This is a genomic window from uncultured Serinicoccus sp. (genome assembly GCF_947500995.1).
Lineage (GTDB): Bacteria > Actinomycetota > Actinomycetes > Actinomycetales > Dermatophilaceae > Ornithinicoccus.
The window spans coordinates 1-57,671 of record NZ_CANMUA010000007.1; the positions used below are offsets into that span (position 1 = coordinate 1).

General features: G+C 71.1%; 49 protein-coding genes and 1 other RNA gene (1 of these 50 running past the window's edge). 9 read left to right on the plus strand and 41 right to left on the minus strand.

The features are described from left to right. Positions 1–2,337 precede the first annotated feature (2,337 nt). From Q0967_RS11490 to ssrA, 11 genes are all read right to left on the minus strand, one after another. Positions 2,338–3,504 (minus strand): ISL3 family transposase, encoded by a 1,167-nt coding sequence (locus tag Q0967_RS11490; protein WP_366942544.1) that lies wholly within the window; start codon positions 3,502–3,504, stop codon positions 2,338–2,340. Between the two features lie 540 nt (positions 3,505–4,044). Then, entirely contained in the window at positions 4,045–5,292 is a 1,248-nt protein-coding gene (locus Q0967_RS11495) for an ISL3 family transposase (protein ID WP_298750853.1), read from the minus strand. Between the two features lie 285 nt (positions 5,293–5,577). Beyond that, the gene (locus Q0967_RS11500; RefSeq protein WP_298750318.1) at positions 5,578–6,684 is read right to left on the minus strand and encodes an FtsX-like permease family protein; all 1,107 of its coding nucleotides are present in this window, start codon (positions 6,682–6,684) and stop codon (positions 5,578–5,580) included. Continuing rightward, the gene (locus Q0967_RS11505) at positions 6,681–7,382 is read right to left on the minus strand and encodes an ABC transporter ATP-binding protein (RefSeq protein WP_298750321.1); all 702 of its coding nucleotides are present in this window, start codon (positions 7,380–7,382) and stop codon (positions 6,681–6,683) included. The genes Q0967_RS11500 and Q0967_RS11505 overlap by 4 nt, the downstream gene beginning before the upstream one ends. 3 nt (positions 7,383–7,385) lie before the next feature. Then, positions 7,386–8,498, minus strand: a complete 1,113-nt coding sequence (locus tag Q0967_RS11510) for a peptidoglycan-binding domain-containing protein (RefSeq protein ID WP_298750323.1) — start codon at positions 8,496–8,498, stop codon at positions 7,386–7,388. Positions 8,499–10,279: 1,781 nt separating this feature from the next. Further along, positions 10,280–11,335 carry a peptidoglycan-binding domain-containing protein gene (locus Q0967_RS11515; protein WP_298750325.1) on the minus strand — a complete coding sequence of 352 codons (1,056 nt, stop codon included), beginning with the start codon at positions 11,333–11,335 and terminating at the stop codon, positions 10,280–10,282. Positions 11,336–11,380: 45 nt separating this feature from the next. Continuing rightward, positions 11,381–11,842 (minus strand): hypothetical protein, encoded by a 462-nt coding sequence (locus tag Q0967_RS11520; protein WP_298750327.1) that lies wholly within the window; start codon positions 11,840–11,842, stop codon positions 11,381–11,383. A gap of 720 nt (positions 11,843–12,562) precedes the next feature. Continuing rightward, positions 12,563–13,270 carry a hypothetical protein gene (locus Q0967_RS11525; protein WP_298750329.1) on the minus strand — a complete coding sequence of 236 codons (708 nt, stop codon included), beginning with the start codon at positions 13,268–13,270 and terminating at the stop codon, positions 12,563–12,565. Positions 13,271–13,310: 40 nt separating this feature from the next. Continuing rightward, positions 13,311–13,868 (minus strand): hypothetical protein, encoded by a 558-nt coding sequence (locus Q0967_RS11530; protein WP_298750331.1) that lies wholly within the window; start codon positions 13,866–13,868, stop codon positions 13,311–13,313. Between the two features lie 290 nt (positions 13,869–14,158). Next, positions 14,159–15,382: a tyrosine-type recombinase/integrase gene (locus Q0967_RS11535; RefSeq protein ID WP_363321990.1), complete on the minus strand. Its 1,224-nt coding sequence runs from the start codon at positions 15,380–15,382 to the stop codon at positions 14,159–14,161. A gap of 196 nt (positions 15,383–15,578) precedes the next feature. Beyond that, positions 15,579–15,945: a transfer-messenger RNA gene (ssrA, locus tag Q0967_RS11540) on the minus strand. Positions 15,946–16,069: 124 nt separating this feature from the next. Between ssrA and Q0967_RS11545 the strand changes: the two genes are divergently transcribed. Beyond that, the gene (locus tag Q0967_RS11545) at positions 16,070–16,504 is read left to right on the plus strand and encodes a hypothetical protein (RefSeq protein ID WP_298750334.1); all 435 of its coding nucleotides are present in this window, start codon (positions 16,070–16,072) and stop codon (positions 16,502–16,504) included. Here Q0967_RS11545 and smpB read toward each other — a convergent pair. Genes smpB through ftsE form a run of 4 tightly spaced genes read right to left on the minus strand, consistent with a single transcriptional unit; the run spans position 16,488 to position 20,370 of the window. Next, positions 16,488–16,964 (minus strand): SsrA-binding protein SmpB, encoded by a 477-nt coding sequence (gene smpB, locus Q0967_RS11550; RefSeq protein ID WP_298750336.1) that lies wholly within the window; start codon positions 16,962–16,964, stop codon positions 16,488–16,490. The genes Q0967_RS11545 and smpB overlap by 17 nt on opposite strands. A 59-nt stretch (positions 16,965–17,023) precedes the next feature. After that, a complete protein-coding gene (locus Q0967_RS11555; RefSeq protein WP_298750338.1) occupies positions 17,024–18,748 on the minus strand; it encodes a M23 family metallopeptidase in 1,725 nt (574 codons plus the stop codon). 15 nt (positions 18,749–18,763) lie between these two features. Further along, a complete protein-coding gene (gene ftsX, locus Q0967_RS11560; RefSeq protein ID WP_298750340.1) occupies positions 18,764–19,687 on the minus strand; it encodes a permease-like cell division protein FtsX in 924 nt (307 codons plus the stop codon). Next, positions 19,684–20,370 carry a cell division ATP-binding protein FtsE gene (gene ftsE, locus Q0967_RS11565; RefSeq protein WP_363321989.1) on the minus strand — a complete coding sequence of 229 codons (687 nt, stop codon included), beginning with the start codon at positions 20,368–20,370 and terminating at the stop codon, positions 19,684–19,686. The genes ftsX and ftsE overlap by 4 nt, the downstream gene beginning before the upstream one ends. Before the next feature lie 268 nt (positions 20,371–20,638). On the opposite strand from ftsE, the gene Q0967_RS11570 reads away from it, so the two are divergent. Next, a complete protein-coding gene (locus tag Q0967_RS11570) occupies positions 20,639–23,995 on the plus strand; it encodes an ExeM/NucH family extracellular endonuclease (RefSeq protein WP_298750344.1) in 3,357 nt (1,118 codons plus the stop codon). A gap of 84 nt (positions 23,996–24,079) precedes the next feature. Here the strand turns inward: Q0967_RS11570 and prfB are convergent, their stop codons facing one another. The 12 genes from prfB to Q0967_RS11630 form a co-directional block, all read right to left on the minus strand. Next, the gene (prfB, locus tag Q0967_RS11575) at positions 24,080–25,192 is read right to left on the minus strand and encodes a peptide chain release factor 2 (protein WP_298750346.1); all 1,113 of its coding nucleotides are present in this window, start codon (positions 25,190–25,192) and stop codon (positions 24,080–24,082) included. Positions 25,193–25,246: 54 nt separating this feature from the next. Beyond that, positions 25,247–25,804, minus strand: coding sequence for a DinB family protein (locus Q0967_RS11580; protein ID WP_298750348.1), 558 nt, complete (start codon positions 25,802–25,804; stop codon positions 25,247–25,249). Between the two features lie 71 nt (positions 25,805–25,875). Next, positions 25,876–27,204: an MFS transporter gene (locus Q0967_RS11585; RefSeq protein WP_298750351.1), complete on the minus strand. Its 1,329-nt coding sequence runs from the start codon at positions 27,202–27,204 to the stop codon at positions 25,876–25,878. Positions 27,205–27,320: 116 nt separating this feature from the next. Beyond that, positions 27,321–28,829, minus strand: coding sequence for a nitronate monooxygenase (locus tag Q0967_RS11590; protein WP_298750353.1), 1,509 nt, complete (start codon positions 28,827–28,829; stop codon positions 27,321–27,323). Between the two features lie 308 nt (positions 28,830–29,137). Then, on the minus strand, positions 29,138–29,797 hold the full coding sequence (locus Q0967_RS11595) for an HAD-IA family hydrolase (RefSeq protein ID WP_298750355.1): 660 nt from the start codon (positions 29,795–29,797) through the stop codon (positions 29,138–29,140). A 138-nt stretch (positions 29,798–29,935) separates the two neighbouring features. Then, a complete protein-coding gene (locus tag Q0967_RS11600) occupies positions 29,936–30,358 on the minus strand; it encodes a hypothetical protein (protein ID WP_298750357.1) in 423 nt (140 codons plus the stop codon). Between the two features lie 158 nt (positions 30,359–30,516). Then, positions 30,517–30,927, minus strand: coding sequence for a pilus assembly protein (locus Q0967_RS11605; protein WP_298750359.1), 411 nt, complete (start codon positions 30,925–30,927; stop codon positions 30,517–30,519). A gap of 23 nt (positions 30,928–30,950) precedes the next feature. Continuing rightward, positions 30,951–31,337, minus strand: coding sequence for a TadE/TadG family type IV pilus assembly protein (locus tag Q0967_RS11610; RefSeq protein ID WP_298750361.1), 387 nt, complete (start codon positions 31,335–31,337; stop codon positions 30,951–30,953). Between the two features lies 1 nt (position 31,338). Further along, positions 31,339–31,542, minus strand: coding sequence for a hypothetical protein (locus Q0967_RS11615; protein WP_298750363.1), 204 nt, complete (start codon positions 31,540–31,542; stop codon positions 31,339–31,341). A gap of 24 nt (positions 31,543–31,566) precedes the next feature. Beyond that, positions 31,567–32,496, minus strand: coding sequence for a type II secretion system F family protein (locus tag Q0967_RS11620; protein WP_298750365.1), 930 nt, complete (start codon positions 32,494–32,496; stop codon positions 31,567–31,569). Further along, the gene (locus Q0967_RS11625) at positions 32,493–33,359 is read right to left on the minus strand and encodes a type II secretion system F family protein (protein ID WP_298750857.1); all 867 of its coding nucleotides are present in this window, start codon (positions 33,357–33,359) and stop codon (positions 32,493–32,495) included. The genes Q0967_RS11620 and Q0967_RS11625 overlap by 4 nt, the downstream gene beginning before the upstream one ends. Positions 33,360–33,361: 2 nt before the next feature. Continuing rightward, the gene (locus Q0967_RS11630) at positions 33,362–34,591 is read right to left on the minus strand and encodes a CpaF family protein (protein ID WP_298750367.1); all 1,230 of its coding nucleotides are present in this window, start codon (positions 34,589–34,591) and stop codon (positions 33,362–33,364) included. A gap of 208 nt (positions 34,592–34,799) precedes the next feature. On the opposite strand from Q0967_RS11630, the gene Q0967_RS11635 reads away from it, so the two are divergent. Further along, positions 34,800–38,543 carry an FtsK/SpoIIIE domain-containing protein gene (locus Q0967_RS11635; RefSeq protein WP_298750370.1) on the plus strand — a complete coding sequence of 1,248 codons (3,744 nt, stop codon included), beginning with the start codon at positions 34,800–34,802 and terminating at the stop codon, positions 38,541–38,543. A 6-nt stretch (positions 38,544–38,549) separates the two neighbouring features. Here Q0967_RS11635 and Q0967_RS11640 read toward each other — a convergent pair whose 3' ends face one another. Beyond that, positions 38,550–38,777, minus strand: coding sequence for a hypothetical protein (locus Q0967_RS11640; protein WP_298750860.1), 228 nt, complete (start codon positions 38,775–38,777; stop codon positions 38,550–38,552). 93 nt (positions 38,778–38,870) lie between these two features. Between Q0967_RS11640 and Q0967_RS11645 the strand changes: the two genes are divergently transcribed. Further along, positions 38,871–39,722: a sigma-70 family RNA polymerase sigma factor gene (locus Q0967_RS11645; RefSeq protein ID WP_298750372.1), complete on the plus strand. Its 852-nt coding sequence runs from the start codon at positions 38,871–38,873 to the stop codon at positions 39,720–39,722. Positions 39,723–39,815: 93 nt separating this feature from the next. Here Q0967_RS11645 and Q0967_RS11650 read toward each other — a convergent pair whose 3' ends face one another. Together Q0967_RS11650 and Q0967_RS11655 are read right to left on the minus strand one after the other, a co-directional pair. Further along, positions 39,816–40,253: a hypothetical protein gene (locus Q0967_RS11650; RefSeq protein WP_298750374.1), complete on the minus strand. Its 438-nt coding sequence runs from the start codon at positions 40,251–40,253 to the stop codon at positions 39,816–39,818. A 67-nt stretch (positions 40,254–40,320) separates the two neighbouring features. Further along, positions 40,321–41,118, minus strand: coding sequence for a GNAT family N-acetyltransferase (locus Q0967_RS11655; protein WP_298750376.1), 798 nt, complete (start codon positions 41,116–41,118; stop codon positions 40,321–40,323). 120 nt (positions 41,119–41,238) lie between these two features. Here Q0967_RS11655 and Q0967_RS11660 point away from each other — a divergent pair, with 120 nt between their 5' ends. After that, on the plus strand, positions 41,239–41,844 hold the full coding sequence (locus Q0967_RS11660) for a PGPGW domain-containing protein (protein WP_298750378.1): 606 nt from the start codon (positions 41,239–41,241) through the stop codon (positions 41,842–41,844). Positions 41,845–41,848: 4 nt separating this feature from the next. Here Q0967_RS11660 and miaB read toward each other — a convergent pair whose 3' ends face one another. Together miaB and Q0967_RS11670 are read right to left on the minus strand one after the other, a co-directional pair. Further along, positions 41,849–43,396 (minus strand): tRNA (N6-isopentenyl adenosine(37)-C2)-methylthiotransferase MiaB, encoded by a 1,548-nt coding sequence (miaB, locus tag Q0967_RS11665; protein ID WP_298750380.1) that lies wholly within the window; start codon positions 43,394–43,396, stop codon positions 41,849–41,851. A 28-nt stretch (positions 43,397–43,424) separates the two neighbouring features. Continuing rightward, a complete protein-coding gene (locus tag Q0967_RS11670) occupies positions 43,425–44,171 on the minus strand; it encodes a sulfite exporter TauE/SafE family protein (RefSeq protein WP_298750382.1) in 747 nt (248 codons plus the stop codon). Positions 44,172–44,283: 112 nt separating this feature from the next. On the opposite strand from Q0967_RS11670, the gene Q0967_RS11675 reads away from it, so the two are divergent. Beyond that, positions 44,284–44,697 carry a hypothetical protein gene (locus Q0967_RS11675; RefSeq protein ID WP_298750385.1) on the plus strand — a complete coding sequence of 138 codons (414 nt, stop codon included), beginning with the start codon at positions 44,284–44,286 and terminating at the stop codon, positions 44,695–44,697. An 81-nt stretch (positions 44,698–44,778) separates the two neighbouring features. Here the strand turns inward: Q0967_RS11675 and Q0967_RS11680 are convergent, their stop codons facing one another. The 3 genes from Q0967_RS11680 to Q0967_RS11690 form a co-directional block, all read right to left on the minus strand. Continuing rightward, complete coding sequence (locus Q0967_RS11680; RefSeq protein WP_298750388.1) at positions 44,779–45,429, minus strand: regulatory protein RecX; 651 nt, start codon at positions 45,427–45,429, stop codon at positions 44,779–44,781. After that, positions 45,429–46,523: a recombinase RecA gene (recA, locus tag Q0967_RS11685; RefSeq protein ID WP_298750390.1), complete on the minus strand. Its 1,095-nt coding sequence runs from the start codon at positions 46,521–46,523 to the stop codon at positions 45,429–45,431. The genes Q0967_RS11680 and recA overlap by 1 nt, the downstream gene beginning before the upstream one ends. Positions 46,524–46,766: 243 nt before the next feature. Further along, positions 46,767–47,864 carry an NYN domain-containing protein gene (locus Q0967_RS11690; protein ID WP_298750392.1) on the minus strand — a complete coding sequence of 366 codons (1,098 nt, stop codon included), beginning with the start codon at positions 47,862–47,864 and terminating at the stop codon, positions 46,767–46,769. A 213-nt stretch (positions 47,865–48,077) separates the two neighbouring features. Between Q0967_RS11690 and Q0967_RS11695 the strand changes: the two genes are divergently transcribed. Together Q0967_RS11695 and Q0967_RS11700 are read left to right on the plus strand one after the other, a co-directional pair. Beyond that, positions 48,078–49,349, plus strand: a complete 1,272-nt coding sequence (locus Q0967_RS11695) for an aspartate kinase (protein WP_298750394.1) — start codon at positions 48,078–48,080, stop codon at positions 49,347–49,349. A gap of 5 nt (positions 49,350–49,354) precedes the next feature. Next, positions 49,355–50,482, plus strand: a complete 1,128-nt coding sequence (locus Q0967_RS11700; RefSeq protein WP_298750396.1) for an aspartate-semialdehyde dehydrogenase — start codon at positions 49,355–49,357, stop codon at positions 50,480–50,482. Positions 50,483–50,718: 236 nt separating this feature from the next. On the opposite strand, the gene Q0967_RS11705 is transcribed toward Q0967_RS11700, so the two are convergent. The 4 genes from Q0967_RS11705 to Q0967_RS11720 all read right to left on the minus strand — a co-directional run bounded on the left by Q0967_RS11705 (position 50,719) and on the right by Q0967_RS11720 (position 52,761). Next, positions 50,719–50,859: a hypothetical protein gene (locus tag Q0967_RS11705; protein ID WP_298750398.1), complete on the minus strand. Its 141-nt coding sequence runs from the start codon at positions 50,857–50,859 to the stop codon at positions 50,719–50,721. Then, the gene (locus Q0967_RS11710; protein WP_298750400.1) at positions 50,856–51,503 is read right to left on the minus strand and encodes a class I SAM-dependent methyltransferase; all 648 of its coding nucleotides are present in this window, start codon (positions 51,501–51,503) and stop codon (positions 50,856–50,858) included. The genes Q0967_RS11705 and Q0967_RS11710 overlap by 4 nt, the downstream gene beginning before the upstream one ends. Positions 51,504–51,598: 95 nt before the next feature. Next, on the minus strand, positions 51,599–51,826 hold the full coding sequence (locus Q0967_RS11715; RefSeq protein ID WP_298750403.1) for a DUF3046 domain-containing protein: 228 nt from the start codon (positions 51,824–51,826) through the stop codon (positions 51,599–51,601). 14 nt (positions 51,827–51,840) lie between these two features. Beyond that, entirely contained in the window at positions 51,841–52,761 is a 921-nt protein-coding gene (locus Q0967_RS11720; protein WP_298750405.1) for an AEC family transporter, read from the minus strand. A 64-nt stretch (positions 52,762–52,825) separates the two neighbouring features. Here Q0967_RS11720 and Q0967_RS11725 point away from each other — a divergent pair, with 64 nt between their 5' ends. Further along, complete coding sequence (locus tag Q0967_RS11725) at positions 52,826–54,805, plus strand: carboxyl transferase domain-containing protein (RefSeq protein ID WP_299450250.1); 1,980 nt, start codon at positions 52,826–52,828, stop codon at positions 54,803–54,805. Between the two features lie 81 nt (positions 54,806–54,886). Here Q0967_RS11725 and Q0967_RS11730 read toward each other — a convergent pair whose 3' ends face one another. Further along, positions 54,887–56,842: an ABC transporter ATP-binding protein gene (locus Q0967_RS11730; RefSeq protein WP_298750410.1), complete on the minus strand. Its 1,956-nt coding sequence runs from the start codon at positions 56,840–56,842 to the stop codon at positions 54,887–54,889. Further along, positions 56,839–57,671, minus strand: the end of a protein-coding gene (locus Q0967_RS11735) for an ABC transporter ATP-binding protein (RefSeq protein WP_298750412.1). The gene runs 1,147 nt beyond the window's last position; only the last 833 of its 1,980 coding nucleotides appear in the window; its start codon lies off the right edge, out of view; its stop codon occupies positions 56,839–56,841. Before Q0967_RS11735 ends, Q0967_RS11730 begins: the two co-directional genes overlap by 4 nt.

The window sequence follows — 57,671 nt, forward strand, 5'->3', positions numbered from 1 at the left end:
GATGCCCTACCCGCGCTGACCGCCTGACAACCCCTGTCGAAGGAGCACAGCGCTACACCACTACCCGGGACTTGACCCTCTCCCGCCGCTATGGAGGGGCTCGGCGGTCGTCGCGTAGTTGCAGCTTTGGCTCAGCACGGACTACGCGACAAGTGTCATGGTCTCGGCGGGGGGCCCGTACGAACCTTGGCCCCAAGTAGCCCCGACGTCGACAAGATGCACGCAAGATGCACGATCGGGTCGAAGCGAAGGCCCTGACACGCGTTTGCGCTGGTCAAGGCCCGTTCATCTAGGTGGACGTGAAGGGACTCGAACCACGCACGTTCGCTCCGGTCTGTGACCGTTCGGCCAAGTCGCCCGACCGCTGCGGTCTACATGCAGCGGGAGCGGGGATTGAGACCGCGTGCCACCAGGACCTCCTTGTGCAGGGCCCAGGCGGGTCCCTGCTGCAACCCATAGAGCACCAAGGGGAGGAGTGCAGCGAAGGCGGCCCGAGCCTCGGCTCGCTGGCCGTTGGTGAACGCGTCGAGGACAGACCGGAGCAGGTCCGGGAACTCGCAGGCGGGCATCATGCCCACCGCTCCACGGACGTATTCCACCAGGCAGTACATCGCCGTCCTCCAAGGGCCCTGCCCGATGCCCGAAGTACCACTGCTGCCGACGGAACTCTGATCATCGGTCGCTGACCCCATTCGACAATCGATGAGGATGGGCGTGGGGGTACCTCAGAGAAGAAGCTCATGTGGAGCGTGATCGCTACGTCGATGTCACCAGACTGCTCCCTCCCCTCACTGATCTGCAGCGGGCAGACATGAACCAGGAGCTCTTCGAACCCGCGGCCCTGGGCCTTTGCCTGTACATGGGGTCCTTGAGGCAGGGATAGGGAACAGGCCAGCTCGAGGCCGAGCGGGCCACCAGGGCCAACAGCTGGTTCTAAGCGAGACGGCTTGGACGAACTTGGCGAGCGCAGGACATGCACTATGCGGACTAGATCTCCGCGAAAACCTCCAGACGCTTGACGCGCGGACTCATAACCCATAGCCTTGGCAGTACTCAACGAAAACTGGAGGGGATCATGCACGTGAAGCGCAAAATCGTGGGCTTCGCGTGCGCTGCCGTTCTTACTGTAGCGAGCGCTCCATCTGCTCAGGCTGTCACGGAGTACACGGGATCACAATACTGCTCCACGAATCAGAATGCCGCAATACAAGGGTACCACCAAGGATATCAGAATCACCGCATTTACGACTTCCAGGGTGGTGTCGTGAAGTTTAGGCAACTTCCATACTTTGACAGTTACGCAATTTATAGGGCAACCAGCAAGGCTGGATTGTCACAGTCATATAGGATGGGGAACGCTTCCGGTTACGCTTCGATAAGCCTACCGTCCGTTGCCGCCTTCTGCACACCGTACTGAGCACCCGGGTCTTAGGGTGCGCGTCTCTCGCCGTTTACGTCTCTGGCCCTCCACAGCGCTTTGCTCGCTCGGCGCTCTGGTCATCTCAGGGTGCGCATCTTCAGACAGTCCGGCAGGAGCCACCGGAGTACAAGTCGACAGCAGAGGAAGCGAACTGGAAGATTACGCCAAGTCGCTGGGCATCGATGACCCGCCGTCAGTCGAGGTCGTTCGTGAGGTGTCACCTGAAGAGCAGGTGGACGCAGTACGGAGTTGCATGTCCGAATTCGGCTACGCGGTCTCGGATCCCGAATCAGGTTACTTAGACTGGGAAGTGCCTCAAAGCCAGAGCGACTCGTTCTATCTCGCGGTGTACACGTGCAACGCTCGTTACCCTATCGGTGAGGACTTTCAAGGGGCCCTAGATGAAGCGGGCCGTGGTTCGCTATACGACCACTGGGTCACTGAAACCATCCCATGTTTAGAAAAACTTGGATACTCAGTCGATGTACCTCCGACGCGAGAGTCGTTCGTTGCTGGCGTTGCGTGGGACCCTCGGGCGTCAACTATGGAGCAGGTTCTGGCAGACGTTGACGAAGGTCGCTGGGCCAGCGAAAATACCGTTTACGTGGATGAATGTCCTGCGGATCCGTAAGCTATCACACGAAACAACAGTGACCGATGGGCAACGAGTGGGATTGGACCTGAGCTGGCCTGCAGCCGGGCCCGCCCATGGCGCCGCTCACCCGACAGGATATGCAGTTGCTTGGACAACTGCCAGCGGGCGTCATCATGCGGTCAGCGGCGCCGCCTATGGCTCAGGGGTTGTCATCTAGTTTCTCATGGTGTCTATGTGACTGAGAGATCGGCGATTCGACGGCCTTCTCTAGCGCTCACTTTGCGCCTCCCCAAAAGCGTGAGGCTGATACATTCACGGCTCTTCACAATCCAGGGTGTAGTTGAGTTCTAAATCTGCCGGCCTCGAGGATCGCTTTGGCAATGTAGTGGGTGAGGTTGCGGAAGCCCACGGCCAGGCCACGCAGGTGCTCGAGTCGACCGTTGACGGCTTCGGTAGGTCCGTTGCTGGTGCGGGGCCGGTCGAAGTAGGCCAGGACGTCGCAGACGCGCCTGGCCAGGGTGCGTCCGAGCTTGCGCAGCTCGACCAGCGGCGCCGGTACACCGTCGGTGAGGGCGTCGATGACCGAGCGCATCTCGATACGGCCAGCGCCCGGTCGGCGTCCCGGTAGGCGGAGACCATCCGCTGGTAGATGCCCCAGGTGACCTCGACCTCCACATGCCGCTCGTTCGCGAACAGCCCGTCGAGGCGCTCCTGCTGGCGGTCGGTGAGCAGGTCGGCGCCTGTGCAGGGTCCGTCGCGCGGAGTAGAGCGGATCGCCCTTGCGGCCGCGGTGGCCGTGTAGCTCTTGCTGGACTCGGCGCCGGCACTCGTTCAGGGCCTCACAGGCCAAACGCACCACGTGGAAGGGGTCCATGACCGAGACCGCGTCCGGAAGCTCTTCGGTGGTGGCGGTCATGAACCCGGAGAAGGCGTCCACCGCGACGACCTCGATGCCCCTCCGCAAGGCCTGGTCACGGTCGGCCAGCCAGCCCTTGAACGCCTTCTTGCTGCGGCCATCGACCACGTCCAGCAGCCGGGAGGGCCCGGTCCCGTCACGGACCAGGGTGAGGTCGATGACCACGGTGACGTACTTGTCGCCCTTGCGGGTGTGCCGCCACACGTGCTGATCGACGCCGACCACGCGGACGCCGTCCAGGCGTGCGGGGTGGTCGATGAGGAGGCGTTGTCCTTCGGCCAGGACGGCGTCGTTGGCGCTGTTCCAGCAGACCCCAGCCCCTCGGCGACGCGCGCCATCGACAGGTGCTGGCGCACGATGCCGACCAGACCCCAGCGCAGGCCGGTTCGGGAGATCTTCGCCCGCGGCGCCGCCGCGGCGGCCGTGTCCTCGCGCCACACGTGCCCGCAGTCGGCGCACCGGTAGCGGCGGACGGTGACCATCAGCGTGGTCGGGCGCCACCCAAACGGCTCGTGCGCCAGCTGCCGGGTCACGGTGTCCCGCGGGACGCCCCGGCACCCGCACCGTCGGCACCAGTCGTTCGGTTCGACGACCCGGCAGGCCAGCACCGCACGGTCAGATTGAAGCAGCTGCCCGGTGACCTCCAGGCCGAGGTCGTCCAGGCCGGTGAAAGTGGTCAGGTCAGGGCGCGTGAAGGTAGCGTCGGGCATATCGTCTTCCGGGTGGCTGGCGTAGGAACCCCCATCATCGGAAGACCTCGACACTCACCCTCGGAACGACGCGCCCGCCCCTCTACACCCTCATCTGTGAAGAGCCACACTTCACATAGGTGCATCATCTCTGTACACCCGTCCAGCGACCTGCGAGTTGATGGCTACGATGCACGAGGGGTGCTTGTCGCGGAACGGTGGCGTGTGGTCCAATTTGTTCTCGGGCGGAGGCGCGACAACCGACAAGAAATGTTCGCCATTAGGGTAAGACAGAGCTCTCAATAGTCTGTGACCTCCACGCTCCGTACCTCGCAGCCCGTCGAGGCGCTGCCGTCGCCCCGCCCCGGAGAGGAAGGGCTACCAACACGCGGCCATAACCGGCTCTTCGTCTTTGAGGGTGGGGTCATAGGTTCAGGCCGCCGCCGATGAGGAGCATGCGTAGGCGGTAGTTCTCGAAGTTGGTGAGGCCTCGGGCGATGCGTCGGTGGAGCTCGATGAGGCCGTTGATGGCCTCGGTGCCGCCGTTGGTGGCGCCGGTGTCGAAGTAGGCCAGGAATGCCTCCTTCCACGTGCGCAGGGTCCGGCCCAGGCGGGCGATCTCGGGGATCGGGCAGGAGGGGAACGAGTCGACGATGCGCTCGACGATCTTGCGGCCCTCGGCCTTGTCGACCTGCTTGTACGCGGCGCGCAGCTGCTGGGCGCACTGCCAGGCCAGGTCGACCACCTCGTGCTCAGGGCGGGCAGCGAACGCCCGCTCGATCCGGGCGCGCTGCTTGTCGGTCAGGTTCTCAGCGCCGGCGCGCAGGATGGTCTGGATCCCGTACAGCGGGTCGCCTTTGCGGCCGCGGTGGCCGGTGGTGTCCTGTTGCACCCGCCGCCGCACCTCGTCCACGCACTTCGTGCCCAGGGCGACCACGTGGAAGGCGTCCAGGACCGCGGTCGCGTCGGCGAGCTCGTCGTCGATGGCGCTCTTGTACCCCTGGAAGGGGTCGAGGGTGGCGACGTCGACGCCAGCGGCGAAGTCCTGCCCGCGCTGGGTGAGCCAGCCGGTGCACGCCCTCTTCGACCGGCCCGGGACCAGGTCCAGCAGACGTGCCCTGACCTGCCCGTTCTCATCGCACGTCAGGTCGACCATGCCGGTCAGTTCCTTGGGCCCGCGGCCACCGTCCTCGGGGGCCTTGGTGGACACGTGGTGCCACACGTGCTCGTCCACGCCGAGGGTGGACAGCCCGGCGAAGCGGGTCTCGTCATCGGCCGCGGCGGCCAGGATCGGCTTGATCGCCGACCACACGATGCGCCACCGAACGCCGAGCTGACGGGCCACACCCTGCACCGAGGCGTGCTCGGAGCGAATCTGGGCGATCGCCCACCGCGCCGCCCGCGTGGTCAATAGCCCGCGCGGGCGCACCAGGTCAGGCACCTGCTCGGTGAACGTCCGCACCTCGCAGGCGTCCTCGCGGCACCGGTACCGGCGCTTGCGCCACAGCAGCACGACCGGGGTGTCGAAACAGGGCGCGTCGACCAACCGCACCACCCGCCGGCTGTGCGCCTCGGCCACCGTCCCGCAGCCCGGGCACCCCGCCGGTTCCGCGGCTGACTCGATGGTCACGGTGAGCAACTCGGGCTCCCGACCGACGTCGGTTACGTGCAGCCCGTCCAGCCCGTCCAGCCCGGCGAGCAGGTCGCAGTTGTGGCAGTACGCGCCGCCGGTGCCCAGGGCATGGCAGCACGACGTAGGCTGATTCACGTCGAGGTCCTTGAAGATCAGGAGAGGTAAGAGTCCCCTGATCATCGGGGACCTCGACCCGTCCCGGCCTCACCCAGCGCGTCGGCGCGCCGCCCTCACCCCACCCTCGAAGACGAAGAGCCCCATAACCCTTACACGAAGCATGTTCAAGATGTCGGGCACTATGGCCCATGGCTTAAAATGGCCGGGTCATGGGGTGCGGAGGATGCGGACGGGGTCTCGGGTGGCGGCGTAGAGGGCGGGGGGTATGGCGGCGGTGGTCGCGGCGATGAGGGCGAGGGTGGCGGTGCCGGTGGTGAAGTCGGCTGGGGGAATGTTGTCCTGGCCCAGGCGGGCGGCCAGGGCCAGGCCTGCCGCGACTCCGAGGGCGGCGCCGAGGATGGCGGGGGCGAGGGTGCGGCCGATGACAAGGGTGATGATGGTGGCCCGGGTGGCCCCCAGGGCGCGGCGGCGGCCGAGGTCCTTGCGGCGGACGAGGACATCGGCCAGGACGACGATCGCCACGAGCAGGGCCCCGCCGCCGAGCACCCCGAGCAGCAGGGTCGCGCCGAACGCGGCTAGGTCACCGGTGACCTGGGCCTGCAGGTCGGCCAACGAGACGGGGGAGGTGATGGTGACCGCGTCCGGGGTGGGCGGGTCGACCAGCGCCAGGACACTGGCCTGGGTGACCTGCGCTGCCGATGCGTCGGTCAGCACCACCTGCAGAGTGTCTACCGGTTGGTCGGCGGGCGCGACGTACAGCACCCCCGCGGCGTAGTCACCGAACGGGTCCCGCGGGGTGAACGTCCCGACCACCGACCAGTCGTCGACCTCGCTGGTCGAGGCCAACGCGACCCACCCGAACGGGTCGGCCATCCCGAGCTGTGTCATCGCGGTGTCGGTGACGATCGCCTCCCCCTGGCCGGGCCAGCGCCCGGCCTGCAGGTCGGCGACCGCGGTCAGGTCACCGTGCACACCCCACGCGGGCACCCGGGTCCCGCCCTGCCCAATGACCCCGTTGACGACATCGACCGGGATCAGGGTCCCCACCCCACGCTCGACCGTTGACAGGGTGCTGGCCTGGTCCACCACTGTCGCCGGCAGCAGACCCTCGCCGCGGGCGTCCGCCACGGCCAACACCCGCGACCCGGCCTCGTCCAACCGGTCGGTGAGCTGTTGCTCCGCGGCGGCGGTGCGCCCCACGGTCGCGATCGTCGCCGCGCACATCACCGCGACCAGCAACCCGACCAACGCCGAGGGCACCTTGGACGCCCACGCCGTCGCGGCCGCCTCCCGCACCACCAGCACCCACCTCACAGCGCGAGCACCTCATCGGCATGGTCCAGCACGAACGGGTCGTGCGTGGCGATCACCACCGTCCGCCCCTCGGAAGTCCCCCTGTCGGGGCCCGAGCCTGCCCCCTTATCGGCACTCTCTGCGGCCTGGTCGGCGCCGCCGGCGGCTGCGGACAATGCGGCCAGCACCCCGGCGGCGTTGTCCCGGTCCAGGTTGCCCGTCGGCTCGTCAGCCAGCACGACCACCGGGTCGGTCACCAGGGCACGGCACACCGCGACCCGTTGCGCCTGCCCACCGCTGATCTCCCCCGGCCGGTGACCCGCCCGCGCCGAGACCCCCATCTGCTCGAGCAACCCCGACCCGCGGGCCCGGGCATCGCCCAGCCGCCACCCGGCATACAACGCCGGCTCGATGACCGAGTCCAGCACGGTCCGGGTCGGGTCCAACGCCGCGTCCTGGAACACGAACCCGATGCGGTGCGCCCGCACCCGCGCACGCACCGCATCCGGCGCGGCAGAGACCGCCTCACCGCCCAGCAGCACCCGTCCCTGCGACGGGGTCAGCATCAACCCCAGCACGTACAACAACGTCGACTTCCCCCGCCCCGACGGCCCCGTCACCGCCGTCACCACCCCCGGGGTGAACACGTGGGACAACCCCCCGAACAGCTCCTCCGCACCTCTCGCGTAGGCGAACGACACCCCCTCCAGGGCCAGCACGGCTCACCCTCCCCCGGTCTCATCGCCACCATCACCCGGTGCCTGCACCGGGTCCCCGGCCACCAGCACCCGCAACCCCTCCACGAGCCCCTCACCTTCCACGATCGCGACACCCTGCCCCGAGCCGGCCACCACCACGTCCACCCCCCCGTCCTCGGTCACCACGTACGCGCTGCCATCCGCGCGGGTCCGCACCGCCGCCGCCGGCACACTCAACCCCTCCACCCGCGGCACCACCACCACCTCAGAGCGCACCGTCACCTGCTCATCCCCCGGCAGCACCCCGCAGTCTTCTCCGCAGACCGGCCCACCGCCCGGCGCGGTCAGCTCGAACACCGTCGACCCTGACTCGTCCACGCTCGACCCCGCGATCACCCCCGTCCACTGCCGGCCCTCGAAGCTCATCTCCACGGTCGCCTCCGCCGGGATCAACCGAGCCTGCTCCGCGCTCACCACCACCTCGAAGTCCCGCTCACCCGTCGGCGCCAGCACCGCGTCCTCACCACCCGACACCTGGGCCCCCACACTGATCACCTCACCGACCGTGACCGTGGCCGGCAGGTCCGGCACCGCGACCAGCTCCCCCAGGCCCACCACCCCAGACTCCGGCAACCCCTGCTCCTCCTGCCACGCCTCGACCGCATCCTCCGTGCCCTGACCGAAGTCACCATCGGCCTCAACGCCCAGGTACCCCCCAGCGACCAGCAGCTCCTGCAACGCGGTCACGTCCTCACCGCGCGCACCACGGGACAGCTCACGCCAAAACGGTTCTCCCGCCTGCACCACCCGCACCGGTGTCCGCCCCACCACGTACACCACAGCACCGGATTCCACCCGGCCCGGCGACGTCGAGGTCACCACCCCCGACAACCCGTTCACCGCCACCACCCCCACCGGTTGGCGCACCGTGGTCGACAACGGCAGCGACCGCCCCACCGACCCCTGGACTACCTCACCCCACACCACCTCACCGGCCGGCGAGCTCGACTCGCCCACCGAGCTGTCCGGCAACGTCGCCCGCGACGCCCACCACCCCGCGCCACCCACCAGCACACACAGCACAAACACCAGCACCACACCCCATGCGCGCCGACCGACGCCCCCATCCCTCACCATCCACGGATCCTCTCACCTCTGGCTTACTCCGAGCGGCTCCAACACGAGCAATGGCCCCTCCGAAGCCGTCAACAGACGCCTTGGGCACCTCAGCGGCCTGCCCTCGGATGTCGCAACCTCGCCCACGAGGTTACAAGCGCTCCCCGTGGCTGGCCGGTTCAGACCACAGCTATGTCTTGCTTTGTCGTAAGCCCTCTGGCGGTGTTCACGAGGCTGTCTATGCGGCTGACTGGAGCGGTCCCACATTTTCCTTCGGATCTCCTTGCGCGAACCGCTAGCTCGTTCAAGGGTGACGTCTTTGAGACGTCGAACCGCTCCCGCAGCAAGAGCGACTGGCCGCGCTGATCCACTACAGGGAGTCAACTGGAGTCGAGGTGCGAAGTGGCGGCAGACTGGCCTGGTAGCCGCAAGAGCCTACTACTCTTGGTCATAGAACGGAACGGTCATTTAACTTCACGTCACATCACAGGTGCCTGTCTGTCAGTCATTAGGCGCACACGTCGTACCACCGCCCCGACTAACCTGTCTGACTCGAAGCTTGGTCGAGGAGGCGACGACGCAGCCAGTCTTACCCACACTCCGGGCGCCTCCACTGAGCAGGGCAGACAAGACGCCCCAAAATCAATGAACCCGCCAGGAAATTCACCCAGCGTATTAAGGGCAGCAATGGCTAGATTCGAACGTGCGCGAGCTCCATCTAGTTTTCGAACACTTGCTCCAAAGGCGGCTGAGGGCACGTCTCCAACGCTTCCATCACGCCATCCTGTCCAAGACTGGTATACGGATCCCACGGCGGCGATCCACCTCCACCAAGGCTGGCCAAGTAAGTTTCTACGTACACCTCAGAGCTTGGAGGTTCAGTGGTGTCAAAACCATTCTCACGTAGGCAGTCGACGACTCCCAACTGCAGCTCGTAGTATTCTGAAAGCTCCGCTCGTGTTGGCGGGGGCGGCATCGGCGGATGCCCCCCGACGACTCCATCACACGTTTCAAACGCGCTTTGAGCTGCGTTAGCAATCTGGTCTGTGTCTCTCCCAGCGGGCTCAATACCGTCTCCCGTTTCCATTACTCGCATCGGCACGCCCTGTTCGGTCATGCACTTCGCCATATCGGTGTAGTAGATGCGAAGACTGCCCGCGAACTCTGCGTAAGCATGCTCGTTGGAGAGATTCTCATCTTGCTGCGTGCAACCCCCGAGTGCAAACGCAATTATAACCGCTGAGAACCGAAGAGCGTGCCTTTTTCTAAGCATCTTCTCGGCACCGGCAGACGCGCGGTCTGATCCAACCCTCAGACACTGCGGCAAGTTCCGTAGGTGTTCGTTTCGTTGACAATCGAATAATACTGTTCGTTCACCTCAACTTTCCAGGTACCACCAGGTCCATAATACCCTCTGGTCGTCCAGCCGGTAGAGGAATAGAAACGGAAAGTTCCCCCAGGAGACTTGTGCCCGATCTGGCCATAGGTGTTACCTATAGAATACGGAACGCGAGGACTACAGTAGCTTGCGGTGACTGTGCCCTGCTCGCTCTTGCTCAAAGTATCCGCTTGGGCAGGTGTCGCCAAGACGGATAGACCCAACAGTAATGCAGCTGCAGACGTAGCAGTCGCGGTGGTTCGAGTGAATCGGTTGTTTCTGATCATGTGATATCAAATACACGATTCGCTTGCGACGTCAAGGAGTCGCCGGTCGATTTGACCAAATCTTCACCGGCTCTTCACAGATGAGGGTGTAGAGGGGGCGGGATGCCCAGGTGACCTCGACCTAGGGCCAGCACGGCTCACCCTCCCCCGGTCTCATCGCCACCATCACCCGGTGCCTGCACCGGGTCCCCGGCCACCAGCACCCGCAACCCCTCCACGAGCCCCTCACCTTCCACGATCGCGACACCCTGCCCCGAGCCGGCCACCACCACCTCGACCTGCCCGTCCTCGGTCACCACGTACGCGCTGCCATCCGCGCGGGTCCGCACCGCCGCCGACGGCACGCTCAACCCCTCCACCCGCGGCACCACCACCACCTCAGAGCGCACCGTCACCTGCTCATCCCCCGGCAGCACCCCGCAGTCTTCTCCGCAGACCGGCCCACCACCCGGCGCGGTCAGCTCGAACTCTGTCGACCCCGTCATCGCATCCACGCTCGACCCGGCGATCACGCCCGTCCACTCCCGGTCCTCGAAGCTCATCTCCACGGTCGCCTCGGCCGGGATCAACCGGGCCTGCTCCGCGGTCACCACCAGCACGAAGTCCCGTTCCCCCGTCGGGGCCAGCACCGCGTCCTCCCCGCCGGACACTTGACCCCCCACCACCACCGACTCCCCCAGGGACACCGTCGTCGGCAGCTGCGGCACCGCGACCAGCTCGCCCAGACCCACCACCCCGGACTCCGGCAACCCCTGCTCCTCCTGCCATGCCTGCACCGCATCCTCGGTCGCCTGACCGAAGTCACCATCGGCCCCAGCCTCCAGGTACCCCCCGGCGACCAGCAACTCCTGCAACGCGGCCACATCATCCCCCTCCACGCCCCGGGACAGCTCCCGCCAGAACGGTTCTCCCGCCTGCACCACCCGCACCGGTGTCCGCCCCACCACGTACACCACACCACCGGACTCCACCCGGCCCGGCGACGTCGAGGTCACCACCCCCGACAACCCGTTCACCGCCACCACCCCCACCGGCTGCCGCACCGTGGTCGACAACGGCAACGACCGCCCCACCGAACCCGGCACCACCTCACCCCACACCACCTCACCGACCGGCGAGCTCGACTCGCCCACCGAGCTGTCCGGCAACGTCGCCCGCGACGCCCACCACCCCGCGCCCGCCGCGCCTACCACAAGCACAAGCGTCAGGAGAATGGCGGATATTCGGCGCACCGCGCGCTACTCCGTTGCTTCGGAATCATCGAGGGATGGCAAGTCCGGGCATTGAGTCACCCACGCGTTCATGTGGTCCAAGAATCCGTCAGTCACAGCCTGCTGTAACTCGAGGTTGAAACGCTCAGCATCAACCCAGGTGGGATTAGCAAGAAATGCTTCTTCGGATGGCATCTGCCCCAGGTCAATGCCGAACGTTTTCTTCATGCATGGCACCCACACCAATTTTTGGTGATCGTAAACCCTTCTCCAATCATCGGCCGTTGCATCTTGGGCATAGTCAAATTCCAAAGGATACTGTACCCTACAAATTTCGTCCGCACGCATGAAATCCTCGTCTTGAGCCTCAGTAAACGGCCCATACTCCCTACTGCCATCCTCTGCTATGCCTGATGGGGGGAAGCCGGCGTCCTGGAGGCAGGTGGCCAAAGTCTCAGGCAACTCTTCGGCTGACACGGGACGGATCATCTCAATACTCTCGGCACCGTTGTCATCTTGGTTGCCCCCGGGACCGACGCTCCCTGCTCCACAGCCTGTTAGGACGAGCGCGGCCAGAAAAGACACTACTGACACCCCTTGACGTTCCATGCGACCTACACTACCTTGATGAGCAAGGCTATGGCCACCGAGTGAGGGGAACAAATGCACTGACTCAGCGCATATTCGTATACTAATCCAGTCTCGATACGCAGATAGAAAGATGACGACGATGATGTCTCGCAAAGTTTGGAAATGGCTGACATGTGGCTCAGCCGCGGCTGCTCTTGCCTTCGGAACGGCAGTTCCGGCACAAGCGGCCGGAAGTTGGACAAACTGGAGCCCCAACTGGCCGCAATGCTCTGACGGAAGAACCTTGAGTCTTACGACACAGATGAACCCTGGGAACCAGGCTCACGGGTACAAGAGCACGAGCAACGCCACTACGTATCGGTATTCTGCGCACTATACCGGCTGGTACAGTTCCAACGGCGCCTGGTCGAAGTCGAAGATTAGGTACAAGGACTTCGGCAACAGCACCTGGGGTACGTTTTGCGCGGGATGAAGTAGCCCTAGGTTTCGGAACGCAGGTCAACAGAAGCGACCTGTTGTAGAAGAGACGCCTTTCGCAACGAAGGACGACCTCCCTTCTACATTGGATCCGGTCTGCTGATCCGGCCCGAACACACCTGTCCCTGGCCTCCCCGGGCCTTACCTGCCGCTCCTGAGCTCGTCGGCTGGAGGGGAGGGCGGGCACGCGTCCAAGAACTCCTCGAAAGAGCCCCACCGACCGGTCGACAGAGCGTCCTCGGTGACCTGCTGCTCCACCTCCCGCACCGGATTCCACCGGGACTCCGGTCCGGTGTCCAGAAACGTCTGCAACGTCGGCGGATCAGAGACCTCGTACCCGAGCTCGCGGATGCACGGCACCGTCACCTCGACCTGGTGCTCGTACACCCGAGCCCACTGGTCCTCCGTCAACGGCTGGGTGTAGGCGAAATCGATCGGGTACCGGCCCACGCACACGTAGGTCGCCACGGCGAAGGCCATCATCTGGTCCTCCCCCGGGATGTAGGAGATCTCGCCCCCCTCGCGGATCGGAGGAAACCCCTCCTGCTCGAGGCAGTCCGCCATGAGGTCGAACTGCTCCTCCGGTGTCACATACCGCACCAGCTCGACGTCCTCAGGAAGCAGCTCGCTCGGCACCGAATACATCTCCGCCACAGACCGCATCTGTTCCTCACGTGAGACACCGCGATCATCCGGATCATCACTCGACGGCGCAGCGACGTCGGTCTCCGAGGCTGGCGTGCACGAGGCAAGGAACGCAGTGACGATCACGATCCCGGTGATCTTGACCGCCAAGCTTGACCCGGTGGCGGTCCCCACACCACTCTTAGGCATCTTCCGCCTGCTCATTCACCGATCTTGTCACAGGCCGGCGCTGGCCTCGTGTCGATTATCCGAGGGGTTCATTCTGTGGGCAGCGGTCCTCCACCTTGGACCACTTGACGTCACCTGACACAGTCTGGTCGTAGACCTCGGCCCCGGGGACCCACCCCATACCTTGCTCGGCCAGGTAGGTCTCCAACGACGGAGGCGTGCTCACGGTGATGCCGAACTCTGCCACGCACGGCACGTACTCCTCGACGAGATACTTGTAATGAGCCGTCAGAGACTGCTCCACGGACACATCGGTGTACTCGGCGGCCACCGGATACTGTGCATCACAGATGTACTGATCGAGGTCCAGAGCGTCCTGTTGCTCGACCGGGACCTCGTGGATGAAGATGCCGCCGTCTTCGATGTCCACGGGCCAGCCTCGCTCCTGCAGACACTCACCAATCAGCCGCAGCCCGTCACCCCCGGGGGTCGTTTCGCGGACCACCTCCACAGGAGGGGGATCCTCGATCCCGTACATGACCGCGAGCTCGGCCAAGAACTCCTCCCGCGTCGAGCCGCCCGCCGTCGTGGCGACCTCACCGTTACCGGCCTCAGATGGTAGGCCGACATCCACGCTGGGACTATCGGGGGTGCACGCTGAAAGAACGACGACAAGGGCCGTCATAGCACTCATGGGTATAGCCGACCTTCTTCGAGATCGGGAAATGGTCGTTGGTGCTGACGTCCCCATACTTTCTGACGATACCCCTGGCAATGCTCATCGGCTTCGACAGAGTGGCGCAGGCCCTGAGTTCCAGGCCAGGCCACTGCGACGCGGGCACGCTTCGACCGCCCGCGACTGAGTCGCAGTCATTGTCGCTCAGGTTGCTCTCGACGGTCCGCAGGTGGGCACCAGCACGTGTTTCACTTGCGGGGAGATGCCACACCTGCGGGCAGGCTGATGTCGCGGCTCAGCCGATCGGTGAGGGCCCGGTCGCGCTCGGCGGTGGCGTGCTGGTAGCGCAGGGCGACGGTGACGTCGGTGTGGCCGCCGCGGTGGAGCAGCTCCGCCAGGGTGGCGCCCTGCTCGGCGTACTTGCTCAGGCCGGTGTGCCGCAGGTTGTGAAAGCGGAACCCGGGCCGACCGGCTGCTTCACGGGCCGCTCGCCACGCCTTGTCGAGGGCAGTCTGCGAGACCCGGGCGCCGCGGGACCCTGCCAGGACCGGCGCGGTGTGGCCGGCGGGGGTGTAGGTGTCAAGGTGTTCGCGCAGGGCGGGTAGCAGCGCCGCCGGGAGTGCGACCGATCGAACGCTGTCCGCCTTGGGAGGTGTCAGGGCGTTGGCCTTGACGTTCCACTGCCGGCGGACGTGGAGGACGGCTCGCTGCGGGTTGTCCAGGTGCTCGAGGTCGCGACGCTGCAGGCCGAGCAGCTCGCCTATCCGCAGGGCGCACCACGCAGCGAGGGGGATGGCGATCTGCAGGTGCCCGGGCATCGCCTCAGTCATGGCTCGTACCTGCTCCGGTGAGGCCACATCCCCGTGGTCGTCCTCGGGGCGGACCCGTCGGTGCTTGGCCGCGGCTGGGAAGTCGAAGCGCTCCAGTCCCCCGGCCTTCGCCTTGACCGCCGCGTTGAGCATCGAGCGCAGCACGATCACCGTGTTGGGTGCGACGCCGTTGACGCGGGCCCGGGGGTGGCGCCGCGACGGCCGGCGGGCCAGCGCGGCCAGGTGCTCGGCGACGTGCTCGGTCGTCAGGTCGACGAGCCTGACCTCACCCAGCTCGGGCAGCACGTGGTTCTTGAGCACCGAGCGGTAGGAGACCACCGTGGCCGGGGAGCGGCGGGGGTCCGCCCCGAGAGCCGCCAGCCACGTCTGCGCCCACTCCCCCAGGGTCAGGGCCTCCGTCTGGACCCGTACCGCCTGTGACTGCTGCGCCGCGCGACGCTGGGCCGGGGGGCACGAACGTACCTCGGGCCGCGTCGGCCTTGGCGATGTGCAGGGCCGCCTTGGCGTCCGTGAGGGTCTGGAACATGCCGAGGGAGTGGGTGCGACCCTCGACGTCGACCCGCACCCGGTAGCGGCCGCGGTACTGCGTGATGCCCCGTGGAAGCCTCGAGTTCGTCGGCACGCGGATGCTCCTCCCGACAGGAGAAGCGTACCGCTAAGTTACCGATGTTTGTGCAGAACAACGAACCCAACCCCTGTGACAGCTGTGTGACAGTTTTTTTGGCGTTTCGTGTCTCGACACGGCCATCTGCGTCCCCCAACACAAAGCCCCCAAATCCGCGTCCTCATGCGGATTCTGGGGGCTGAGGTGCGACAAGCCGCACAACGTGAGACACGTGGGTGGAGGTGGCGGGAATCGAACCCGCGTCCGTTACCGGGAAATCAGGGCTTCTCCGGGTGCAGTGCGCTGTGGATTTTCTCGGCCCCAGGGCTCGCGCGCACACGTTCCCTGACAGGCCCAGTCGAGTAGAAGTCCCACGTGATCCCTCGACATGATCACGCAGCAAGTCACCTAGCTGATGCCAGGCACTGAGTCGGTGACGCGCTCAGGCTGACAGACTTCGGGCTCGCTCAGGCGGCGAGGGCGAAGTCGCTGCGCTTGGAATTGGCAGCTATTGGTTTCGCAAGGAGCGTTGACGAGATGACCTTGCATCCTCGACCCGCTTCCCCTGAAGTGCCGTGCAACGTCGAAACCGATCACCCCCATGGGGTGTCTCACGCTGTGCAGTTGTCAACCAACCCGGAAGACCGGGCGACCCGAGGGAGTCTACGTGGTCCAACGGCTCGACCACCACGGGGATTCCCGAGATACGTGAGAGGCTGCCGTGCATGAGCTTCCCCGAGGCGTCCGCCGATGAGCAGCACCGCGACGCGCTGCGTCCGCTGACGATCGTCGTCGCCGCGATGGGGGGTGGGCTCGTCATGCTCGCCGTGGTCCTGGTGCTCATCGGGGCCCGCCTGGAGACCCCCGCCCTGTGGCAGCTGCTCGTGGTGGGCCTGGCGACCGTGGGCGCCTGGGTGCTGGCCGTGGCAGCACCCATCCCCCGGCAGAGCGGTATGCCGCTGCTCGCCCAGGTGCAGCCGTTCGTCGTGCTGCGTGCGGCGGTGATCGAGGCTCCGGCGATGGTGGGGCTGGTCCTGGCCTTCGTCAACCAGCCCATGAACCTGCTGGTCTACCTGTTGCCCGCGGTGTTCTCCCTGGCCGGGCTGTGGCTCTTCGCCCGCCCGTCCGTGGTGGTGCGTCGCCTCAGCCGTGCTTCTTGAGGTGCGCTGACATCGCCCGCTCCGCCTCGCGACGGTCCTGACGCTCGCGCAGGGTCTGCCGCTTGTCGTGCAGCTTCTTGCCCTTCGCCAGGGCGATCTCGACCTTGGCCCGTCCGTCGACGAAGTAGAGGGAGAGCGGCACGATGGTGTGGCCGGCCTGCTCGGCCTTGGCGACCAGCTTGTCGATCTGCTCGCGGTGCAGCAGCAGCTTGCGTCGCCGCCGCGCCGAGTGGTTGGTCCACGTCCCCTGGGTGTACTCGGGGATGTGCACCCCCTCCAGCCACAGCTCCCCCTGGTACTGCGTGGCATACCCGTCGACGAGGCTGGCCCGCCCCATCCGCAGCGACTTCACCTCGGTGCCGGTCAGGACGAGACCGGCCTCGACGGTGTCCTCGATGAGGTACTCGTATCGGGCCTTCTTGTTGCTGGCGATCAGCTTGCGTCCGGTCTCCTTGGGCATGGCCGGACAAGTCTAGGCGACGGACGGCTCGGGATCACCCGGGTTGTGGCCCGCGCCGGTCAGAGCCAGGTGCGCGGGTTGACGGGGGTGCCGTTCTCCCGGGTCTCGAAGTGCAGGTGGCAGCCCGTCGACGACCCGGTCGTGCCGACATACCCGATCAGCTGACCGCGGCTCACCGCCTGACCGGCCGAGACCGCCGCGGCGCTCTGCAGGTGCAGGTAGCTCGTCGTGAGGTTCACCCCGCGCAGGACGCCGTGGTCGACGATGACCATGTTGCCCCCGCCCGCGTCGAAGCCGGCGGTGTAGACCACGCCGTCGGCAGCGGCGGTGACCGGGGTTCCGCAGCCCGGACCGAAGTCGATCCCGGCGTGCAGCCGCCAGGTCTGGAAGACCGGGTGGAAGCGGTTGCCGAACTCGCTGGTCACCGGGCCGCTGGTGGGGAAGGACAGGATGCCGCTGGACGCCGCGGCCGCGGCCTGACGCTCCTCCTCGGCCTGGCGCGAGGCGCGCTCCTCCGCGGCCTGACGCTCGGCCGCCTCCCGCGCCGCAGCCGCCTGGGCCGCCTGGGCGGCGGCCGCCGCCTCCGCCTCCGCAGCCTCGGCCCGCCGTGCCGCCTCCGCGGCAGCCGCCTCGTCGCGCAACCGCTGCGCCTCGGCCTCGGCCTCGCGCTGGCGCTGAGCCTCTCGCTCGGCCGCCCGCTGCCGGGCGGCCTCCTCCTCCGCGGCGCGCTTCGCCGCGGCCTCCGCGGCCGCCTGTCGTCGGGCCTCTTCCTCCGCCTTGCGCCGCGCCTCGGCCTCGGCCTGACGCCGGGCCTCCTCGATGCGCTCGAGCTCGGCCTGCTCCTGCTCCTTCAGGCCGTCCTTGGTCTGCGCCAGCTCGGCCAGCTCCTGCTCGAGCGCCTGAGAGCGCTCCTCCTCGGCCGCCAACGACTCCTCGACCTCGGCCTTCTCGGACTCCAGGTCGGCCTTGGCCTGCTCCTGCTCGGCCTCCCGCTGCTCGAGCTCGGCCTTGGCGGCGTCCGCCGCCGCGCGCGCCTGCTCCTTGGCGACGACGTTGGCCTCGGCCTTGGCGAGCAGGTAGGCGATGTCGGAGCGCACCCCGGCGAGCCGGTCCTGCTCGGCGACCTGCTCGGCCTCCTGCGTGGCCAACTGCCGGATCTGCTGGTCCTGCACCCGCAGGACGGTCCGGGCCATCGACATCTGGTCGACCGCGTCCGCCTCACCGGACAGGAGCTCCAGCGTAGCGGCGAGCGAGCCCATACCGCCCTGCTTGTAGCTCTGCCGCGCGATCGCCCCGACCGTGGCCGACGTGTCCGCCCGGTCGTCCGCGACCTGCTCCAGCGAGTCCTCGATCTGCGCCTCGTTCTCCCGCGCCAGCGCCAGCTCGCCCTCGATCCGCGCGGTCTCCGCCTCGGCATCGGCGAGGTCGAGCTCGGCCTCCTCCAGCACGACGCGCGCCTGGTCGACCTGGGCGGTGGTCTCCTGCAGCCGCTGGTCGGCGGCGACCAGCTCGGCGCTGGTGTGCTCCAGCTCCTCGCCGAGCTCGTGCGCCTGCTCGGCCGAGCTGTCCCGGTCCGCACTGGCCCGCTGCCGCTCGTCCTCGACGCTGCTCAGCCGGTCGCGGATGTCGTCCAGCTCACCGGAGGCGAGGGCCGGGGTGGCGACGCCGATCGCGCCGACGAGGGCCAGCGCCAGGGCACGGCGCAGGCGCGGTCGGTATGCCGGCGCGCGCCGCACGCCCGTCGCTGCGTCTCGCCCGGGGCCGGGTCGGGGGGGTGTCACCATGGTGTCTTCTCCTAGTCAGACCCTGACGTGGCGCCGCAGCGCAGTCCAGGCGGTCACGACGGCGAGCAGCACTGCCCCGCCGACGAGGAACGGGGTGATCAGCCACAGGTCGCGCTCCCCGACCAGGCTGACCAGGCCGCTCTCCCCCGCGAGCAGCTCGGACAGGAAGCCGGTGATCCCGAAGCGCACGGTCGCCCAGAGCAGGGCCACCGCCAGCGCGGCACCGAGCAGGGCGGCCACGACGGTCTCGAGGATGAACGGCAGCCGGATGGAGAAGGCCGAGGCCCCCACCATCCGTTGGATCGCGGTCTCCTTGCGCCGGGTCCAGGCGGTGAGCCGGATCGTCGTGGAGATGAGCAGGACCGCGCAGACGACCATCGCCACGGCGAGCGCGAGCGCCCCCCAGCTGAGGGCGCCGAGGAACGCGAAGAGCCGGTCGACGACCTCCCGCTGGTCCTCGACGCTGTCCACCCCCGGCGCCTGCTCGAAGGCGGCGCGGATGACGTCATACCGCGAGGGGTCGGACAGGTTGACCCGGAACGAGGCCGGGATGGACTCCTGCGGCACCGACTCCAGCGCGGAGGAGTTGCGGAACTGCTCGGTGAACCGGTCGTACGCCTCGGCGTTGGACTCGTAGAAGTACTCGGTGACCAGCGGCTCCAGACCCTGCAGGTCGCTCTCGATCTGGTCGCGCTGCTCCGGCGTCACGGCGCCGGCCGTGCAGCCGGGCGCGTCCGTCGAGTCGGGGGTGCACAGGAAGATCGACACCTGGACCCGGTCGTACCACTCGCCCTTGGCGGTGCTGACCTGGGCCTGGGCGAGCAGACCCACGCCGAGGAAGAAGAGCGAGACCATGGTCACCAGCACCACGGACACGAACATCGAGAAGTTGCGACGCAGCCCGTTGCCCACCTCCCCGAGGAGGAAGCCGGGCCTCACGGAGCGACCACCTGGCGGTAGCCGCCCTCGGCCTGGTCGCGGACGACCTGCCCGTCCTGCAGCTGGACGACCCGCTTGCGGAAGTGGTCGACGATCGTCGTGTCGTGGGTGGCCATCACCACGGTCGTGCCGGCACGGTTGATCCGGTCGAGGATGGCGACGATCTCCTCGCTCGTGTCCGGGTCCAGGTTGCCGGTGGGCTCGTCGGCGAGCAGGATCGGCGGCTTGTTGACCATCGCCCGGGCGATGGCAACCCGCTGCTGCTCCCCGCCCGACAGCTCATGGGGCAGCCTCCTGCCCTTGCCCTGCAGCCCCACGAGGTCGAGGGTCTCCGGCACCCGCTGCCGGATCTCGTGCCGGCTCGCCCCGAGGACCTGCAGGACGTAGGCGACGTTCTGGTGGACGGTCTTGCCGGACAGCAGGCGGAAGTCCTGGAAGACGGTCCCGATCTGACGGCGCAGCAGGTGGACGCGGCGGGGTGCCAGCTCACCGAGGTCGTGGCCCGCGACGAGGACCCGGCCGCGGGTGGGCCGCTGCTCCAGGATGACCAGGCGCAGGAGCGAGGACTTGCCCGACCCGGACTCCCCCACGACGAAGCAGAACTCGCCCCGTCGCACGTCCAGGTCGACCTCGTCCAGCGCCCAGGGGTCAGCCTTGGCGTAGCGCAGGCTGACGCGCTCCATGGTGATCATCCGGGCGGGACTCCAGAGGTGTGTGGGACGGTTGTGACGTGTGGGTGAGGAGTTTCGACCGCGACACACGGTAGCCGACGTGTGCGTGGGGTCAAGGTGTCCCACGCCGCGAGCGCCGGGATCGTGAGAGCCGGGAGAACTCTGGGTGACAACTGGGTCCGCGCACGCGGGTCGGGGCGCGTCTGTCGGCCCCACGGGCTACGGTCGTGGGGCCGCATCGCGGCACGCCCACCGTCCCTTGCCCCTTGGAGTGCACCACATGCAGAACGTCCCCAGGCGCGCCGTGGCCGCCGCGTCGACGGCAGCCCTGGCCGTCACCGGCCTCGTCGCCCTCTCCCCCGCGGCCCTGGCCGCCGGCCCCGGCCTCGTCATCGACGAGGTCTACGGCGGCGGCGGCAACAGCGGCGCGGTCTACACCCACGACTTCGTCGAGCTGGTCAACTCGACCGAGGCGTCCATCGACCTCGACGGGTATGCCGTCTCCTACTACTCCTCCTCCGGCAACCTGGGGGACAGCTGCGACCTCACGGGCACCGTGGAGCCGGGCGCGAGCTTCCTCGTCCAGCAGAACCCCGGGTCGGGTGGCACCACGCCCCTGCCCGATCCGGACATCGAGTGCGGCGCCTCCATGTCCGGATCCAACGGCATCGTCGAGCTGACGCTGGACGACGAGGTGGTGGACCTCGTCGGCTACGGCTCAGCGACCCGCTTCGAGGGGAGCGCCGCCGCACCGGGCCTGTCCAACACCACCTCGGCCAGCCGCACCGACGCGGTCGACACCGACGACAACGCCGCCGACTTCACCCAGGGCGAGCCGACCCCGAACGGCAGCGGCGGGGGCACCGACCCCGACCCGGAGCCCGACCCGGAGCCGGTCGACGCGACGATCGCGCAGATCCAGGGCACCGGCGCCACCTCACCGCTCGAGGGAGGGCAGGTCAACACCACGGGGGTGGTGACCGCGGCATACCCGACCGGCGGCTTCAGCGGGGTCTACCTGCAGACGCCCGGCTCCGGCGGGGTGGCCAAGGCACCGGGCGACGCCTCGGACGGCGTGTTCCTCTACAGCTCCTGGGCGGCGGACAACCTCGAGATCGGCGACTGCGTCGAGGTCGAGGCCGGCGAGGTCGTCGAGTTCAACGGCATGACCGAGATCTCCGGCGGCTTCGTCACCGCCGTGGACGGGTGCGACGCGGTCTCCCCGACCACGCTGGACACCCTGCCGGTGACGGAGGAGGAGAAGGAGGTCTACGAGGGCATGCTCGTGCAGCCCGAGGGGACCTACACCATCACCAACAACTACCAGCTGAACCAGTACGGCCAGATCGGCCTGGCGCTGGGTGACGAGCCGCTCTACCAGGCCACCGACCAGGTGCTCCCCGGCGAGGAGGCCGAGGCCTACGAGGCGGCCAACCAGGAGAAGTACATCACCCTGGACGACGGCTCGAGCTGGGACTACCTGCGCAACGAGACCGCCCAGGGCTCGGCGCTGCCCTACCTGTCGGCGCAGGAGCCGCACCGCACCGGCTCGCAGGTGAGCTTCACCGCCCCGGTGATCCTCGACTACCGCTTCCAGTGGAACTACCAGCCGGTCAGTCAGGTCGTGGGCTCGGACAGCCCGGTCGACCCGATCAGCAGCGAGGACGACCGCGAGTATGCCGCGCCGGAGGTCGGCGGCGACCTCCAGGTCGGCGCGTTCAACGTCCTCAACTACTTCTCCGACCTCGGTCAGGACGAGGAGGGCTGCGACTTCTACGCCGACCGCTTCGGCAACCCGGTCGCGACGGACTTCTGCGAGGTCCGCGGTGCCTGGTCCGAGCAGGCCTTCGCCGACCAGCAGGCCAAGCTGGTGACCGCCATCAACGGCACCGACGCCGAGGTCCTGGCCCTCATGGAGATCGAGAACTCCGCGGCGCTGTCCTACATCGACCACCCGCGCGACAAGGCGGTGGCCGACCTCGTGGCGGCGCTGAACGAGGACGCCGGCGAGGAGCGCTGGGCCTACGCCCCGTCCCCGGCCGTCACGCCCCCCAACGAGGACGTCATCCGGACCGCGTTCATCTACGACCCGGAGGTCGTGTCGCTCGACGGTCCCTCGCTGATCCAGCTCGACGACGCGTTCGCCAACGCGCGCTACCCGCTGGCCCAGGGGTTCACCACGGATGACGGCCTGTCCTTCGTGGCGGTCGCCAACCACTTCAAGTCCAAGGGGTCCGGCGAGGACGACGGCACCGGCCAGGGACTGGCCAACCCGTCGCGCATCGCGCAGGCCGAGGCCCTCACGGAGTGGTCGGAGGAGATGTTCGCCGACGAGGCGGTCTTCCTCATGGGTGACTTCAACGCCTACAGCCGGGAGGACCCGGTGCGGGTCATCGAGGACGCCGGCTACACCAACCTGGCGCGGGCGGCCGAGCCGGACTCGGCCAGCTACCAGTTCAGCGGGCGGCTCGGCTCGCTGGACCACGTCTTCGCCAACGAGGCGGCCGACGCGATGGTGACCGGCGCGGGCGTCTGGGACATCAACGGCGATGAGTCGATCGCGTTCCAGTACAGCCGGCGCAACTACAACCTCGTCGACTTCCACAGCGACGACCAGTTCGCCAGCTCCGACCACGACCCCGTCCTGGCCGGGCTGTCCGCCGGCACCGACGAGGTCGTGCCGGTCGACCGTATCTCCGGCACGAACCGCTACGACACCGCGGCCAAGATCGCGGCGGCCTACCCCGAGGGCGTGGACACCGTCTACGTCGCCACCGGTGAGGGCTTCGCCGACGCGCTGTCCGGTGCCGCCCCGGCCGCACGCGGCATCGTCCCGTCGACGACCGGTGAGGTGGCCGTCGCCCCGGACGGCTCGCCCGCCCCGGTCCTGCTGACCAAGACGGCGACCCTGCCCAGCGCGACGATCGGCGCCCTGGGGGACCTGGAGCCGGCCAACATCGTCATCCTCGGTGGCGAGGTCGCCGTCTCCGAGGACGTCGAGGAGGCCCTGGAGGGCTACGGCGAGGTCACCCGCGTCAGCGGCAAGGACCGGTTCGAGACCTCGGCGCTGCTCGCGGCGCAGTACGGCGAGGTCGACCACGTCTACGTGGCCACCGGTGAGAACGGTGCCTTCGCCGACGCGCTCTCCGTGTCGTCCCTGGCCGCCACCGAGGGGGTGCCGGTCCTGCTGACGCGCGGCGACTCGGTCCCCGCCTCTCTCGCCACGGCCCTGGAGACCCTCGGCGACCCCGAGGTCACCGTCCTCGGCGGTGAGGGTGCCGTGGACGACGAGGTCTTCACGGCCCTGGGTGCCACCGACCGCCTCGCCGGGACGAACCGCTACGGCACGTCCGTCGCGGTGGCCGAGCGCTTCGGCTACGACGAGTCCGACCCCGCGCCCGTCGTCCACGTCGCCACGGGCCTGGACTACCCGGACGCCCTCGCCGGGTCGGCGCTCGCCGGGTACCAGCAGGTGCCGGTCATGCTGAGCCGCACCGGGGAGGTCCCCGGGTCGGTCCTCGAGGCGATCGTGGCCGTCGACCCCGTCCAGGTGTTCCTCCTGGGCGGCACCACGGCGCTGAGCGAGGAGGTCCGCGACACCCTCGTGGCCGCCCTCAACGGTGACGAGATGCGCTGACCCAGCGCCGCTCGGCAGACAGCGACGCGGCCCGGAGGATCAGGTGATCCTCCGGGCCGCGTCGTCGTCCGTGGTGCTGGCCGGTCAGGCGTTCTCGCGGTCCGCGGAGCGCTTCCAGCGGATGCCGGCGTCGATGAAGTCGTCGATGTCGCCGTCGAGGACGGCAGCGGTGGAGCCGACCTCGTGGCCGGTGCGCAGGTCCTTGACCATCTGGTAGGGGTGCAGGACGTAGGAGCGCATCTGGTCACCCCAGGACGCCTTGACGTCGCCGGCCATCTCCTTGCGCGCGGCGTCCTCCTCGGCCTTCTTGAGCAGCAGCAGCCGCGACTGCAGCACCCGCAGGGCGGCGGCGCGGTTCTGGATCTGGCTCTTCTCGTTCTGCATCGAGACGACGGTCCCGGTCGGGATGTGCGTCATCCGCACGGCGGAGTCGGTGGTGTTGACCGACTGGCCGCCGGGGCCGCTGGAGCGGAAGACGTCGACCTTGAGGTCGGCCTCGGGGATCTCGATGGTGTCCGTGCTCTCGATGAGGGGCACCACCTCGACCGCGGCGAAGCTGGTCTGCCGCCGCCCCTGGTTGTCGAAGGGGCTGATGCGCACGAGGCGGTGGGTGCCGGCCTCGACGGCGAGCGTGCCGAAGGCGTAGGGCACCTTGACCTCGAAGGTCGCCGACTTCAGCCCCGCCTCCTCGGCGTACGACGTGTCGAGCACGGCCGTCGGGTAGTCGTGCCGCTCGGCCCACCGGAGGTACATCCGCAGGAGCATCTCGGCGAAGTCGGCGGCATCCACCCCGCCGGCACCGGAGCGGATGGTGACGACGGCCTCGCGGATGTCGTACTCCCCGTTGAGCAGGGTGCGGACCTCCAGCTGCTGGACGGCCTTGCGCAGCCCGGCGAGCTCCTTCTCCGCCTCCTGCAGCGTCTCCGCGTCGTTCTCCTCCCGGCCCAGCTCGACCAGCGCCTCCAGGTCGTCGATCCGCGCGTCCATGCCGGTGACCTTGTCGTGCTCGGACTTGGCCCGCGAGAGCGTGGAGGTGAGCTTCTGCGCCCGCTCGACGTCCTCCCAGAGGTCGGGCGCGCTCGCCTCGGTCTCGAGGTCGGTGATCTGGGCGCCCAGGCGCTCGAGGTCGGTCACCTCCCGCACGGACGCCATGGTCGTGCGGAGCTGCTTGATCTCGGTCTCGAAGTCGACTGCCACGATCCACCAGCCTACGCCAGCGTCAGACCCTTCCCGCCCGTGGCCGGAGGGGCGCTACTCCCCCGTCTGCCCGTCGACCAGCTCGCGCAGCACGTCCGCGTGACCGTTGTGCCGGGCGTACTCCTCCACCATGTGGGTGAGCACCCACCGCACCGACACCTCCGCCTGACCGCCCCAGGCCGGGTGCGTCGCGCCGAGCGGGTCCGCCACGTCCGCCGCCAGCGCCTGGTCCAGCGCGGCACGCGAGCGCTCGACCGACCGGGCCCACACGTCCCGCAGCACCGCGGGGTCGTCACCGGCGGCGCTGGACCACTCCCAGTCCGCGTCCGCCGACCAGTCCACCGTGTCCCAGGGGGCGGGCATGGCCTGCCGGGAGACGACCTGGGCGAACCAGTGGTCCTCCACCCACGCGAGGTGCTTGAGGAGGCCACCCAGCGTCATACCGCTGGGGTGGCCGGGCAGGCTCAGGCGCAGCCCGTCGGCACCCAGGCCACGGGTCTTCCACTCCAGCGTGGCCCGCTGGTAGTCGAGGAAGCCGGCCAGCGTCGCCGCCTCCCCCGCCGCCAGCGGGGGTTCGGGGCGGCCGACGTCGTCGATGGTGATCTCGCTCATGACCGGCACCCTAGGTCGGGTCGCGGACAGCGGGCGACCGCTTTTCTGGCCGAGGTATGCCGTCGCCCGGCTCAGTGCCGCGCCGGCTCCTCCTGGAGGTGCAGGTCGGAGTCCTGGAGCGACTTCGGCACCATGGAGACCGCGGCGAAGGAGATGATGGCCAGCACCGCGATGTAGACCCCGATGCTCCAGGACTGGCCGGTGCGCTGCAGCAGCAGCTCGGCGATGAGCGGGGCGAAGGCGCCACCGATGATCGAGCCGAGGGCATACCCGATGGAGACGCCGGAGTAGCGCACCCGGGCCGGGAACATCTCGGCGTAGAGCGCCGACTGCGGCCCGTAGGACGGGCCGAGGCCCAGCGTCAGCACGAGGATCGCGAGGGTGAACAGCGGCAGCGAGGCGGTGTCGAGCAGGAACCACATGGGGATGGCCCAGAGGATGATGATGCCGTAGCCGATCTGGAACGTCAGGACGCGACCGATGCGGTCGGAGATGTGACCTCCGTAGAGCGTGAACACCAGCCAGCCGACGCCTCCGAGCAGGGAGGCGATGAGCGTCTCGGTGCGCTCCATGCCGAGGGAGTTGACGCCGTAGCCGTTGAAGTAGGCGATGACGAGGTAGCCGGCGGCGTTGTTGGCGGCGAAGATCAGCGCGGCGAGCATGACGTTCTTGCGGTGGTGCCGGAACAGCTCGCCGAGCGGGGCCGACTCCTTCTGCCGCAGGCGCGCCATCTCGGCGAAGACGGGCGACTCCTCGACGGCCCGGCGGATCCAGTAGCCGACGCCGATGAGCAGGATCGAGAAGAGGAACGGGATCCGCCATCCCCACGTGAGGAACTGCTCGTCGGTCATGAACGTGCTGAGCCCGAACATGAACAGCGTGGCCAGGATCATCCCGATCGGCACCCCGATCTGGGGGTAGGCGCCGAACAGCCCGCGCCGGCCCTTCGGCGCGTGCTCGACGGACATGAGCGCGGCGCCACCCCACTCACCGCCGGCGGAGAAGCCCTGCAGGAGCCGCATGAGGATGAGCAGGACGGGGGCGGCGACGCCGATCTGGGCGTAGGTCGGGAGCAGCCCGATGATGGCGGTGGCGCCACCCATGCCCACCAGCGTGAAGACGAGGACGACCTTGCGCCCGAACCGGTCACCCAGGTGGCCGGCGACCACCGCACCCAGCGGCCGCACCAGGAAGCTGATGCCCAGGGAGGCCCAGGCCGCGAGCTGCGCCCCGCCCTCGCCCATGGGCGCGAAGAAGAGCTGTCCGAGGACGAGGGCCGCGGCCTGGGCGTAGATGAAGAAGTCGTACCACTCGATGGTGGTGCCGACCAGGGTGCCGGCGAGGACCTTGCGCTCCTCCCGGCTGCGGTCGGCCTGCGTCCTGCTGCTGATCCCGGTCATCCTCGACCCCTTCGAGACGTGCACGCCCGGAAGCGACCCCCCTCATTCGGGCCGACGCGGCGGTGCGGTGCCCTGATCATAAGCACCGCACCCCGTGGAGGAGCTGCTGGTTCGCGTCAGGCGGTGTGCCGCAACCGCAGGCCAGCCGCCACCTGCTCCTGCAGGTAGTCCAGCGCCTCCAGGGCCGACCAGCCCTCGGGGTGGCGCTCGATGAGCACCGTGGCGCCGGCGAGGTCCTGCCCGAGGGTCACGAGGGTGTCCTCGGCATACCCGTCCTTGCGCTCCTGGCCCAGGCCGATGTTGGCCATGAGCCCGTTGCAGAGGCACTTGCGGCCCACCGTGTCGGCCTCGTCGCCGCCCTTCTTGAGGTACATGTGGACCGGTTCGGAGGCGCAGCGGTAGCCGACCTCGCCGTCCTCGCGCTCGTAGGGCTGGCGCAGGTAGGACAGGTCGCACAGCCGCGGGCGGGCCTCGTAGACCTCGACCTGGCTGGCGGTGCCCTCGAGGGTTGCGACCTTGAAGGGGAAGCCGGTCGGGCTGGCGCGCGGGTCGTTGCGCACGGCGAGCTCGCCGGTGCGCAGCCGGCCGATGAGCTGACCGCGCGGGCCGTCGGCCAGGCCCGACTCGCGGGACAGCGCGAAGAGCGTGCCGACCTGCACCCCGACGGCCCCGGCGGCGAGCGCCTCGGCCACCTTCTCCGGGGTCGAGTAGGCGCCGGCCATCCAGAACGGCAGACCGATCTGGATCATCTTCGCGAGGTTGGCCTCGTCGCGGTCCCCGTAGACGGGTTCGCCGGCCTCGTCGAGCTGCATCTTGCCCCGCGGCGGCGCGGAGTGACCGCCGGCCGGGGGACGCTCGACGACGAACCCGTCCGGGCGGATCTCCGGGTCGCGGTGGAGGTAGTTGGCGAGCTGGTCGACCGAGATGATGGCCAGGAAGTCCGGCTTGGTCAGGGCCGGCAGGTCCTCGCCGAGCAGGTCGGCAGGGTCCACGGTGACGTGCCGGCGCAGGGAGCCCCCGGCGACGTCCGCCGAGATGCTGCCCGGCTCGCCCGCGGCCAGCGAGCGCAGGAGCTGGGGGATCTCCCGCGGGATGCCCGCGCCCATGAGGACGTAGTCGACCCCGGCGAGCATGGCGCCCAGGATGGCGGTCGGGTTGGCCATCTGGATCTTCTCGAGGCAGTTGATGCCGACCGCACCCTCGCCGGTGTGCTGGGCCAGGTCCTCCTTGGCCAGCCACACCTCGGCGAAGTTGCCGACGACGCCGAGCTCCTGCCCGGCGCGGGCCGTCTCCAGGGTGAGCTTGGGGATCGGCTTGTAGGAGGCGCCCGGCGCCTTGCCGCCCTCGATGAAGTACTTGTCCAGCACCCGCTGCGCCATGTCCTGGCTGGGGAAGGCTGCCAGCGCACGGCGGTAGTGCCCACCGGGGTCGCCGTCCTGGAGCACCCGGCTGATGACGGCGTCCATCGCCGTGCCGGAGACCACGCCGAGGTGGCCGGCGCGCGCCACCTGGCGCGCCAGGCGCCAGCCGGAGACGGCGACGCCCATGCCGCCCTGGATGATCGTCGGGCGGGGGCGGTCGGTCTGGGTGGGCAGGTCGATGGGTGCTACGGGGAGTGCGGCCATCCGAGGGGACACCTCTCTGGTCGGGAGCAACCTACGCCGACGTAGGTTTCGCTTGCGTAGGTTACGGTAACGTAGGTTGGCACCCTTTGTCAGGCTCGCCGACATCGCCGCAGGTCAGCGCGTGGCGCCCCGCAGGCCATGGGCGCCCTCAGGCGTCCAGCCGGCATCCGCCCCGCGCCTCGGTCCACCGCGTGCGTTCCTGGCCCTCCTGGGGCCACCACCGCGCACAGCCCGAGCCGCGAGGGCCTCCCCCGGAAACAGCGTGTGCAGTCCTGGTCCTCCAGGGGCCACCACCGCGCACAGGTGCGTCAGCCCTGGCGCAGGTGCACCCTGACCCCGGCGTCGGTGACCTCCAGTCGCACGTCCGCGAGGGAGCCCACGGTGAGGTCGGCGTGCTCGGCGACCTCCTCCCGGCTGCTGGTCGTGAGCAGCGCCAGGGTCGCCGCCCCGGCCGCCCGGCCCGACTCCAGCCCGGCGACGGCGTCCTCCACGACCAGGCACCGGGCGGGGTCGGCCTCGAGGCGGCGAGCCCCGACGAGGTAGGGCTCGGGGTCCGGCTTGCCGCGGCTGATGTCGTCGGCGGTGACGAGGACCGCGGGGGCGCTGAGCCCGGCCGCGTCGATGCGCAGCACCGCCAGCTCGCGGCCGGCGGACGTGACGATCGCCGCCCGCGGACCGACGGCCGCCAGCGCGTCGACGGCACCAGGGAGGGCGACGATGCCGTCGAGGTCCTCCAGCTCGCGCCGGTCGATGTCGGCGGTGGCCACCTCGGCGTCCAGGTGCGGAGCCACCCGCTCGACGATGCCGCGGCTGGTCACCCCGTGGAAGTTGCCGAACCGCGCGAAGTCGACACCGTGGTCGACCGCCCACGAGCGCCACGAGCGCTCGACCGGACCCCGGGAGTCGGTGAGGGTGCCGTCGTTGTCGAAGAGGACGGCCTCGAAGGTCTCCTGGGTGATGTCGCGCATACCGACATGGTTCCAGGCTCCCGGCGCACCCCGCCCAGGAGGTATGCCGACGTTCCCGCCCCGGGTGCGCCGCCACCGAGGCACGAGGGGGGCGGTCGACGCCACGGCGGAGGGGCAGGCTGAGTCCGGCGGCGCGGGTCAGGGGTCGATGTCCGAACGCGCAGTCGAGGTGACCGTGATCGAGACACCCCCGCCGACAGCACCCAGGACGGGGCTCACCACGGGGATGTCGGCCTGCCCGGTGACGGTCACGACAGCCGTCCGACCGTCCGGGGTGCCCGTGCCCGGCCCCACGGCCCAGGAGACGATGCGGGTGGGCACCCTTCGCTGCTCCAGATGGGCGGCCGCGGCCTCGATGACCGTCGCGTCGCTGAGCGGTGGGCCGGAGCCGATGCCTCCGTCGTAGACCTGCGTCTCGGCCAGGGCGTCGCTGGCGTCCAGCGCTGCCGCGTCCGCGGCGTCCAGCAGCTGGATGCGGCTGAGCTGCACCGAGGTCACCCCCACCACGGCCATGACGACCGTCAGGGTGATCGCCACCATGCCGACGAGCAGGATGCTCATCTGACCACCGTCCGGCGGAGCCTGACGACGGCCGTCACGATCCGGGAGGGCCCGGCGACCGCCGTCCCGGTCCAGGAGGGCCCGGCGACGGAGCGCGCCGTACGCGTGGCGGGCTCGCCATCGCCGCGCCGACCCCTCGCCCTCGGCGTGGACGTCACTCACGGGGCGCCCGTCCGGAACTCGTCCACGGTCTCCAGGTGGCTGGCGGTGAGCGTGACCGAGGTCGGCAGCCGCTCGCGCATGAAGTCGGGCACCAACGGAAGCTCCACGCTGACCTGCGAGTCGATCCGCACGCTCCCCCCTGGGGTCAGGCACCCCTCCTCCGCGCACGTGAGCTGCACGCCGCCCGCCTGCGGCTCGAAACCGTGCGCCCGGTAGACGAGCCCGGCAGCCACCTGGGCGCGGGCCGGCGCGGCGGAGGCGTCCTCTGCGGTCACGAACGCCCGCCCGGCCTCCCGCGCGGCGGCGGTGACGGCATACGCCCCGGCCTGGATGCGCCCCACGGTGCCGACGAGGTAGAACAGGGGAACGACGAGCAGGACGAGCAGGAAGGCCACCTCGACCGTCATCGACCCCCGGTCCCCGCCCGCCCTCACTGGTCCTCCGCGTAGGCGTGGCCGACGACCGTCATCGACTCCCCCGGCCCCAGCGGGCCGACGATCGGCAGAGGCATGGTCGCGCTGACCTCGACGACAGCCACGCCGTCGACCATGGTGCGCCTCGCGGACACGGTCACCCCCGGGCCGCCGCCGGTCAGGCTCGAGGACAGCAGCTCCTGCGCCCGGCGGGCTCCGTCAGCCGGGGAGGCGTCCGCCCGGGCGCCGGCCCTGGCCCCCTCGACGACGTGGGCGGTGGCCGTGTTGTGCAGGTGCAGCCCGAACGCCAGCTGCACGACGGCCAGCATGAGGACGCTGACCAGGCCCGCCAGCATGGCGAACTCGGCGGCGGCCGCTCCCCGCTCGGCAGAGCCGCCGGCCATCTCAGGGACCGGTGACGGCGCTGACCGCGTTGGAGAACAGGCCGGTCAACAGGGGCTCGGCGACGAGCCACAGGGCGGCGACCAGTCCGGCGGTCATGATGGTGATGAGCACCCACCCGGGCACGTCTCCCCGCTCGGGCTGCTCGGCCCACCGTCGCACGCGCTCGATGAGCAGTGCTGGCGTTCGCGTGAATCGTCGGATCATCGGACTCTCCTTGGTGGTGGACCTTCACATCGCCAGACGCAGCATGGTCGCGCCTGGGAAGACGGCGAACAGCACCGTCACGGGCAGGATGAGGAAGACGACGGGGACCATCATGCTGATCTCCCGTTTGCCGCCCTCCTCGATGAGCTCCTGGCGGGCCGCCTCGCGGGCGTCCGCGGCCTGCGCCCGCAGCACCTCCCCGAGCGGGGTCCCACGCTGCAGGGCCACGACGAGACCGTCGACGAAGCGGATGATCGGCCCGATCCCGGTGCGGCGGCTGAGCCCGTGCAGCGCCTCCGGGAGGCTGGCCCCCGTCCGGGCCTGGGCGAGGCACAGGTCGAGTTCGGCGGCGAGCTCGCCGCGGGACAGCCTGGCCACCCGCTCCAGCGCCTGCGCCGTGCCCTCCCCTGCCGTCACCGAGAGGGCGAGGAGCTCGGCGACGGCCGGGAACTCGGCCATGATCTGCCGCTCGCGCCGCGATGCCGCGCGGCTGAGCAGGTGGTCGTGCAGCATGACACCGGCCAGGAAGGCGCAGCCGACCAGGAGCAGCACGACGCCCGGGCTCGTCCCTCGCGCGAACCACAGCAGCACCCCCAGGAACACGGCGAGGGCGGCGCACAGCACGCCCCACACCACCTGCTGCACGCGGAAGGCCTCGACGTCTCCCGTCCGGCCGGCCCGGTGCAACCGGGTCCGCACGGACTCCTCTCCGCCGAGCAGCTGGTCCAGGAGTCGAGCGGCCTTGGCCGCCACCGGGGCGAACAGCTCACCGGCACGCCACGGACGGGCCTCGTCGAGGACCAGCAGCCGGGACTGACGGGGAGGTCGGTCGAGATAGGGCTCGACCCGGTCGACCAGCCTCACCCTGCGGGCGACCGGAAGACCCGCCCAGGCCAGCAGCAGCCCGCACGAGAGCATCAGCCCCAGGAGTCCGCCCCACCACGCCACGGTCATCGCAGCACCCTGCTCTCCTCGGGCAGGCGTCCGATCGCCACCATGACCCGGTAGGCGACCAGGGACAGGCCGGCACCGATGGCGAGCACCAGGGCGCCGGCCGGTGTCCCGTACGCCTGCAGCGTGCTCCCCCGCGTCGCCAGCAGGAGCAGCACGGCCCACGGCGCCGCCATGGCCAGCCGTGCGGCGTTGACGGTCCAGGACTGGCGCGCCTCCAGCTCCGCCCTCGCCCGCGCGTCGTCGCGCAGGAACGAGGACAACGTCCGGAGTACCCGACCGAGGTCGGTGCCCCCGACGTCGCGCGCGATCCTCAGGGCTTCGATGAGCCGGTCGGCGACAGGGTCGGCCATGCGCTCCTTGAGCAGGTCCAGGCTCTCCGAGAACCGCCCGGTGGCCCGGTAGTCGTGCGCGAACTCCTCGAACGCCGGCCGCAGCTCCTCCGGGCCCCGGTCGGCCAGCTGGACCAGGGCCTCCGGCAGGGCCAGACCTGCGCGGACGGCGGACTGCACATGGTCGACGGCGTCCGGCCAGACCGTCCGCAGCCGGGTCCGTCGGCGGCGGGCCCGCGCCGCCACCACCGCCACGGGCAGCCAGCTCGCCATGAGGGCGAAGCACACGCTCACCGTCCACACACGGGTGACCGCGAACATGAGCAGCAGGACCAGGAGACCGGCCGTGACGCAGAGCACCAGCAGGGTGCGGGCCCCCAGACCACGGACCCCGGCCAGGACGATCTGGTCCTGCAGGCGTTCCAGCCTCCTGGCTCCCGGCCGCCGGCCCACGCGGGTGCTCCGCGGCCAGAACGACCACCAGATGCTGGCGAGCCCCAGGCCGAGCAGGAGACCCCAGCCCGCCCCCTGCATCATCATCCTCGCCCCAGCAGGCTGCCGAGGTCGAACCCCGCTCGCGCGAACCGGTCGACGTGCGGCGGGAAGCCGTCGGCGCGCACCAGGTCCGACCCGGACCGGACGAAGAGGTCGGCGATCTCGACGAGCTCCCCCTCGGTGCGGCCGGGCAGGGCCACGATCTCCCGGACCTTCCGCGCGCCCTGCACCTCGAGCGCCAGGTGCACCACGATGTCCACCGAGCTCGCGACCGTCGGCACCACGAAGCTGCTGCTGACGTTGGACCCCGCCAGGAGCGGCAGGGTGCACATCTTGGTGACCGCCTCCCGGGCGGAGTTGGCGTGGATGGTGCACATGCCGGGCAGCCCGCTGTTGAGCGCGATGAGCAGGTCCAGGCTCTCCTCCTGACGCACCTCACCGACGATGATGCGACCCGGCCGCATCCGCAGGGCCTCCTTGACCAGACGCCGCAGGGGGATCTCTCCCGTCCCCTCGAGGCTGGGCTGCCGGCACTGCAGGGCCGCCACGTCTCGGAGGTTGACCTTGAGCTCGAAGACCTCCTCGCAGGTCACGACCCGCTCACCGGCCGGGATGGCGGCGGTGAGGCAGTTCAGCATCGTCGTCTTGCCGGCCTGCGTCCCGCCGGCGACGAGCACGTTGAGCCCGGCCGCCACGGCCGCCTCCAGGAACCTCGCCGCCTGCTCGGTCAGCGTCCCCAGCCGCACCAGGTCGGACAGCTCGTCGGCCGCGACGACGAACTTGCGGATGTTGACCGCCCAGTGCCGCCGGGTGATGTCCGGGATGGCCACGTGCAGCCGGCTGCCGTCAGGAAGGCTGGCGTCGACGAAGGGGCTGCTGAGGTCGACCCGACGACCGGAGCTGCGCAGCATGCGCTCCACCAGGTCGTGCACCTGCTGCTCGGTGAGCAGGGTGGGCGTGAGCTCGGAGCGACCGTTGCGCGCCACGAAGACCTTCGTCGGCTCGTTGACCCAGATCTCCTCGATGGACGGGTCGTCGAGGTAGGGCTGCAGCGGGCCGAACCCGGCCACCGACTCCAGCAGCGCCCGGTGGGCCTCCTTGCGGTCGGCGAGCGGGACCAGCCCACCGACGAGCGACCGGTCGTCGTAGTCGTCCAGGACCTCACCGATGAGGTCGCGGACGGCCTCGTCGTCACGCGAGGGGTCCAGCCGGCGTCGGCGGATGAGCTCGCGCACGTCGTCCTCGAGCAGCTGCAGCGCTGTCGCCGGCATGGCCCCTGCACCCCTGTCGCTGGCGTAGCGGTGCCCGCCCGGCACCCTGCGCCCCGCTCGTCCGACCTGTCGCGCCGGGCCCAGAGCGAGGCCCCGACGACCCTCTGCGGCATCACTGTATGACGTTCCTCACGTCAGCGGAACCTCTTCGTCACAGCCTGTGGACAACGTCGGTGGCGCAGGAAGCGACGTGCGCACCATGGGCCTCATGAGAGTCATCGTCACCCGGGTCGTCGAGCACCGCGTCGAGCATCTCGCGGTGCAGGCGCCGGACGATGCGACCGAGCAGGAGCTCGCCCGCCGCCTCGACACGTCGACGCAGGACCAGCCGGTCAGGGTCGACCTCGACCTCCGGACCCCGCTGGTCCACGGCGCAGACCTCGGCCCTGCCTCAGGGACGACACCCAACGCCACGGTCGCCGGCGTCCCGCGACTGGTCGTCGCCACCGGCCCGGACGCCGGCGGCACGGCGCCCCTGCCACCCGGCCGCTGGGTGACCCTCGGGCGCGACCCCCGGTGCGACCTGACCATCGCCGACCCTGGCCTGTCGCGCCGGCACGTCCGGGTCCGGCAGGAGCGCGACGGGGTCCGGGTGGAGGACCTCGGGTCCACCAACGGCCTGACCTGGGAGAGCGGACCGCACGACGAGGACTCGCGGTGGCCCCCCGGCGACCGCCTCCTCATCGGCGCCTCCGGGGTGGTGCTCGTGCCCCGGCCCCCCGCCCCCATCCGTCAGGTGCTCGTCGCCGGTCGTCTCGAGGTGGAGCCCTGGCCCAGGCCGACCGCCTCCGTGCAGCCGCAGGAGTTCTCCACCCCTGCGGCACCGGACCGGCGTCAGGTCCGGGCCCCGAGCGCCTGGACGTGGACGCTCCCGCTCGTGGTCGCCCTCACCGTCGCCGCGGTGCTGCGCATGCCCTGGCTCCTGCTGTTCGGCCTGCTGGGCCCGGCGATGGTGCTGGGTCACCACCTGGGCGACCGACGCAGCGCCCGGCTCGAGCACGAGGAGGGCCGTGCCGCCCACGAGGCGGGCCGCGCGGCTCACCGGGCCCAGGCCGCGGTCAGTCTGCGGCAGGAGCTCGACCAGCTCAGACGACAGCACCCGGGCATCGTCGGCGTCGTGACCAGCCTCGTCCCGCACCCGTCCCTGGCCCTGTGGCAGTGCGCGGCGGAGCCGCTGTCCGTGACCCTCGGGGAGCACGTGTGCGACTCGAGCGTGCGGCTGGAGGGGCAGCCCGTGCGGCACCACGCCGCACCCCTGTCCCTGACCCTCGACGGACCCCTGGTGCTGGCCGGGGACCGAGCCACCCGCGACGGGCTGGCGCGGGCGCTGCTCATGCAGCTCGCCACGGCATACCCGCCGGGCACCTGGACGCTCGTCGTCGACCCCGACCGCCCGCCGGGGACGGTGTGGGACCTGCTGGCCTGGCTGCCGCACACCTGCACGTCCGGCGAGCGCGTGGAGGGGGTGCCGGTGGTGTGGGGCCGTGACCTGGTCCTCGTCGAGGACCTGTCCCAGGCACCTGCCGGCGCGACCCGGGTCCAGCTGCTCGGACCCACCGACGCCGTGCTGCAGCTCCCCGGCCAGCCGGACCTGGTCTTCCGCCCCACCACCCTCGGGTCGGCGAGGGCCCGCAGCCTGGCGCGGGCCCTCGCGCCACTGGAGGGACGACGGGCTGCGGACGTGGACGACGGCGCACCCGCCCTGCCCGGTGAGGCCCCACCGCTGGGGGCGATCCTGCCCTGGCCCGAGACCGCCGACGAGGCGGTGTCGGGCTGGCGGCGGCCGGGCACGGACGTGCCGCTCGGCACCGACGCCTCGGGGTCACCGGTCACGGTCGACCTCGTGCGTGACGGGCCGCACGCCCTGGTCGCCGGCACCACGGGCGCCGGGAAGTCCGAGCTGCTCCGCACCCTCATCACCGGTCTGGCGCTGCGCTCCTCCCCTGCGGACCTCGCCCTGCTGCTGGTGGACTTCAAGGGCGGTTCCTCCCTGGGCGACTGCGCCCGCCTGCCTCACATGACCGGGCTGGTGACCGACCTGGACCCGCACCTGGCCGCCCGGGTCCTGACCTCGCTGCAGGCCGAGCTGACCCGCCGGGAGGCCAGGCTGGCCGAGGCCGGCGTCAAGGACGCCCGCGACCTGCCCGGCCTGCCCCGCCTCGTGGTCGTCGTCGACGAGTTCAGGGTGCTGGCCGAGGAGGTGCCCGAGGTGATGTCGGGCCTGGTCCGGCTGGCTGCGGTCGGCCGCAGCCTCGGGGTCCACCTGGTGCTGGCCACGCAGCGGCCCGCGGGCGTGGTCGGCGCCGACCTGCGGGCCAACGTCAACCTGCGCATCGCCCTGCGGGTGCGCGACAGCACCGACTCCCAGGACGTCATCGAGACACCGGCGGCCGCGCTGCTCCCCGAGGGCCGTCCGGGACTCGCCCTCTGGCGCACCGGCGCCGACGCCCCCCGGGCGGTCCAGGTGGCCCGGGCCGGCCCACCGGTGCGGGCCGGGCGGTCGACGTGGCGGGTGACCCCGACCCCCGACGTGTGGTCGGCCCGGCGGCTCCTGGACCGGCGAGAGGAGCGTGGGCAGGGCGAGGAGGGTCTCGGTGCGGTCGCCGAGGTGCTGCGGGCCGCGGCCCGGCAGCTGGGGGCGGATCCCCCGGTGGTGTGGCACCCACCCCTGCCGGCGCACCTCGGTGCCGTCCCCGACGCACCGGGCGCGTGGGGCCTGGCCGACCTGCCCGCCCGTCAGCGCCGGGAGCCGCTCTCCTGGTCGGCGGCGGAGCACCTCGCGGTCATCGGTGCCGCTCGCTCCGGGCGCTCGACCACGCTGCGCTCGGTGCTCTCCCGCACCCCCGGTGCCTGGGTGGTCGTGCTCGACCTGGGCCGGTCGCTGGAGGGCACCGAGCTGCGCGGCCACCCCGGGCTCCTCGCCTGGGTCGAGCCGGACGACCTCGCCCACGGGCTGAGGGTCCTGGACCGGCTCGACGACCTCGTGCGCTCCCGCCTGGCCGGGGGTGCCGTGGGTGGGGCCCCGGTGGTCCTGGCGATCGACGGGTGGGACCGGCTCGTCGACCTGTTCGAGGGGCTCGAGCGTGGTCGTGCCGAGGAGGTGGCCCTGCGCCTCCTGCGCGAGGGCCCTGCGGCGGGCGTCGTCGGGCTGGTCACCGGTGACCGCAGCCTGCTCTTCGGCAAGGTCTCCTCGCTGCTCCCGCACACCTGGGCCCACCGGCTGAACGACCCCGGCGACCTGCTCATGACCGGGCTGCGTCCCCACCAGGTCCCCGTCGACCACCCGCCGGGACGGCTCGTCGGGATGCGTGACGGCATCGAGGCGCACGTCGCGCTGCCCGCGGACGTCCTCGGCGTCGCCCCGCCCGCGGACCCCCTTCCGCTGGTATGCCGCCCGCTCCCCCGACGGTGGTCGCCCTCGGGTCCCCGCCCTGCCTGGGCCGTCGGGGGTGACGAGGCGGGTCCGCTGCAGCGACCCGGCGGGTCGGTCCTCGTGCTCGGGCCGCCCGGGTCCGGGCGGTCGCACGCCCTCGCGCTGCTGCAGGCGGGGCGCGCGCCCGTGGCCGTCGACCCCGCCGCCCCGCCGGACGGCGAGGCGATCGAGGACCTCCTCGCCGGCGCCGGACCGGGCGCGCTCGTCGTCGTGGACGACGCCCACCTGCTCTCCGGCACCCCGCTGGAGGACGTCCTCGTGCAGGCGGTCACGGCATACCGGCTCGACCTGGTCGTCGCCGCCGACATCGACGCCGCCGCCGGCGCCTTCCGGGGCCTGGTGCCGCTGGCCGCCCGCCACCGCACCGGGCTGCTGCTCCAGCCGACGTCGCCGGGCCAGGGGTCCTTGCTGGGGGTCGGCGTGCCCGTCGGCGACCTGCCCCTGCCCGGGCGCGGGGTGCTCGTGCAGCGGGGACGCTGCACCCGGGTCCAGCTGGCCGCGCCCGACCTCGGGAGGTGAGCCCGCTCAGTCCTCCGGGAGGGCGGCGAACTGCTTCTTCATGCTGAGGTACCACCCCAGCGACTTCGCCGGCCGCTTCCAGCGACCGCGCATGTCGTCGTTCGCCTGCTCGTGCGCGGTGTCGCCCGCGGCCACGGCGTCCTTGAGGTGCTGGTCCTGGGCGTTGATGACCTCGTCGGCGTTCTCGCCGCGGTGCGCCAGGTCGCAGGGGCCGCCGAGCTGGCGGCAGGTCATGGTCTTCACGTCGGTCCTCCCGGTCCTGCGGTCACAGGTCAGCTCCTGTGCTCGTCACCAGGGTGACGTACGCCGACGTGGAAGTGTGACCTCATGGACCGGACCAGCACCTTCGAGGCGGAGCGGCCACGGCTGACCCGCATCGCCACCCAGGTCCTGCGCGACCCCGTCGAGGCGCAGGACGTCGTCCAGACCGCCTGGCTGCGGCTGCGCACCAGCGAGCACGTCGACATCGAGAACCTGCCGGGCTGGCTCACCACCGTGACCGTCCGGCTGTGCCTGGACCGCCTGCGCGCGCGGGTCCCGCAGCCGGTGGACCCGCAGGAGGCGCGCGCGAGCCTCGACGGAGGGACCGACGTGGCGGAGGACCCGGCGGAACAGGTCGTGCTGGCCGACACCGTCGGGGTCGCGCTCCAGGTCGTGCTGGAGCGGCTGACGCCGGACGAGCGGGTGGCCTTCGTGCTGCACGACACCTTCGGGGTGGACTTCCCGACCATCGCGCAGATCCTCGACCACACGCCGGCTGCCACACGCAAGCTGGCCTCCCGGGCGCGGGGGAAGGTCCGGCAGCCGGTCGCGCCCGAGAGGCAGGCGGACGCGGTGGTCGTCGACGCCTTCCTCGCCGCGGCCCGCCAGGGCGACTTCGCCCGGCTGCTCGCGCTGCTGGCCCCGGACGTGGTCGTCCAGGGCGACGCGGCGGCCGTGCAGGTGGGCACACCCACCCGCATCGAGGGCCGCGAGGCCGTCGCGCGCATGTTCGACGGTGCAGCGGCTGCCGCGCTGCCCGTGCTCGTCGGCGACCGGCCGGGTGCCGCGTGGTTCCTGCGAGGTATGCCGCAGGTCGCCTTCGACTTCACCGTCCGGGACGGGCTGGTGCACCACGTCGACTTCCGCGCGGACCCCGGGCTGCTCGCCTCCCTCCGCCGGCGCACCACCGCCTCCTGACCGCCGGGGGGCCGGCGCCTGGGGCCGGTTCGGCAGCTGGCAGCGCGGCTCCCGTGGTGTCGTGGAGCGCACCCGTGCGGAGCCGGCCGCCCCTCAGCGCTCCTCGAGGCGCCCCATGAGGACGGTGGCGACGACGGAGGCGACCCCCAGGACGAGCACGCCCGACCCGACCCACCAGGGCGCGAGCGGCAGCAGCGCGATGCCGAGCGGCACCAAGAGGAAGTTGAAGGCGATCGCGGGCGCCTGCGAGCGCGGGTGCCGTCGCAGGAGGCCGAGGGAGGTGTAGGCCAGGCCGATGACGAAGACCACCATCGTCACCACCGACATGATGACGACGATGAGGTCCTGGCCCTCCCCGAGGGCCAGCTCGACGAGGTAGAAGACGGCGAACCCGGTGACGACCAGGGCCTCCAGCACCACCAGCGCCGCCGCGGTCCGGCCAGCGGTGAGCTGTCGCGGGGTCGGCGGTCCGAGGGGCTCGGGCCGGGGGTCCGGCCGGGGGGCCGAGGATGACGGGGACGACGCGCTCACCCTCCCATCGTAGGTTCGCGCCCGACCCGCCCCGGCGGGTGCCGGTCCAACCCCGGGCGGGCCTGGCCTACCCCGGCTCCGCGACCGCGGCGAGCTCACGGGTGTGGAAGCGATGGGCCACGGCATACCCCAGCCGCTCGTAGAGCGCCAGCGCCTCCCGGTTGTCGGTGCGCACGCCCAGGGTCGCCACCCCCGCCTCCTGGACCGCGCGCGCGGTGAGCTCGAGGGTGAGCAGCTCGCCGACGCCCTGCCCGCGCCGGTCGGGCCGGACGAGGATGCCCGCCAGGTGCGGCATGCCGGAGGCGAGCTCGTGCAGCGCCCCGACCGCCACCGTGCGCCCGGCGCGGTCCTGCACGGCGAGCCACGTCGTGGCGAACCCCCACCCGGGGAAGCCGAGGTAGCGGCCCTCGGTGTACGCCGCCCCGAAGGCCTCGATCGCCTCCGCGTCGTCGCGGTCCGCGAGCTCCTGGACCCCCAGCCCCCGCTGCGCCAGGAGCCCCTGGGCGTCGGTGCCGGGAGCCTGCTCGGTCCACAGGAACGACCAGCGTTCCGAGCCGCAGCAGGCGTAGGGGTCCGGGATCGACAGCGGCCTCTCCTGGCCGGTGGAGAACCACTCCAGGGCCAGGTCCGTCCCGCCCGCCTCCACGATGGCCTGCAGGGCGCGGGTCTCGGCAGCCGACCCGGACCCGGCCCCGACGACCGCGGCCCCGCCCCAGTGGCCGGAGCCGGGTCGCCACGGGCCGACGCACGCCCAGCCCTCGGGCGCGGCGACGGCCACGATCTCGTTGCTCGTGGCGAACCGCACGAACGGGTCGTGGCGGGAGATCTCGAGCAGCTCGTCACGGTCGACCTGGCTCCATGTCACGGGCGGTAGCCTGCCACAGCCGGGTGACGTGCTGCTGATCCCCCAGGGGTATGCCGACAGATCGGTGGCCGGACGGCCGCGGCTCGCGCCCGGGCGGCGGCTCGCCTAGGCTCGACCCTTGTGAACGCCGCCGCCAAGAGGATCGCCCTGGAGACCCTGGGCTGGATCGTCCTCGTCGCCGGCATCCTCATGCTGCTGCTGCCCGGACCCGGCCTGCTGGGCACCTTCGCCGGGCTGTGGATCCTGTCGACGCAGTACGCCTGGGCCCGCCGGTGGACCAACCCGGTGAAGATCCGGGCGCTGCGCGCCGCGTCCGAGGGCGTCGAGACCATCCCGCGGATCGCCATCTCGGTCCTCATCACCGCAGGCCTGGTCGGCGTCGCGGTCGTGTGGCTCATGGGACCGCCGCCCCCGGGCTGGTGGCCGGTGGACGAGCGCTGGTGGCTGTTCGGCGGCCGGCCCGTGGCCATCACCATGCTCGCCTCGTGCGCGATCGCCATCGGGCTGCTCGGCTACAGCGTGTGGCGGTTCTACGGCAAGCCGCAGGCGCGGGCCGAGGTCGACCGGATGGAGGCCGACCACAAGGCGGCGGTCGCCCGGGAGCAGCGCCGCGAGGCACGCGAGGAGCACCAGGAGGCGCGGGAGGCCACCGTGGAGGCGGCCGAGGCCGACCGCGTCGCCGACGCCTCGGAGGAGGCCGCCGACCGGCGCGAGGCCTCGGCCTGAGCCGTCAGTCCGTCGGGCAGCAGGGGGCGACGGCCGCCGGCACCGGGGCGGGTGCACCCACCGTGGGGATGCCGAGGCTCACCGCCGGCTTCTTCACCCCACCGGGGGTGCCGCCCTCCTGGAGCGCCGCCCAGGCGTCCCCGCCCGGGGTGCGGCGCACGGCATACACCCCGCCCTGGACGCCGGAGTCGGCGACGAGGTGGTGGGGGGCGCCGTAGGTGACCTCGACGGTGACCATGTCGCCGGGCCGCGGGCGCTCCGCGCCCTCCGGGACCGCGAAGTGGACGAGCCGGTTGTCACGGGCGCGGCCGGACAGGCGGTGGGTCTCGGCGTCCTTGCGGCCCTCTCCGGGCGCGACGAGCACCTCGACCTGCCGCCCCTCGACCTCCCGGTTTCCGGCCCAGGAGACCTCCTCCTGCACCTCGATGAGGCGCTCGAAGCGCTCCTGGACGACCTCCTTGGGGATCTGGTCGTCCATGTCGGCCGCCGGGGTGCCCGGGCGGATCGAGTACTGGAAGGTGAAGGCGCTGGAGAAGCGGGAGGCGCGGACGACGTCGAGGGTGCCCTGGAAGTCCTCCTCGGTCTCGCCGGGGAAGCCCACGATGAGGTCGGTGGTGATGGCGGCGTCCGGGATCTGCTCGCGCACCCGGTCCAGGATGCCGAGGAACTTCTCGCTGCGGTAGGACCGCCGCATGGCCTTGAGCACCCGGTCGGAGCCGGACTGCAGCGGCATGTGCAGGCTGGGCATGACGTTGGGGGTCTGCGCCATCGCGGTGATGACGTCGTCGGTGAACGCGGCCGGGTGCGGGCTGGTGAACCGGACCCGCTCGAGGCCCTCGATCTGCCCGCACGAGCGCAGCAGCTTGCCGAAGGCCAGCCGGTCGCCGAACTCCACGCCGTAGGTGTTGACGTTCTGCCCCAGCAGGGTGACCTCGACCACGCCCTGCGCGACCAGCGCCTCGATCTCGGCCAGGATCTCGCCGGGACGGCGGTCCTTCTCCTTGCCCCGCAGCGCCGGCACGATGCAGAAGGTGCAGGTGTTGTTGCAGCCGACCGAGATGGACACCCAGGCGGAGTATGCCGAGTCGCGCCGGGTCGGCAGCGTGGAGGGGAAGGTCTCGAGGGACTCGAGGATCTCGACCTCGGCGGCCCTGTTGTGCCGGGCCCGGTCGAGCAGCGCGGGCAGCGAGCCGACGTTGTGGGTGCCGAAGACGACGTCCACCCAGGGCGCCCGCTCGACGATCGTGGAGCGGTCCTTCTGCGCCAGGCACCCACCCACGGCGATCTGCATGCCGGGGTTGGCCTGCTTGGCCGGGCGCAGCTGCCCCAGGTTGCCGTAGAGCTTGTTGGCGGCGTTCTCGCGGACGGCGCAGGTGTTGAAGACGACGACGTCGGCGACCTCGGGACGGTGCTCCCCCGGGAGGCTGGCGAGGTCGACGTAGCCCGCCGTCTCCAGGAGGCCGGCGAGGCGCTCGGAGTCGTGGACGTTCATCTGGCACCCGTGGGTGCGCACGTCGTAGGTCCTGGTGCTGGTGCTGGTCGTCGTGCTCATCGCAGGTCCAGGGTACGCGCCCCGGGGCTCACCCGAACCAGGCCAGCAGACCGCGCACCAGCGCGACCAGACCGCCCGTGGCGGCGACCGCGATGGCGACCCGGCGCGCCACGCCCAGGCTCACCCGGTCGCTGACCGCGGAGCCCAGCCCGATGCCGACCGGCACCGCGGCGCACAGCACCACCCAGGTCCACGCCGGCACGACCCCGGCGTCCGGGGTGGCGCCCACCGCGACCTTGGTGAGGACCGAGGCGGTGTTGGCCAGCAAGAAGATGGGCTGCAGGGTCGCGGCGAAGGAGCGCTGGTCCCAGCGGGAGGCGACGGCATACACCGCCATGGCCGGTCCGGCGACCCCCGAGGTGGTGTTCATGAAGCCCGCGACCGCCCCGGACACGACCACGGCGCCCCGCCCGCTCACCGCCAGGCGGCGCCGGCTGCCCACGACCGCGGTGATCGCCACCAGCACGCTGGCGCCGAGGACGACGTCCAGCACAGCCGTCGACACGTGCCGGACGACCAGCGCCCCCACGACCGACCCCACGAGCAGCAGCGGCACGAGGGTCCGGAAGCGGCGCCAGTCCACGTCGCCGCGCAGCATCACGGCGAGGATCGCCGCCGCCACGATCGCCGCCACGTTGGAGACCATGACGCCGGCCACCGGCCCGATGAGCACCGAGGCCACCGGCGCCACGCTCATCCCCAGCCCCATGCCGGCCACCCGCTGCAGGGCGGCGCCGAGCGCCACGGCGGCGATGACGAGCACGGCGAAGGTCATACCGCGCAGTCTGCTCCACCGCCCGTGCTCGGGCTGCCGCGGGGAGCGTCCCGGCGCTACTGTGTGCCACAGCAGTCGCGAGCGAAGGAGCCGCGAGCGAAGGAGCACCGCCATGAGCGACCAGACCGACCGCGAGACCATCGGTGACGACCTCGGGGTGTGGAGCATCGACGCGGAGGACCAGCTGCAGCCCGAGGACACGCTTGACGGGGAGGGCGACGTGCTGGACCGCGGCTACCAGACCGGGGAGCACTACGTCGGCTCCTCGGCGTTCGGGGTGACCGCGGACGAGCAGTCCCACGAGGAGAGCATCGCCCAGCGCGAGCGTCAGGAGGAGTCGCCGCGCTGGGCCGACCGGCACCGTCCGGACGGGGAGGCCAGGGAGATCGCCCGGGAGTGCCGGACCACCAGCTGGGACTCCCCCGAGGAGTCAGCCATGCACTACATGAGCGAGGACGAGGACGAGCAGCTCACCGAGGTGGAGTGGGAGCCCTCGGACGACACGCAGCGCGGCGAGGACGAGTGACCGCCCGGTGACCTGCGGCCCCGGGGCCTCCGGCCCTGGCCCTGCGCGGGCCGGCCCCCGTCGCGCCGTGCTCCGCGGAGCTCAGTCCCTCCCGTGCTCGGGCAGGTCGTCCAACGCCTCGCGGACGACCTGCCAGGACACGCCAGCGCCGTAGCCCTTGCGGGCGAGGAAGGCGGCCAGCCGACGGGTCTGGACCTCGCGGTCGAGCCCCCGCATGGACCGCAGCCGGCGCGCCACCAGGGCCCGCGCCTGCTCCTTCTCCTGTTCGGGGTCGATGTCCTGCAGGGTGGCGTCCACCAGCTCGTCCGCGACCCCCTTCTGCCGCAGCTCCTGGCGCAGCGCGGTCGCCGCCAGGCCCTTGGTCTCCTGCTTGGACCGGACGTACATCTCCGCGTAGGCCTCGTCGTCGACGAGGCCGACGTCGCTCATCCGGTCCAGCACACGGGCAGCCACCTGCGGGTCGCAGTCGCGGTCGCGCAGCTTGTCCTCGAGCTGACGTCGGGTGCGCGGGCCCATGGCGAGCTGTCGCAGGACGATCTTCCGGGCGACGGCGTGGGGGTCCGGCTCGGCCGACGACGCACCCGACCCGGAGGAGGGCGTGCCCCGCCCGCCGGCCGGCCTCTCCCGACCGGACCGACCGGGGTCGGCCGACCCGAGCCCGTAGGCGCTGGCGGCGTCCTCGGCCGCTGCCAGCACCGCCCGTGCCTCGGACAGCCGGTCTGCGCCGGGCATCAGAAGTCGACCGAGACCTCACCGGTGACCGGGTCCACGCCGTCCGGGAGGTCCTCGGTGACCGGAGCGGCACCGATGCCGAGCTTGGTCTTGATGTTGCGGTCGATGGTGTCGGCGATGTCCGGGTTGTCCTTGAGGAACTGGCGGGCGTTCTCCTTGCCCTGCCCCATCTGCTCGCCCTCGTAGGTGTACCAGGCGCCGGACTTGCGGACGAAGCCGTGCTCGACGCCCATGTCGATGAGACCGCCCTCGCGCGAGATGCCCTGGCCGTAGAGGATGTCGAACTCGGCCTGCTTGAACGGCGGGGACACCTTGTTCTTGACGATCTTGGCCCGGGTGCGGTTGCCGACCGCGTCGGTGCCGTCCTTGAGCGTCTCGATGCGTCGCACGTCGATGCGCACCGAGGCGTAGAACTTCAGCGCCTTGCCGCCGGTCGTCGTCTCCGGGGAACCGAACATCACGCCGATCTTCTCGCGGAGCTGGTTGATGAAGATGGCCGTGGTCCCGGTGGTGCTCAGTGCGCCGGTGATCTTGCGCAGGGCCTGGCTCATGAGCCGCGCCTGCAGACCCACGTGACTGTCACCCATCTCGCCCTCGATCTCCGCGCGCGGCACCAGGGCCGCCACCGAGTCGATGACGATGATGTCGAGGGCGCCGGAGCGGATCAGCATGTCGGCGATCTCCAGCGCCTGCTCCCCCGTGTCCGGCTGGGACACCAGGAGGGCGTCGGTGTCGACACCGAGCTTCTTGGCGTACTCCGGGTCGAGGGCGTGCTCGGCGTCGATGAACGCGGCGATGCCGCCGCCCTTCTGGGCGTTGGCCACGGCGTGCAGGGCGACCGTGGTCTTGCCGCTGCTCTCCGGGCCGTAGATCTCCACGACACGGCCGCGAGGCAGCCCGCCCACACCGAGCGCGACGTCCAGCGCGATGGCCCCGGTCGGGATGACCTGGATCGGCGGACGCTCCTCGTCCCCCAGACGCATGACCGAGCCCTTGCCGTGCTGCTTCTCGATCTGGGCCATCACCGTGTCGAGAGCCCTGAACCGGTCGGTGTCGACGCCGGTCGTCCTGCTCGTCTTGCTGGCCTGTGCCATGCGCTGCTCCTTCGTCTCGTGGCGGGCGCGCCTACCTTCGACCGACCCGCGGACCTCCCCCGATGGGCGGTCCGATGTCTGCGTCAGACGCTAGGCGCCACCCCCGACACACCTCGCCGTCCACCCACCGATCTGTGGACGACGGTGCCGGTCGGCGACACCATGTGGACACCGTAATCGAAAACCTGTACGACATCACGCAGCGTCGGTCGCGCGTGTCGCGGCCCGCCGACCGGGGTGCCCTCAGACGACCGTGACGACGTACCCCGTCCCGCGACGGGTGAGCTCCACCAGCCCCGCCGCCGCCGCGCCCTTGCAGAACTGCAGGAACGAGCCGTAGCCGAGCGGCTTCTCCGAGAAGCCCTCGCGGCGGGCCCGGACGTGGTCCTTGAGCCCGGACAGCTCCACGCCCGAGCCGTCGTCCAGCTCGGCCACCGTCTGCCGCAGCAGCGCGAACGCCTCCTGCCGCCCGCCCTCCTCGGGCAGCGTCACCTCGGGGTCGCCCTTGGCCGGGCCGGGGCTGAGCTCGATGATGCCGCGTCCGGCCAGGTGGTCGAGCAGCTCGCCGAAGGCGCGGAAGCCGTAGGCCGCCTCGGAGAACGTCGAGTCCTTGCGCACCAGGGTGCGCTTGAGGACCGAGGCGGTCACCGCTCCCCCGGAGCTGCGCTGCAGCCCGGAGACGGTCTGGGCCACCAGCGAGGCGAGGTCCGTGGCGGGCTCCTCCTCGGCCTCCTCGTGCTCGGGGTCCGGCTCCGGGGCGGCCCGCTCGGTCGGCGGGGCCGAGGCGCCCTTCCCCTGGCCACCACGCCCGCGGCCCCGACCGCGGCCCGCCGAGGTGTCGCCCCGTGGTGCCCCCGCCTCGGCCGGCACCACCCCGTCGAGGTCGTCGTAGTAGAGGAACTCGTCGCAGGCCGGCGGCAGCATCGTCGACGTCGAGTCGCGGACGCCGAAGCCGATGACCCGCTTGTTGAGCTCGCGCAGCTTGTGCACGAGCGGGGTGAAGTCGCTGTCCCCGGTGCAGATGGCGAAGGTCGTGATGTAGTCCCGCTCGTAGGCGGTCTCGATCGCGTCGACGGCCATCTTGATGTCCGCGGCGTTCTTGCGGGACGCCCCCATGCGCTGGGTCATCTCGATGAGCTCGACGTGGTTGCGGGTGAGCATGCGCCGGTCCTCGTCGAAGTAGGACCAGTCCGCGTAGGCCCGCCGCGCCACGACCCTGCCCCGCTCGGCGAGCGCGTCGGCCACCGGCCGCAGGTCGAAGGGCACCCCCAGGTGGTCGCGGCACCCCAGCGCGAGGTTCTCGTAGTCGATGAGCAGCGCGATCCGGTCCTCGTCATCCATGCACCCGAGGGTATGCCCCGCGCGGCCTGGCCCCGTCCGCGGCGCCGGGTCCGGCCAGGGCGAGGACGCGCAGCGCCCGCCGGACCGCGGCGGGCGGGCGCGGGATTCCCCGGCGTCAAGGGACCCCGGCCGCGCCCCCTAGACTGGCTCACCGCACCCCGGTCAGGACGCCGCCGTCCGGCTGACACGTCATACCCCTGCACAGGAAGTCCCATGGCTCTGCTCGTGATGAAGTTCGGCGGGTCCTCCGTCGCCGACGCCGAGGCGATGCGTCGCGTCGCCCAGCGCGTCGTCTCCGCGCACCGCGCGGGCGACCGGGTCGCCGTGGTCGTCTCCGCCATGGGCGACACGACCGACGACCTGCTCGACCTCGCCGGGCAGATCGCCTCCGGCACGCCGCCGGAGCGCGAGATGGACATGCTCCTGTCGGCCGGCGAGCGCATCTCCATGGCCCTGCTGGCCATGGCCATCGAGCAGCTGGGGGTGCCGGCCCGCAGCTACACCGGCGCCCAGGCGGGCATGCGCACCGACACCGCGCACGGCCGGGCCCGGCTGCTCGACGTCCAGCCCGACCGGGTGCGCCGCACCCTGGAGGACGGCGCGGTCGCGATCGTGGCCGGCTTCCAGGGCATCTCCACCGACGACGACATCACCACCCTCGGCCGCGGCGGCTCGGACACCACGGCGGTGGCCCTCGCGGCCGCGCTGGGGGCCGACGTCTGCGAGATCTACACCGACGTGGACGGTCTCTACACGGCCGACCCCCGCATCGTGCCCAGCGCCCGGCGGGTCACCCGCATCACCATCGAGGAGACCCTCGAGATGGCGGCCCACGGGGCCAAGATCCTGCACCTGCGCGCGGTGGAGTACGCCCGCCGCTTCCAGGTGCCCCTGCACGTCCGCAGCAGCTTCTCCGACCAGGAAGGCACCTGGATCCTGGTCGGGCGACCCCTCACGGAGGACACCATGGAAGAGCCCATCATCTCCGGCATCGCCCACGACAAGTCCCTGGGCAAGGTGACGGCCGTCGGCGTCCCTGACCGGCCCGGCGCCGCCGCGGCGGTCATCGGGGCCGTGTCGGAGGCCGGTGTGTCGATCGACATGATCGTCCAGAACGTCTCGACCTCCAACGCCGAGACGTCGGACATCTCCTTCACCCTCCCGGAGACCGACGGCCAGACGGCGGTCGCCGCGGTGCGCGCGCTGCAGGAGCAGATGGGCTTCTCCGACGTGCTCTACACCAGCCACGTCGGCAAGCTGTCGCTGGTCGGCGCGGGGATGCGCTCCAACCCCTCGGTCGCCAGCCGCCTCTTCTCCGCGCTCGCGGACGCCGGGGTCAACATCGAGATGATCAGCACCTCGGAGATCCGGATCTCGGTCATCTGCGACCAGACCGACCTCGAGGCCGGGGTCCGCGCCGTGCACACGGCGTTCGACCTGGACGCCGAGGTCGAGGCCGTGGTCTACGGCGGGACGGGACGGTGAGCACCGTGAGCGGTGAGCAGCAGGAGACCGGCGCGTCGGGAGGACGACGGCTGCACGTCGCCGTCGTCGGCGCCACGGGTCAGGTGGGCGCGGTCATGCGGCGGCTGCTCGCCGAGCGGGACTTCCCGGTCGCCTCGGTGCGCTACCTCGCCTCCGCCCGCTCCGCCGGGACGACGCTCGCCTGGGCCGGGTCCGCCGCCGGGGCACCCGGGTACGACGTGGCGCGCGACATCGAGGTCGAGGACGTCGCGACCGCGGACCTCTCGGGCATCGACGTCGCGCTGTTCTCCGCCGGGGGCGGCGCGTCCCGGGAGCACGCCCCGCGGTTCGCCGAGGCCGGGGCCGTCGTGGTCGACAACTCCTCCGCCTGGCGCATGGACGACGCCGTGCCCCTGGTCGTGAGCGAGGTCAACCCCGACGACCTCGCGCTCGCCCTGGGAGAGGGCGGTCGCCGCATCGTGGCCAACCCCAACTGCACCACCATGGCCGCGATGCCGGTCCTGCGGCCGCTGCACGCCCAGGCCGGTCTCGAGCGGTTGCGGGTCGCGACCTACCAGGCCGTCTCCGGCTCCGGGCTGGCCGGCGTCACCGAGCTCGCCGACCAGGCGCGGGCCGCCCTCGGCGGCGACGTGCCGGTGGAGACGCTCGCCCACGACGGCGGCGCGGTGTCGATGCCCCGGCCCGGGGTATACGTCGCCCCCATCGCCTTCAACGTCCTGCCCATGGCCGGTGACCTCGCCGCGGACGACGAGACGACCGAGGAGATCAAGCTGCGGGCCGAGTCGCGCAAGATCCTCGGCATCCCCGACCTCGCCGTCTCGGGCACCTGCGTGCGGGTGCCCGTCTTCACCGGCCACAGCCTGGCTGTGCACGCCGAGTTCGCCGAGGCGATCACGCCGGACCAGGCCCGTGAGCTGCTGGCCGACGCGCCGGGTGTCGAGCTCGCCGACGTGCCGACGCCGCTGCAGGCCGCCGGTCAGGACCCGTCCTACGTCGGGCGGATCCGGGTGGACCAGTCGGTGCCCGACGGACGGGGCCTCGTGCTCTTCATCTCGAACGACAACCTGCGCAAGGGCGCCGCCCTCAACACCGTGCAGCTGGCCGAGGTGCTGCTCGACCGCCACCTGGTCTGAGAGCCGGTCGCCCCGAGGCGAGCGGCCCGAGGCGGTCCGAGGGCGGCCGGTCTGAGTCGGTCCGCGGCGAGCCGGTCCAGGGCGAGAACGTCACCCGTCCACGTTCGTCACACGAGACCCACGCGTACCACGATGCGGGGATGTGCCCATCTGCACGGGGTATTTCCCGGTCTCCCGGACATATCGGCGCAGGCTGTGAACGGTGGGACGCGTGTGGTCCGGTCGGCTCTCCCCGCCTATCCCTCGGTCGTGTCGGGCAGTTCCCTGCGGATCTCGGCCATCCTGCTGCCGCGGCGGATCTCGGCGTCGCGCAGGCGCGCCGGCACGTAGGCCAGCAGCTCGTCCAGCCGGTCGCCGGGCGCGGGGAGCAGGCTCATCCCGTCGGCCGCCGGGCGATGACGACCGCCTGGGGGTCCGGCTCCGACCCGAGGGGGCCGCGCTCCAGCCGGGCGACCACCGGCATACCCAGCCTCTCGAGCCGGGGCGCGACGTCCTGCACCCTGCGGTGGTACCGGAGGAGGGTGACCTGGTGGCCGTGGGCGGCGAAGCCGGGGCCGATGTCGCGCACCCCCTCGCCGATCTGGAAGGCCAGCAGGAGGTGGCCGCCCGGCCGCAGCACCCGCGCCATCTCCGCCAGCACACGGTCGAGGTCGGCGTCCGGGGTGTGGATGGTGGAGTACCAGGAGAAGACGCCGTCGAACTCGTCGTCGGCGAACGCCAGGTCGGTGAGGCTGCCGACGGTGGAGGGGTATGCGCCGTGGTCGGCCAGGGCCCTGCGGACCATCTCCGGCGAGAGGTCCACCCCGTGCGGCCGGCAACCGCGCACCGCGAGCCGGGGCAGCATCCGGCCCGCACCGCAGCCGGCGTCGAGGACGCGCGGACGGTGACCGAGCAGCGCCACGAAGTGGTCGACCATCGCGAGCTCGAGCGGCTGCTCGGGCTCGGTCGCGGTGAACGTGTCGGCGTAGAGGTCGGCCACCGTGTCATAGGCGGCCCTGGTCAGCTCCTCCCCCTGCGGCATGGAGCCATCATGCCCCGGGCCGAGCTGGCTGCGGGTCGCGGGAGCGACCCCCGCCCACCGCACGGGCGGCCGGCTCCGGGTCGGCGTCCCGAGTACTACCGGTCGTCCGGCTCAATCGGGTCAGGCAGGTAGTGGTGCTCGGGGGGCACGTCCATGTCGCGGCAGATGGCCTCCCACACCCGGCGGGAGGACTCCCCCTGCTCGAGCGCCTCGTCCGCGGTGCGGCCCCCCAGGCTGCCCAGCGACTGGGTCCGCGTGACGACGGCGCCGTAGCCGGAGCCGAACTCCTGCTCGACCAGGTCCCAGAACTCGCTCAACCGCATACCTCCAGGCTAGGTCACCCGAGCACCGCCATGACCACGAGCATGACCGGCAACGAGAGGACCGTGGTGAGGAAGACGCCGTCCCGCGCGATCCGCTCGCCGTGGCCGTAGGCGAGGGCCAGGACGTAGACGTTCTGCGCCGTGGGCAGGGCCGCCATGACGACGGCCGCCAGCACCTCGGCGTCCTGCAGACCGAGGACGGGGCCTGCGACGAGCCCGGCCACCAGGGGCATGACGAGCAGCTTGACCAGCACCACGGCTGCCGGCTCGGCCAGCCCGCCCTCACGGCCCGGCAGCGGAGAGAGCCGCAGCGAGATGCCGAAGGCCAGGAGCATGCAGGGCACGGCGACCCCGGCGACGAGCTCGACCGGCGCCAGCAGCAGCTCAGGGGGCTGCCAGCCGGAGAGGTTGACCAGCAGCCCGAGGACCGTCCCGATGGTGAGCGGGTTGGTCAGCGGAGAGCGCAGCACCCGACCCCACGACACGTGCCCCGCCCGCGTGGCGTCGAGGGCGGCCAACCAGCCCGGCTGCAGGAAGAGCAGCTGCATGAACAGGACCGGGGCCGCCCAGGAGGCGTCACCGAGCACGTAGATGGCGATGGGGATGCCGAGGTTGTTGGCGTTGACGATGCTGGCCGCCATGCCGCCCACCACGGCGTCGGCCCACCGCCGGCGCAGCAGCCGCCGGGCCAGCACCAGGTAGACGACGGCGCACGCCGCGGTCGCGACGACGGTGGCGACGAGGAACCCGGAGAAGATGACGCCGAGCTCCGCGCGCGCCACGATGAGGAAGAGCAGGGCCGGGGACCCGACCCAGAAGGTCAGCCGCGCCAGCATCCGCTGCTCGTCCCGTCCGAAGATGCCGGTCTGCGCCAGCAGCCACCCGACGGCGACGACCGCAGCGATGAGCGAGAACCCCTCCAGCACCGACAGCACCGGCCCATTATCAGCGGTCCGTCCTGTCGGGTCGGCGGGTGCCCTGCTGCTAGCGTTCCACCCCATGGCCGATCCCCGCGACATGCCCGACCCGGCGGACTCCGACGTCGATGTCGACGACGTCTACGGCGAGGGTGGGGTCACCCGGGACCTGCTGGACCGCCGCCCGCTCGTCCCCCGCACGGTGGCCAGCCTCTACGAGTCCCGGCCCGGCCTCAACCCCACCCAGGCGGCCAAGACGTTCGTGGAGGCGGTGAACCTGCAGGAGCGGTACGGCCACCTGCGGGTCGTCGACGACCTCATCGGCCTGCAGCGCCGGGTCGGTGACACCATCGAGCGCTACACCGACAAGCTGCGCAACGCCGAGGCCCGCTCCGGCACCAGCGAGTCCGCCCGCTTCGGCATCGGCCACTTCGCTGGCGAGCGCGCCGTGGTGTATGTCGTGGACTGGTCCTTCTTCGCCGGCTCCCTGGGCGAGGTGGCCGGGGAGAAGTTCGTGCAGGCGGCCGAGCTCGCCGAGCGTGAGGGTCTGCCCCTCATCAGCATGGGCGCCTCCTCCGGCGTCCGACAGCACGAGAACGTCCTGGGCCTGGTGCAGATGCAGCGGATGGCGGCGGCCGCCAACAAGTTCCAGCACACCACGAACCGGCCCTACATCTCGGTGCTCGCCGGGCAGGTGTGGGGAGGGATGTCGGCCAGCGCCGTCCCGGTGGCCGACCTCATCGTCGCGCTCGAGGGCACCGACTACGGGTTCGCCGGCCGCCGGGTCATCGAGACCTTCGAGGGCCGGGAGGTCCCGCGCGGGCTGCAGAGCGCCGAGGCCAACTACCTCGACCGCAACGTGGACGTGCTGGTCAAGGATGTCGACGAGCTCATCTCGTTCATCGGGCAGGTCCTGACCTCCGGGCGGCACTCGCACCGGATCAAGCCCGGCGACCAGGACGAGGCACGTGACGAGGCGGCGGCCACGACCGCGTCACGCACGGTCACGGCGGGCCCCGAGGGGTTCTCCGCCGCCCTGTGGGACCGGCAGGAGGTCGAGCAGTCGGTCGAGGTGCCGCGCGAGCGACGCGACCGCGACAGCGCCAACACGCGGGAGTCGCTGATGGCGCGCTACAACGAGATCGCGGCCGGAGCCGGCCGGTTGGACACGGAGTACTTCCTGCGGCACGTCTTCGACGCCGCGGTGCCGTTCTACAACCACGTGCGCTTCGAGGACCAGAAGGCCTACCCCAGCATCATCGCCGCCCTGGCCACCCTGGGCGGCCAGTCCTTCATGGTCATCGGTGACCAGCCGTCCTACAGCATCTCCGGGGGGTATGTCGGCAAGCGCCCCGCGAACCCGAGCCCGGAGGACTTCGAGTACGCCGTGCGCATGATGGCGGCGGCCGAGCGCTGGGAGCTGCCCATCGTCTTCTTCACCGACACCCTGGGGGCGATGCCGTCCATGGCGGCCGAACGCCGGGGGCAGTCCAGGGCCATCGCCCAGAGCATCAAGCGGGCGGCCTCCCACCCCTTCCCCACGGTCTCGGTGATCTCGGGGGCGATGGGATCCGGCGGCGGCCTGGCGACGACCCCCTTCGGCCGGGAGACGATCATGCTCGACAGCGCCCTGGGCTTCGTGTCCGAGCCGCGGTCCACCGCCTCGATCCTCTACAGCGTCGCCAACCCCACCGTCGAGCAGGTCGGCATGACGCTGGAGACGATGAAGGCCTCGGCCCTCGACCTCAAGGCCCAGGGTCTGGTGGACACGATCGTCCACGACGCCGACGAGCCGGCGGCGACCGCCCGCGAGCTGCGGGCCGCCATCACCAAGGGGTACAACGACCAGCACGGGCTGAACCCGCGGCGGCTGCGCCGGCAGGCGGACGACCGGCTGCGGCCGCGGACGCTCGGCAAGCTGGCGACCGTGGAGGAGCGGCACGCGGGCACCCACGAGGAGCAGCCGCAGCACCAGCACCTCGGTGTCGACCGGGCCGAGGGGCCTCCGGCGGCCCCGTCGGCCCCGTCGACCGAGCGGTCCGAGGCAGGCGCCGACGACTGACCCGACCGCGGTGCGCCTGACGAGGCTGCGCGGGGAGCGCCTGCCCGGTCGTCGCCGGACTCCTGGGACGCCGGTGGGGGCTCAGCTGGTCCAGGCCCGCCAGAGCGCGGCGTACTCGCCGTCGGCGGCCATGAGCTCGTCGTGGCTGCCGAGCTCGACGACCCGACCGTCCTGCACGACCGCGATCCGGTCCGCGTCGTGGGCGGTGTGCAGACGGTGCGCGATGGCGACGACGGTCCGCCCGGTGAGCAGGGCGTTCATCGAGCCCTCCAGGTGGCGTGCCGTGCGCGGGTCGATGAGGCTCGTCGCCTCGTCGAGGACCAGGGTGTGCGGGTCGGCCAGGATGAGCCGGGCCAGCGCAATCTGCTGCGCCTGCGCCGGGGTCAGCTCGTGGTTGCCCGAGCCCAGCACCGTGTCCAGGCCCTGAGGCAGGGCCTCGACCCAGCCGCGCGCGTCCACGGTCGCGAGCGCGCGCCATACCCCGTCCTCGCCCGCGCCGTCACGCGCCAGCTCGACGTTGTCGCGCACCGACCCGCGGAAGACGTGGTGCTCCTGGGTGACGAGCGCGACCTCGGTCCGCAACAGCTCCAGCGGCAGCTCGGTCACCTCCACGCCGCCCACGGTCACCGTGCCGCCGGTGGGTGCGTGGATGCCGGAGATGAGCCGGCCCAGGGTCGACTTGCCCGACCCGGAGGGCCCGACGATCGCGAGCCGCTCCCCCGGCTCCAGGGTGAGGTCGATGCCGTGCAGCACGTCGTGGCCGGGCCGGTAGGCGTAGCGCAGGTCGCGACCGACGAGCGTGCTGCCCTCGGGCCGGTCCTCGCCCGGCGTCCGGTCCGCGGGCACCTCGGCGATGCCGAGCAGGCGGGTCGTCGACGCCACGCCCACCTGCAGCCGGTCGATGGTGCCCACCAGCCGGTCGAAGGGTGCGTAGAACATCTCGATGAAGAGCATGGCCGCGGTGATCTGGCCGAGATCCACGGCGCCGGTCGAGTACAGCCAGGCGCCCATGACGAGGGTGATGACCCGCGGCAGCGAGAAGGCCATGTCCATCACGGCGAAGAGCACGTTGCGCAGGACGAGGCCGTAGCGCTCGGCCTGCGAGGACACCTCGATGTCGTCGACGCCGACCGAGCGGCGGGTGTGCTGCATCCGGTAGGCCTCGACCGTCCGGACGCCCTCGACGGTCTCGGTGAGCGTGGTGTTGATGTCGCTGTAGGTCGCGCCCTCCAGGAGGTAGCCGGCCGGGGCCTGCTGGAGGTAGCGGCGGACCTGCCACAGCGAGAGCGACGCGGTCACCAGGGTGGGCACCGCCAGCGCCCACGAGTTGAGGACCATGAAGACCACGGTGAGCAGCACCGTGACGACGCCGATGATGAACTCGGGCAGCGCCCAGCGCACGGCGCCGCTCATCGAGCCGACGTCGCGGGTCACCCGGGTGACGAGGTCACCGGTGCTGGCCGACTCGACCTTGCCCAGAGGCAGCCGGAGCACGGCCCGGATGACGTGCTCGCGGGCCTGCGCGAGCACGCCCTGGCCGAGGACGGCCGCCAGGCCCTTCGCGGCGTAGGTGAGGACCGCCTGCGCCACCAGGACGAGGACGACGAGTAGCACGATGTCGCGCACCAAACCGGGGGCGGGGGCACCGCCGGTCTGCTCCACGGCGTTGACCAGGCGACCGACCAGCAGCGGCACGGCCAGCCCGGCCGCTGCCGCGAGGCCGTTGGCGAGGGTGACGAGCACGACGAGGCGCGACCGCTCCCGCAGCAGGCCCCGCAGGTAGGCCATGACCGTGCGGGACGTGGCGACGGGCATGCCGCGGTCGGGGTCGAGGGCGGTCATGAGGTGGGCGCGGGCCCGCTCACGGCGCAGCGCGTGCCGCTGCCACAGCAGGCGGTGCCGCTCACGCAGCCCCACCGACCCCGGGGCCGGCGGCCGCAGGAGGTCGGGCACGACGGGGGCAGGCGGATCGTCGTCGGCGTCGCGCCAGGTGCGCGCGGAGCGCTCGCGCAGGTCGGGGTCGAGCAGGCTGGTCATGACGTCACCTCCCTGGTGCCGGTCGTGGTCGTCGTCGTGGTCGTCCCGTGGGTCGGGGTGTGGGGCGCATCGCCGGTCGCCGTCGCCCGGTCACCGGCCTCGCCCCGGAGCACGGTGGCGCGGTATGCCGCGTGCCCGGTGACGAGGTCGTCGTGGGTGCCGGTCGCGACCACCCGCCCGTCCTCCAGGAAGGCGACCTCGTCGGCGTGGTGCAGCAGCAGCGGCGAGGCGGTCATGACCACGGTCGTGCGACCCCGTCGGTGACCGGGCAGCCGGTCGGCGATCCGCGCCTCGGTGTGCGCGTCCACCGCCGAGGTGGGCTCGACCAGGACGAGCACCGGCGGGTCCGCCGCCAGCGCCCGGGTCAGGACGAGGCGCTGCCGCTGACCGCCGGACAGGCCGCGCCCGCGCTCGTCGAGCACCCCCTGCCAGCCGCCGGGCAGGATGTCGTAGACGTCCTCGGCCGCCGCCGCGTGCAGCGCGGCCTCGGCCTGCTCCCGGCTCAGCCTGCGGTGCGGGTCGACGGCGTCCTGCAGGGTGCCCGCGAAGACGTGCGCGGCGGTGTCGCTGACGAGCACGAGCGAGCGCACCTGGTCCAGCGGCAAGCCGGCCAGGTCGGTGCCGCCCAGGGTGACGCCCCAGGAGCCGTGGGCGCGCAGGGTGTCGCGCGCCTCCAGCTCGGTGCGGACCCGCGAGCGCTCCGCGGCGGCCCGTCGGGCCACCCTCCCGGTCGCCTCGTCGTCGCCGGCGGGCACGGTGTCCCCGGCGGGGAGGTAGCGCCCGAGCCGGTCGGCGAGCCGGGCGCTCTCGTCCGGCAGCCCGCTGACGA

Bases quoted from the DNA above. Each gene is read 5' to 3' on its own strand.
- Q0967_RS11590 (WP_298750353.1), bottom strand. From the start codon at position 28,829: ATGGCCGCACTCCCCGTAGCACCCATCGACCTGCCCACCCAGACCGAC.
- Q0967_RS11725 (WP_299450250.1), top strand. From the start codon at position 52,826: ATGGCCGATCCCCGCGACATGCCCGACCCGGCGGACTCCGACGTCGAT.
- recA (WP_298750390.1), bottom strand. From the start codon at position 46,523: ATGGCACAGGCCAGCAAGACGAGCAGGACGACCGGCGTCGACACCGAC.
- miaB (WP_298750380.1), bottom strand. From the start codon at position 43,396: ATGAGCACGACGACCAGCACCAGCACCAGGACCTACGACGTGCGCACC.
- Q0967_RS11570 (WP_298750344.1), top strand. From the start codon at position 20,639: ATGCAGAACGTCCCCAGGCGCGCCGTGGCCGCCGCGTCGACGGCAGCC.
- Q0967_RS11555 (WP_298750338.1), bottom strand. From the start codon at position 18,748: ATGGTGACACCCCCCCGACCCGGCCCCGGGCGAGACGCAGCGACGGGC.
- Q0967_RS11625 (WP_298750857.1), bottom strand. From the start codon at position 33,359: ATGCAGGGGGCGGGCTGGGGTCTCCTGCTCGGCCTGGGGCTCGCCAGC.
- smpB (WP_298750336.1), bottom strand. From the start codon at position 16,964: ATGCCCAAGGAGACCGGACGCAAGCTGATCGCCAGCAACAAGAAGGCC.
- Q0967_RS11605 (WP_298750359.1), bottom strand. From the start codon at position 30,927: ATGACGGTCGAGGTGGCCTTCCTGCTCGTCCTGCTCGTCGTTCCCCTG.
- Q0967_RS11525 (WP_298750329.1), bottom strand. From the start codon at position 13,270: ATGAGCAGGCGGAAGATGCCTAAGAGTGGTGTGGGGACCGCCACCGGG.
- Q0967_RS11705 (WP_298750398.1), bottom strand. From the start codon at position 50,859: ATGAGCCTGCTCCCCGCGCCCGGCGACCGGCTGGACGAGCTGCTGGCC.
- Q0967_RS11715 (WP_298750403.1), bottom strand. From the start codon at position 51,826: ATGCGGTTGAGCGAGTTCTGGGACCTGGTCGAGCAGGAGTTCGGCTCC.
- Q0967_RS11580 (WP_298750348.1), bottom strand. From the start codon at position 25,804: ATGAGCGAGATCACCATCGACGACGTCGGCCGCCCCGAACCCCCGCTG.
- Q0967_RS11635 (WP_298750370.1), top strand. From the start codon at position 34,800: ATGAGAGTCATCGTCACCCGGGTCGTCGAGCACCGCGTCGAGCATCTC.
- Q0967_RS11675 (WP_298750385.1), top strand. From the start codon at position 44,284: ATGAGCGACCAGACCGACCGCGAGACCATCGGTGACGACCTCGGGGTG.
- Q0967_RS11545 (WP_298750334.1), top strand. From the start codon at position 16,070: ATGAGCTTCCCCGAGGCGTCCGCCGATGAGCAGCACCGCGACGCGCTG.
- Q0967_RS11670 (WP_298750382.1), bottom strand. From the start codon at position 44,171: ATGACCTTCGCCGTGCTCGTCATCGCCGCCGTGGCGCTCGGCGCCGCC.
- Q0967_RS11610 (WP_298750361.1), bottom strand. From the start codon at position 31,337: ATGGCCGGCGGCTCTGCCGAGCGGGGAGCGGCCGCCGCCGAGTTCGCC.
- Q0967_RS11595 (WP_298750355.1), bottom strand. From the start codon at position 29,797: ATGCGCGACATCACCCAGGAGACCTTCGAGGCCGTCCTCTTCGACAAC.
- Q0967_RS11520 (WP_298750327.1), bottom strand. From the start codon at position 11,842: ATGATCCGTCCCGTGTCAGCCGAAGAGTTGCCTGAGACTTTGGCCACC.
- Q0967_RS11645 (WP_298750372.1), top strand. From the start codon at position 38,871: ATGGACCGGACCAGCACCTTCGAGGCGGAGCGGCCACGGCTGACCCGC.
- Q0967_RS11600 (WP_298750357.1), bottom strand. From the start codon at position 30,358: ATGAGCATCCTGCTCGTCGGCATGGTGGCGATCACCCTGACGGTCGTC.
- Q0967_RS11510 (WP_298750323.1), bottom strand. From the start codon at position 8,498: ATGGTGAGGGATGGGGGCGTCGGTCGGCGCGCATGGGGTGTGGTGCTG.
- Q0967_RS11710 (WP_298750400.1), bottom strand. From the start codon at position 51,503: ATGCCGCAGGGGGAGGAGCTGACCAGGGCCGCCTATGACACGGTGGCC.
- Q0967_RS11680 (WP_298750388.1), bottom strand. From the start codon at position 45,429: ATGCCCGGCGCAGACCGGCTGTCCGAGGCACGGGCGGTGCTGGCAGCG.
- Q0967_RS11640 (WP_298750860.1), bottom strand. From the start codon at position 38,777: ATGACCTGCCGCCAGCTCGGCGGCCCCTGCGACCTGGCGCACCGCGGC.
- Q0967_RS11630 (WP_298750367.1), bottom strand. From the start codon at position 34,591: ATGCCGGCGACAGCGCTGCAGCTGCTCGAGGACGACGTGCGCGAGCTC.
- ftsE (WP_363321989.1), bottom strand. From the start codon at position 20,370: ATGGAGCGCGTCAGCCTGCGCTACGCCAAGGCTGACCCCTGGGCGCTG.
- Q0967_RS11620 (WP_298750365.1), bottom strand. From the start codon at position 32,496: ATGACCGTGGCGTGGTGGGGCGGACTCCTGGGGCTGATGCTCTCGTGC.
- Q0967_RS11730 (WP_298750410.1), bottom strand. From the start codon at position 56,842: ATGACCAGCCTGCTCGACCCCGACCTGCGCGAGCGCTCCGCGCGCACC.
- Q0967_RS11690 (WP_298750392.1), bottom strand. From the start codon at position 47,864: ATGGATGACGAGGACCGGATCGCGCTGCTCATCGACTACGAGAACCTC.
- Q0967_RS11695 (WP_298750394.1), top strand. From the start codon at position 48,078: ATGGCTCTGCTCGTGATGAAGTTCGGCGGGTCCTCCGTCGCCGACGCC.
- Q0967_RS11615 (WP_298750363.1), bottom strand. From the start codon at position 31,542: ATGATCCGACGATTCACGCGAACGCCAGCACTGCTCATCGAGCGCGTG.
- Q0967_RS11585 (WP_298750351.1), bottom strand. From the start codon at position 27,204: ATGACCGGGATCAGCAGCAGGACGCAGGCCGACCGCAGCCGGGAGGAG.